Here is a 56,293-nt window from a genome sequence, read left to right on the forward strand (position 1 = left end):
GCGCGGCCGACAACTCGCGCGCGAGTTCGTACAGCGTGCGCGCATCGGTCTCGCGCCGCACGGCGACGCGCGCCTGTTCGCGCAGGCCCGCCGTCAGCTGACCGATCACGAGGCCGACCGTGAGCATCACCACGAAGGTCAGCAGGTACTGCACATCGCTGACCGCGAACGACAGCCGCGGCGGGACGAAGAAATAATCGAACGATCCGACCGCGAGCACCGAAGTGAACGCTGCCGGCCCGCGGCCATGGCGCAGTGCCACACCGACGACGGCCGCGAGGAACAGCATCGCGATATTGACGAGGTCGAACCACGGCCGCGCGAGCATCGACAGCGCCGACGCCGCGCCGCACCAGAGCACGGCCCAGCCGTAGTCGTAGAGGCGCTTGCGGCGGACCTCCGCCGCCGCGGCCTCGTCTTCCGCGGTGCGCGCATCGGGGCTCGGCGCGAGCCCGCCGGGGCCGGCCGCGCGCGGCCGCAATTCGGTACGCGTGGTGTCGGCCGCCACGCGGATCACGTCGATCTCGGGGCAGCCCGCCGCCAGGGCATCCGCAAAGGTCTGCCGCCCGATCAACCGGTTGCCGACGCCCAGCGCGGGCGCCATCGCGCGGGCGAGCCAGGCGCGTCCGCGTTCGAGCCAGTGGGCCTCACGCGGCCATTCGGTACGCGCGCGGCCCACGATGACCTTGGTCAGGTTGTGACGGCGCACGTATCCCGTGACGGCGCCGACCATGTCATCGCCCGCGAGCGTGTCAGTACGCGCGCCGAGCTCCTCCGCAAGCTGCATCGCGGCCTGCATGCGCGCGCGCACCGTATCGGCAAGCGGCGTGAGGCGCGGCGTGGCGATCGTCACCACGTGCCAGTCGCAGTCGAGCTGGCTTGCAAGTCGCCGCGCGCTGCGCACGACCTGTTCCGCATCGTCCCCGCTGCCGATGCACGCGAGCACCGCTTCGCGCGTGCGCCATACGGGCGCGATGGCGCGCGCATCGCGATAGGCGCGCACATCGTCGTCGACGCGATCGGCCGTGCGGCGCAGCGCGAGTTCGCGCAGCGCCATCAGGTTGCCCTTGCGGAAGAAATTGCGTGCGGCTTGCTGGGCCTGTTCGGCCAGATAGACCTTGCCCTCGCGCAACCGCCGCAGCAGTTCGTCGGCGGGCAGATCGACGAGCATGACCTCGTCCGCGCCGTCGAACACGGCGTCGGGCACGGTCTCCCATACGCGCACGCCGGTAATGCCCCCGACGGCCTGGTTGAGGCTGTCGAGATGCTGCACGTTGACGGTGGTCCAGACATCGATGCCCGCGGCCTGCAGCTCCTGGATGTCCTGCCAGCGCTTCGGATGGCGGCTGCCCGCGGCGTTGGAGTGCGCGAGTTCGTCCACGAGCACGAGCGCGGGACGCCGCGCGAGCGCGCCGTCGAGGTCGAATTCCTGGAGCACGCGATCGCGGTACGGCACCGCACGCATCGGCAGCCGCTCGAGGCCGTCCAGCAGCGCCTCGGTCTCCGCGCGGCCATGCGTCTCGACGATGCCGATCACGACGTCGGTGCCCTGCATGCGCAGCGCGCGCGCCGCGCTGAGCATTGCAAACGTCTTGCCGACGCCTGCCGACGCGCCGAAATACACGCGCAGCTTGCCGCGCGCGGCGCGCGCGCCCTCCGCCTGCACGCGTTCGAGCAGATCATCCGGGTCGGGGCGGGCGACGGGTTCGGTCATCGGTATTCGGTGAAGAGTCGCTGCGATTCTGCCACGGCGCAACGGCCAGCGGGGTTCCTGCTTCTTGTGCGGAAGGGGGAACCCCGCGCGGCATTACTTCATGGCATCGAGTGCCAGGTTCAGCTTCAGCACGTTGACACCCGGCTCGCCGAACACGTCCAGCCCGGGGCTGCGCGTGTTCGCGGCGATCAGCGCCTCCACCTTCGCCAAGGGCACGCCGCGCAGGCGCGCCACGCGGGCGGCCTGGTACTGCGCGGCCGCGGGGCTGATATGCGGGTCCAGTCCGCTGCCCGATGCGGTCACGAGATCGACGGGCACGGGCTTGTCGTTGCCCGGATCCGCCTCGCGCAGCGCGTCGATGCGCGCCTTGGCGGCATCGGTGAGCGCCGGGTTGGTCGGGCCCAGGTTCGAGCCGACCGACGCGGCCGCGTTGTACGGCATCGGCGCGGTCGCCGACAGGCGGCCCCAGAAGTACTTCGGATCGGAGAACGGCTGGCCGATCAGTTCGGAGCCGACGACCTTGCCATCCCTGACGATCAGCGAGCCCGCGGCCTCGTGCGGGAACACCGCGCGCGCGATGCCCGTGACCACGCCCGGATACAGCAGGCCCGTCACGATCGACAGCGCGACGAACAACGTCAGCGCGGGACGCAGCATGCCCTGCTGCACGGGAGGCTGCGGCGACGCAGCGGGGGTGGTTTTCAGTTGCGATTGCATGAGGTTACTCCGGGCTCAGATCCAGCCAAACATCACGAGCAGCATGTCGATGAGCTTGATGCCGACGAACGGCACCAGAATCCCGCCGAGACCATAGATCAGCAGATTGCGGCGCAGCAGCGTCGCGGCGCCGAGCGGGCGGTAGACCACGCCGCGCAGCGCGAGCGGAATCAGCGCGACGATGATCAGCGCGTTGAAGATCACCGCGGACATGATGGCGGAGGCCGGCGTGGCCAGGCCCATCACGTTCAGCAGGTTCAGTTGCGGATAGGTGCTGGCGAACGCGGCCGGAATGATCGCGAAATACTTCGCGACATCGTTGGCCACGGAGAACGTCGTCAGCGAGCCGCGCGTCATCAGCATCTGCTTGCCGATCTCGACGATCTCGATCAGCTTGGTCGGGTTGCTGTCGAGGTCGACCATGTTGCCGGCCTCGCGCGCGGCCTGCGTGCCGCTGTTCATCGCCACCGCCACGTCGGCCTGCGCGAGCGCGGGCGCGTCGTTGGTGCCGTCGCCGGTCATCGCCACGAGGCGGCCTTCGCGCTGGAACTCGCGGATCATTGCGAGCTTCGCTTCGGGCGTGGCTTCGGCGAGGAAATCATCGACGCCCGCCTCCGCCGCGATCGACGCCGCCGTCAGGCGGTTGTCGCCGGTGATCATCACCGTGCGGATGCCCATCTTGCGAAGTTCGCCGAAACGTTCCTTGATGCCGGTCTTGACGATGTCCTTGAGCTCGATCACGCCGAGCACGCGCACGCTGTCCTCGGTGCCGACGCTCACGGCCTCCGCGACCACGAGCGGCGTGCTGCCGGCGCGCGCGATGTCATCGACCGCGTGCACCACCGCCTCGGGGAACTTGCCCGCGCGCTCCGTCACGTAACGGCGCACCGCTTCGGCCGCACCCTTGCGCACGCTGCGCACCTGATTCCCCTGCCCCACATCGACGCCGCTCATGCGCGTCTGCGCGCTGAAGGGCACGAACACGGGCGCGGCCATGCTGCGGTTGCCGAGCTCCGGCGCGGCGGCGCCGGGCTGCTGGCGGGCCAGCGCGACGATGCTGCGGCCTTCCGGCGTCTCGTCCGCGAGCGACGACAGCCACGCGGCTTCGGCCAGCTGGCGCTCGGTGACACCGGGCGCGCACACGAAGCGCGAAGCCTGGCGATTGCCGTGCGTGATCGTGCCGGTCTTGTCGAGCAGCAGCACATCGACGTCGCCCGCGGCTTCCACCGCGCGGCCCGAGGTCGCGATGACGTTCGCCTCCATCATGCGGCTCATGCCCGCCACACCGATTGCCGACAGCAGACCGCCGATCGTCGTCGGAATCAGGCATACCAGCAGCGCCACGAGCACCGTCACCGATACCGGCACGCCGAGCTTCGTCACGAGCACCGCATACAGCGAGAACGGTTGCAGCGTGGCCGTGGCGAGCAGCAGCACGAGCGTGAGCCCGACGAGCAGGATCGTCAGCGCGAGTTCGTTCGGCGTCTTCTGGCGCTTGGCGCCTTCGACCATGCCGATCATGCGGTCGATGAAGCTTTCGCCGGGATTGGTCGTGATCTGCACCACGATCCAGTCCGACAGCACGCGCGTGCCGCCCGTCACCGACGAGAAGTCGCCGCCGGACTCGCGGATCACGGGCGCCGATTCGCCGGTGATGGCCGACTCATCGACCGATGCCACGCCCTCGATCACCTCGCCGTCGCCCGGAATCGTATCGCCCGCTTCCACGAGCACGATGTCGCCCTTGCGCAGCGCCGTGGCCGGTCGCGGCTCGGTAGCGCTGATCGCGCGGTAGTCCTTGCGGCCAGCGCGCACGACGCGCGCGGTGACCGTGGTCTTGAGTCCGCGCAGCGCGGCCGCCTGCTGCTTGCTGCGGCCCTCGGCGAGCGCTTCGGCGAAGTTCGCGAACAGCACCGTGAACCAGAGCCACACGGTCACGGCGAGGATGAAGCCCGCCGATTCGCCCTCGCTCGGTTGCACGAGCGCGCGCAGGAACAGGATCGTCGTCAGGATGCTGCCCGCATAGACCACGAACATCACCGGGTTGCGCAACTGGTCGCGCGGCGCGAGCTTGCGGAACGCGTCGGCGATGGCGGGCTTGACCAGTTCCGGCGCGAACATGCTGCGCGACGCGCGCGGCTGGGTGGCGCGGCCGGGCTGCACGATGGCGGTCCGGGTGGCGCCTTGCTGATTGTCGGCCGCGTGTTTGTTGGTACGCGTTGCCGTGGAATCTTGTTGCATACGAAGCTCCGAATTAACGCGAGGCCGCGGTTACCGCCGCGGGCTGCGAAGACTGCAGCTGTTCCGCCACCGGGCCCAGCGCGAGCGCGGGCACATAGGTCAGGGCGCCCACCAGCAGCACCGAGCCGACCAGCAGCACGACGAACAGCGGACCATGCGTGGGCATGGTGCCGGCCGTGACCGGCGTGCGCTTCTTGGCCGCGAGCGAACCGGCCATGGCTAGCACGGGCACGATGATCCAGAAGCGGCCGAACCACATGGCCGCGGCCAGCAGCACGTTGTAGAACGGCGTATTGGCGGACAGGCCCGCGAACGCGCTGCCATTGTTGTTGGCCGCCGACGAGAGCGCGTACAGGACTTCGGAGAAGCCATGCGTGCCGGGGTTGAAGACACCGGCGCGGCCCGGTTCGGCGAGCACCGCGATGGCGGTACCCATGAGCACCAGCAGCGGCGTGACGAGAATGGCCACCGCGGTCATCTTCATCTCGTACGTCTCGATCTTCTTGCCCAGGTACTCCGGCGTGCGGCCGATCATCAGCCCCGCGATGAACACGGCCAGGACCGCGTAGACGAGCATGCCGTACAGGCCCGAACCCACGCCGCCGAACACCACTTCGCCCAGCTGCATCAGCAGCATCGGCACGAGTCCGCCGATGGCCGTGAACGAGTCGTGCATGGCGTTGACGGCGCCGCACGACGCCGCGGTCGTGATCGTCGCGAACAGCGCGCTGGCGGAGATGCCGAAGCGCACTTCCTTGCCTTCCATGTTGCCGCCCGCCTGCAGCGCGGACGCGGCATGATCGATCGGCAGCTGCGAGAGCGCGGCCGTGATCTGGCCTTCCGACGCCATCGCGGCCAGTGCCATCACGACGAAGATCACCGTCATCGAGGCGATGACCGCCACGCCCTGCCGGCGGTCGCGCACCATCTCGCCGAACGTGAAGCACAGCGCGGCGGGAATCAGGAAGATCGCGAGCATCTCCAGCATGTTGGAGAACGGCGTCGGGTTTTCGAACGGATGGGCGGAGTTCGCATTGAAGAAGCCGCCACCGTTCGTGCCGAGCATCTTGATCGCCTCCTGCGACGCCACGGGGCCCATCGCGAGCTGCTGCGTCGAGGTCTTTGCCGCCTCGGTCACGGGCTTGCCTTCCTTGTCGAGCACGGGCTGGCCCGCGGCATCGACCTTCGGCTGCGTGTATTCCACTTCGGTGACGAGCGACACGTCCTTGTACGCGTCGAAGTTCTGGATCACGCCCTGGCCCACGAGCGCCACGGCCATGACGACCGAAAGCGGCAGCAGGATGTACAGCGTGCTGCGCACCATGTCGGTCCAGAAGTTGCCGATGGTGTGCGCGGTATGGCGCGCAAACCCGCGGATCAGCGCGAACACGACGGCGATACCCGTCGCGGCCGACACGAAGTTCTGCACGGTCAGCGCGAGCATCTGCGTGAGGTAGCTCATCGTCGATTCGCCGGCATAGCCCTGCCAGTTCGTGTTGGCGACGAAGCTGATGGCGGTGTTGAACGACGAATCGGGCGACACCGCGCCGAAGCCCTGCGGATTCAGCGGCAGCATGCCCTGCAGGCGCTGCAGTGCGTAGACGGCGATCACGCCGAGCACGTTGAACACGATCAGCGCGATCGCGTACTGCTTCCAGCCCATCTCGGCCTCGGGGCGCACGCCGCCGAGGCGATAGATCAGGCGTTCGAGGGGGCGGCCCCAGGCCGTCAGCACATAGTTGCCCTCTTCCATCGCGCGGCGCATATAGCGGCCGAGGAACGGCCCCACGATGAACAGGATCGCGAGGAAGAGCGCGAGCAGCCCCAGAAACTGAGGCGTAATCGAATGGGAAGACATCAGAATTTCTCCGGCCGGAACAGCGCGACGAGCAGGTAGATGAAGATGGCGACGGCCAGGCCGCCGCTCAGGAGGTCGGTCCAGTTCATCAGCGCCCCCGTTCGTCGGCGCCGGTCTTCCCGTTCGGCTCGGATGGCGGCTGCGCGCCCAGCGCGGCGCACAGCGCCAGTAGCGCGCCCGTTAGCGCGCCAAACCCCAACAACACGATGAAATAGATCCCGTCCATGGCAACTGCCTACGTGAGTGATTCACGGAAGGGAGGTTAGGGATTGGGGGGTAAAAAGGGGGTAGAGAGGGCGGAGGGGGGTGTAAAGAAAATATAAAAACGGCCGCCGGGTGCGCCCCGCGGCCGTGGGCTCAGAGCCAGCCGGCCTTGTGCAGCTTGCGCCAGAGGCCGCCGCACGCGACCGACGTAATGCCGATGACGATCGGATACGCGTAGTGGAATTTGAGCTCGGGCATCCATTCGAAGTTCATCCCGTACAGGCTGAACACGACGGTCGGAATGGCGAGGATGGCGCCCCAGCCCGCCAGCCGCTTGACCACCTCGTTCTGCGCGACGGTCACGAGCGCAAGATTGACCTGCACCGCCGTCGTCAGCATTTCGCGCACGACATCGAGCGTGCGCACGAGCCGGCTCGCATGGTCCTCGATATCGCGGAAATACGCGCGCAGGTCCTTCGGCACGAGGTCCTCGTGCAGGCGGATCAGCTGGCTGCAGATGTCTTCGACGGGGAACACCGCATTGCGCAGCCGCAGCACCTGGCTCTTGATGCGGTAGAGCCGTTCCAGCGCCGCGCGGTCGAACTCGTCGCGGAAGATGTTCTGCTCGAGCTTCTCGAACGTGTCCTCGAGCCGGTTGACGATGGGCATGTACTGATCGACCACGAAGTCCATCAGCGCGTAGAGCACATAGCCCGGTCCGTGCGCGAGCCCCTGCGGGTCCTGCTCGCAGCGCTCGCGCACGGGCGTGTACGTGCTGCTGGCCCCGTGGCGCACCGAAACCACATAGCGCGGGCCGACGAAGATATGCGTCTCGCCGACGACCACTTCCTCGCCCACGAGCTGCGCCGTGTTCAGCACGATAAAGACGGAGTCGCCATACGTCTCGATCTTGGGACGCTGGTGGGCATCGAGCGCGTCCTCGACCGCGAGATCGTGGAGCCCGAATTCGCGCTGCACCTTGCGCAGCAGGGCCAGGTCGGGCTCGTGCAGGCCCAGCCAGACGAACGTGCCCTCCTCCGACAGCACGTCCGAGATCGCGTCGACCTCGACCGTGCCGAGCTTCTTGCCATCGCGATAGGCCACGCAATTGACCACTGCACCCATGGAGTCTCCCGTTTTCGGATGCGGCATCCTAGCAAGAGTCGGGGCATCGTGTGCATCGGCGTCACGCCGACACCGCGCATGGCGACCATCGGGCACCTGCGGCCATCAACTGGCGAATTGTTACAGTTCGCCGCGTAGACGACGTTAGAATGTCGCATTTCCACGGTCACCCGACTATGTCCCAGAAGAAATCGCCACGCTTCGAGCTGCGTAGCGGCAATGTCGACGCCCTCCTTCTCGCTCTCAAGACCGCGGATACGGACGCCTTGCGGGACGACCTCCTCTCCCGTTTCGAAGCGACCCCCGATTTCTTCTCCAACGACGTCATCGCACTGGACCTGCGCCGCCTCGAAGGCGACGAGCGGGTCGGTATCGACCGTCTGATCGAGACACTGGGCACGCTGCGCGCCCGCGCCATCGGCGTGGTGGCCCGCGCGGACCAGCGCGAGTGGGCGGAAGCCTATGGCTTGCCGCTACTGGATAGCCAGAGCCGCCGCGGCGGCCGCGAGGAAGCCGCGGAGCCCGCACCGGAGCCGGCTGCCGCCGAATCCGACGAGACCGCCCAATCCGGCGAGACCGCTGCTGCCGCCGCGCCGGAGGCCGCCCGCGTGGCTGCGCCCGTGGCCGACGTGGCCGGCATCCTGGCCGCGGCCAGCGCGCGCGCCGTGCCGACCATGCTGATCGACAAGCCGCTGCGCTCGGGCCAGCAGGTCTACGCGCAGGGCGACGTCGTGATTCTCGACCTCGTCAGCTACGGGGCCGAGGTGATCGCAGAAGGCAACATCCATATCTACGCCCCGCTGCGCGGCCGCGCGCTGGCGGGCGTCAAGGGCAACCACGACGCGCGCATCTTCTGCACGTGCCTGGAGCCCGAACTCATTTCCATCGCCGGCATCTATCGGACCGCGGAGCAGACACTCCCGGCCAATGTGCTCGGCAAATCCGCCCAGGTTCGCCTGGCCGACGAAAAACTGATTCTCGAGCCGCTGCGGATGAAGTGACCCGCGGGGACCGGGATCGATCTATCTAGCACCCTTACTGGACCAAAGAGCCATGGCAAAAATCATCGTAGTGACCTCCGGCAAGGGAGGCGTCGGCAAGACCACCACCAGCGCCAGCTTTGCCGCTGGCCTCGCCCTGCGTGGCCACAAGACCGTCGTGATCGACTTCGACGTCGGCCTGCGCAACCTCGACCTGATCATGGGTTGCGAGCGCCGCGTGGTGTACGACCTGATCAATGTGGTCCAGGGCGAAGCCAACCTGCATCAGGCCCTGATCAAGGACAAGAAGTGCGAAAACCTGTTCATCCTGCCGGCCTCGCAGACGCGCGACAAGGAAGCGCTGACGCGTGAAGGCGTGGAAAAGGTCATCAACGGCCTCAAGGAACAGGGCTTCGAGTACATCGTGTGCGATTCGCCCGCGGGCATCGAGACCGGCGCGCTCATGGCCATGTACTTCGCCGACGAGGCGCTCGTGGTGACGAACCCCGAGGTGTCGTCCGTGCGCGATTCGGACCGTATCCTCGGCATCCTGGCGTCCAAGACCAAGCGCGCCAGCGAAGGCGGCGAGCCAATCAAGGAGCACCTGCTGATCACGCGCTACAACCCGAAGCGCGTGCATGGCGGAGAAATGTTGTCGCTTCAGGATATTCAGGAGATTCTGCGCATCAAACTGATCGGCGTGGTCCCCGAATCCGAGGCGGTGCTCCATGCTTCCAACCAGGGGACGCCGGCCATCCACCTGGAAGGAACCGACGTGGCCGATGCCTACGGCGACGTCGTGGACCGCTTCCTCGGCAAGGAAAAGCCCATGCGTTTTACCGACTACCAGAAGCCGGGCCTGCTCTCGCGCATCTTCGGCAACAAGTAAGGAGGACTCATCCATGTCGATCCTGTCCTTCCTGCTGGGGGAGAAGAAGAAGTCCGCGTCGGTCGCCAAGGAGCGGCTGCAGATCATTCTCGCCCACGAACGCCATGGCCATTCGGCGCCCGCCGACTACCTGCCCGCGCTCCAGCGCGAGCTGGTGGCCGTGATTTCGAAGTACGTAAAGATCAGCGACCAGGATCTGCGCGTGAACCTCGAGCGTCAGGACAACCTCGAGGTGCTCGATATCAAGATCGAGATTCCGCAGAGCTGACCCCGCGCGATCGACGATGTCCCAGAGACGGCACGCTCGTGCCGTCTCCGTAGTAACCCTTCCCCCGTTCGTGGGGATTTCCGCACTGCAACATGCATCCCCTGCATGCGCTGCATCCCCGCTCTCGCTCCCTTTCTGCATACCCGTTGCCGGCGCTCATGCACCGACATGGCGCTTGCCGCATTGCACCATCAAGTTGCCCCCGTAACAGGGTGTAGCGGCAAACCAACGGATTTGCACCAAATGTCTTCCTGAGGACGGCCTCGACTTCAGTTTTATGTCGAAAAGTTCAGCCTTTTGTTAAATTTTCGCGGCGTTTACAGGAAACGTAGACCAATCGCGCCGTGATCCGGCTGCGAACACCACAAGACAGAAAAGGAGCACCATGAAGAAATCGCTACTGACTCTCGCTATCGGCTCGTTGTGCGCTGGGAGCGCCTTCGCCCAGACGTCGGTGACGCTGTACGGGATCGTTGACCAGAGCATCCGCTTCCAGACCAACGCGGACGCCGCCAACCACAGCCAGACCCAACTGACCAACGGCGCAATCACCAACAGCCGCTGGGGCCTGAAGGGTGCGGAAGCCCTCGGTAACAACCTGAAGGCAATCTTCCAGCTGGAAAACGGTTTCGACCCGGATACGGGCCGTGCCAACCAGGGCGGTTCGCTGTTCGGTCGTCAAGCCTATGTGGGTCTCTCGGGTGATTTCGGTGCCATCAAGCTGGGCCGCCAATACACGGAAGGCTTCAACTTCTTCGGCGACTATGATCCGCTGACGATCGGCAACTACGACAACAACGCGTGGCCGTTCTTCCTGACCCAGTTCCGCAACAACAACGTGGTCAGCTATTCGGGCGCGTTCAGCGGCCTGAGCGTCGGCGCCAGCTACGGCTTCGGCGAAGTCCCGGGCAGCACGACCAAGAGCTCGTACTGGGGCACCCGCGCCGCGTATGAATTCGGACCGTTCGGCATCGGCGGCGTGTACCAGGAAATCAAGGACGCCAACAGCAACAAGCAGCAAATGTGGGGCGCTGCTGGTAAGTACACCATCGGACCGGCAAAGCTGTTCCTGGGTTACATCGGTGGCCGTGACAGCACGGGCACGATCGACGCGAACTTCTTCTCGCCGAACCCGGCTACCCTGCCGCCCGCAACGACGCGCAACTACGGCGCCAACCCGCGCAAGGACCTGATCGGCTACGTGGGCGCGACCTACCAGGTGACGCCGGCCCTGGCCGTCACGGGCGTGTTCTACGGCGACCACATCAAGAACGCCTACGGCGTGAACGACAACAGCGGCAACCGTTACACGGGCGTGCTGCTGGCCGAGTACTCGCTGTCGAAGCGCACCCAGGTCTACGGTACCGTGGACTACAACAAGGTGACCGGTGGTGCCGAGGCGAACCTGCCTGGCAAGAACAACCAGACCGGCGTCGCCGCTGGTATCCGCCACATCTTCTGATTGGCGGCCGGTCAATCGATCGGTGTGTTGACGGGAAAGGCGCCTTCGGGCGCCTTTTTTGTTGCCGGCAGCCAATCTGCCGACGCGTCCGGCGGCGCATCCTCGAACAGCTCCAGGCGGTACCCGTGCGTGTAGACCGGCGCCAGCCGCGCGCCCTGCGAGGCGACGAGCTGCAGCTTGGTCCGGACGCGCGAGATATGCGTATCGATCGTGCGCGACATCGGCGAGAGGTCGTGGCCCCAGACCGCGGCGACCATATGCTCGCGCGACACGACGCGGCCCTCGTACCGGAATAGCAGCATCGCCAGATCGAACTCCTTCGGCGTGAGGATGACCTCCACGCCGTCGCGCGTGGCCACGCGCGCGGCCCCATCGAACACGAAGCTGCCCCGCGCCACGATCGCCCCGCCGGGCAGGCTCTCCGGATAGGCGCGCCGCACGAGCGCGTGGATGCGCGCCATCAGTTCCGCCGGGCGCACGGGCTTGACCATATAGTCGTCCGCGCCCGCCATGAGCATCTCGACGATATCAGCCTCGCCGTCGCGCACGGTCACGAACATCACCGGCAGGCGCGGATCCAGATGCGCGCGCGCCCACGCGAGCACGTCGCGCCCCGACACGCCGGCCACGTTCCATTCGATCAGCAGCATGTCGAAAGGTGTCGCGCGCAGGGCCCGCAGCAGCTGGCAGCCGCGCGTGAACGTCGTGCAGGCGTGTCCCGCGGCCGCGGCGGCCTCGCGGATCAGTGATGCGTCCGAGAGGTCGTCCTCGAGCGAAGCAATCGTAATTCCCATCGTCGTCCCTGTTGGCTGCCGTCAGCCATCATTAGAGACGACCCGGCGGCCGTTGCACATGAGACGATCCTCATTTATTGGCCCGCAACAAAAGTTTACTTCGTGCGCGCGGCGGAGCCTCCTACCATGGGCCCTCCCCTGATCCCTGCCGGAGGCCGCTGCCGTGGATATAGCCGTGCTCGACGACGATCCGACGCGCGCGATGCTGCTGGAGCGCGCGCTGCGCCGTGGCGCCCACCGCTGCATGCGCTTCCGCCACGGTACCGCGCTGCTCGACGCGATGCGGCATCAGGGCTTCGACGCGCTGCTGCTGGACAGCGACCACGGCGGCGCCGATGTCCGCGAATTCGTGCGTATCGTGCGGCAGTCGTTCGGTCACGGCGTGCCCCTGGTGGTCCTGTCCGCCGCGCACGACGAAGCGGAAGTCGTGGGTTGCCTGCGCGACGGCGCCGATGCGTGCCTGCGCAAGCCCGTGCGCGAACGCGAGCTGGTGGCGCGGGTGGAGGCGCTCGCGCGGCGCGCGGCGGCGCCGTTCCGGCGTGCGGGGAATATCGGGGGAAGCGGTGCCGGCCATCTCGGCAACGACTCTCCCGAGCTCGTCTATGGCCGTTACCGGTTCGAGGTGGGCGAGCGCCGCGCGTGGGTGCGCGACCGCTGCGTGAAGCTGGCGCCGAAGGAGTTCGCGCTCGCGCTGCTGCTGTTCCGCCATCTCGGCGCGCTGGTCACGCGGCGCCTGATGGTGGATCAGGTCTGGCAGGGCAAGGTGTCCGACGGCGCGCGCACGATCGACAGTCACCTGTCGCGCGTGCGCGGCAAGCTCGAACTCTGGCCGCACAACGGCGTGGACCTGCGCACGGTCCACGGCCTCGGCTGCCGGCTCGATGCGGTGTAGCGGGCCGCGTGGGTCGGACGGGTCCCGCTCAGTCCGCCTTGATGCCCGCTTCCTTCACGATGCGCGCGTTGTCATCGTATTCCGCGTGAATCGACGCCGCGAACTGCGCGGCGGTACCGCCGGTGGGCACTTCGCCGTCACGCAGCAGGCGCTCGCGCACCTCGGGCGATGCCAGCGCCTTGTTCAGTTCCGCGTTGAGGCGATTGACGATCGCGGGCGGCGTCTTGCCCGGCGCGAACACGCCGAACGTCGAGGTCAGGTTGGCCTTCGGAAAGCCGAGTTCGGCCATCGTCGGTACGTTCGGCAGGCTCTCGATGCGCTTGGGCGCGCCCACGGCGATCGCGCGCAGCTTGCCGGCCTGCATCTGGCCCGTCAGCTGCGGGCTCGCGTTGGTGCTCATGACCTCGAACTGGCCGCCGAGCGCGTCGTTCATCTGCTGGCCGCCGCCCTTGTACGGAATCAGCGTCACGTCGGCCTTCGACTTCGCCCTGACCTGCTCGAGCATCACGTGGCCCACCGTGCCCAGGCCCGACGTCGCCCAGCGCACCGAGCCCGGCTTGGCGCGCGACTGGGCGATGAGGTCCGGGAACGACTGGCCCGTGAAGGCCTGCGTCGCGACCACGAGCACCGGCGAGTACATGACGCTCATCACCGGCGCGATATCGCGGCGCGGGTCGTAGTTGACGCGGCCGACATGCGGGTTGAGCGTCAGCGGGCTCGTCGAGGCGAACCCGATCGTATAGCCGTCCGGCGCCGCCTTGGCGACGGCGTCGATCCCGATGCTGCCGCCCGCGCCCGCGCGGTTCTCCACCACGACCGATGCGCCCATCTGCGCGGTCAGCTGGTCGCCCAGCGCGCGCGCGACGGTGTCGCTGATGCCGCCGGTCGGGTAGGCGACGATCAGACGGATCGGGCGGCTCGGGTACGTGTCGGGCTGCGCGGCGTGGGCGGCAGGGACGCCGGCGGTGGCGGTGAGGCCGGCGGCGAGGGCGAGGGCCGCAAGGTTCGGCGTGCGGATCGGCGTGCGGATCGGCGTGCTAAGGGGAGAAACCATGGTGAGAAGCTGAGGGTCGGCAGAGGTTTGGAATGGGAATGCGGTTGCCCGGAAACGGGTCATTCGCCGGTCCGGCGCACCGGAATCACGCACCGGGGCCATTCGCCGGCGGGGGCGATGTCTCCAGCGGCTGCTCGGGCACCCACGAGACGAAGAGCTCGTTGGCACGATCGTAGAGCCGCCACGACGTCCCGCATTCGCGGCACGTGAACGACATCATGCTGTACGGCACGCCCGCGGCGCTCTGGCTGACCAGCGGCGCCGTGCTGCGCAGGGCCAGGCACGCATGCGGCTCGCGCCGGCGCGAATCGGCGGCGAGCGCGAGGCAATGCGCGCAGGCGGGACGCCCGGAGGCGGGGGAAGACGGGGTTACGGCGGACTTCATGACCGCAATGATGCCGCAAAACGCATGCCCGGATCGAGATTCCTCGCCCGATCGATTGTTCCATGTCAGTGCGTGCACAAAAAACACTTTACGTGGCGCGCCGGCATCGCCAAGATTTTGCCTCGCGTCACTTACCCCACAACAACAGGAGCATCCGACATGCCACACCCCGCCCTGCGGCCGCTTTCCGCCTCCCTCGCGCTTGCGCTGGCCACGCTGGCCTGCGCCGCGCAGGCCGCCCCGGTCGAGCCCGCCTATCGGCTGGCCCAGCAGGAGAAGCCCGCGCTGATCGACACCATGCGCGACCTCGTGTCGATCGAGTCGGGCAGCAAGGACATCGAAGGCCTGGACCGCATTGCCAACCTGATCCGCGACCGGCTTGCCGCGCTCGGCGGTGACGCGAAGCTGGTGGAGCCGACCGAGGTCTATCGGATGGAAGACACGCCCGAGAAGGTCGGCAAGATGGTGCTGGCGCAGTTCAAGGGCACCGGCAAGCGCAAGATCATGCTGATCGCCCACATGGATACCGTCTACCTGCGCGGCATGCTTGCGCAGCAGCCGTTCCGCGTGGAAGGCGACCGCGCCTACGGCCTGGGCATCGCCGACGACAAGAACGGCGTCGCGGTGATCCTCCACACCGTGGCCATCCTGCAGAAGATGAACTTCAAGGATTACGGCACGCTCACCGTGCTGATCAACGGCGACGAGGAGATCAGCTCGCCGGGCGCGCGCGCGACGATGACGAAGCTCGGCGCCGAGCAGGACGCCGTGTTCTCGTGCGAGGCCACGCGCATCAGCGGGGACCGCCTGTCGCTGGCCACCAGCGGCATCGGCGCCATCGCGCTCAAGGTGGAAGGCAAGTCGTCGCACGCGGGCAGCTCGCCCGAGCTCGGCCGCAATGCGTTCTACGAGATGGCGAACCAGGTGCTGCAGATGCGCGACCTGTCGAATCCGGACACGGGTCTCAAGGTCAACTGGACGATCGCCAGCGCCGGCACCAACCGCAACGTGATTCCGGCCATCGCCACCGCGCAGGCGGACGTCCGCGTGCTCCGCACCGCCGACTACGACGGCCTCGAGAAGACGCTGCATGAGCGGATTCAGAAGAAGCTGATTCCCGATACGAAGGTGGAGGTGAAGTTCGAACGCCGCCGTCCGCCGCTCGAGGTCACGCAGGCCGCGCGCACGCTGGCCGCGCACGCGCAGGGCATCTATGCGGAAATCGGCGAGAAGCTGGCCGTGTACGACACCGCCGAAGGCGGCGGCACCGATGCCGCGTTCGCGGCGGCCGGCACCAAGGCCCCCGTGATCGAGCGCTTTGGCCTGCGCGGCTTTGGCGCGCATTCGAACGACGCGGAATACGTGGACCTGAACTCGGTCACGCCGCGCCTGTATCTGCTGACGCGCATGATCATGGACGTGTCGCAGGACAAGGCCGGCAAGTAAGCAGCAAAAAAACGCCCTCGCCTTTCGGCAGAGGGCGTTTGTCCGCAGGCGCGGCTGTCAGGCGACCGCGCGCTTTCGCAGATCCGGCAGGAACACGGCCAGCAGGCCCAGCAGCGGCAGGTACGCGCAGAGACGGTAGACCGACGTGATGCCGTGCGTATCGGCGAGGTGGCCCAGCACCGCGGCGCCGATGCCGCCCATGCCGAACGCGAAGCCGAAGAACAGCCCGGACACCATGCCCACCTTGCCCGGAATCAGTTCCTGCGCGAACACGAGGATCGCCGAGAACGCCGAGGCCAGGATAAAACCGATGACCACCGTCAGCACGCCGGTCCAGAACAGGTTCGCGTGCGGCAGCAGCAGCGTGAATGGCGCCACCCCGAGAATCGAGGCCCAGATCACCTGCTTGCGTCCGACGCGGTCGCCGATCGGACCGCCGAGGATCGTGCCGGCCGCCACCGCGAACAGGAACAGGAACAGGTACACCTGCGACGACTGGCGCGTGAGCCCGAACTTCTCCATGAGATAGAACGTGTAGTACGTGTTCAGGCTCGCCATGTAGAAGTACTTGGAGAAGATCAGCAGCAGCAGCACCGCGATCGCGCGCACGACCGTCGAGGTCGGCAGCTTCGCCACGGCGCCGGCGGCCTTCTTCTTGCCCGCGCGTTCGGCCAGATGACGGCCGTACCAGCCGCCGATCTGCCACAGCACGGCGATCGCGATCACGGCCGCCACGGAGAACCACGCGACATTGCCCTGCGTGTGGACGATCCATGCGGCCAGCAGCGGACCCATCGCACTGCCGCCATTGCCGCCGACCTGGAAGATCGACTGCGCCAGACCGTGCTTGCCGCCCGATGCCAGGCGCGCCACGCGCGACGACTCCGGATGGAAGATCGAGGAGCCCGTGCCCACCAGCGCGGCGGCCACCAGCAGCACGCCGTAGGTCGGCGCCACGGACAGCAGCAGCAGGCCGCCGAGCGTGAAGCCCATGCCGATGGCCAGCGAATGCGGCTTGGGATGCTTGTCGGTGTACAGGCCGACGATGGGCTGCAGCAGCGAGGCCGTGATCTGATAGGTCAGCGTCAGCAGGCCGATCTGCGTGAAGCTCAGGTTGAAGCCCCCCTTGAGCATCGGGTAGATCGCCAGAATCAGCGACTGGATCATGTCGTTGAGGAAGTGCGCGAAGCTGATCGCGTACAACACGCGGAAGCGCGTGCCCTCCTCCTTCTGCTGCGCCGCGCCGGCGGCGGCCTGGGCGGTATGGACGGTGGTGGTCATGGTGCGGGGGGCTCATTGGCCCGGTTGTCTCGCTGGGAATCCTTGGAAATTTCTGGGAACCTTTTCCAACTGTCCGCAGATGCTAAATGGCAAAACAGCGCCTGTCCTGCGAGAATGGGGGCGCGACCTTGGAGAAAAGGACATGCCCACAGGCAAAACCGCCCCGACCCCCGCGCGCGCGGACTCCCACGCGCCCTCGCCCGCCTATCTGCAGTTCGACCGCAGCCCGATGCCGGTCACGGCCATGGCGGCCGACTATGCGGCAGGCCACGAGACCAAGCCGCACCAGCATCCCCACGCGCAGCTCGTCCATGCGGTGCACGGCGTGATGGTCGTCAACACGGCGCAGGGCCAGTGGCTCGTCCCGCCCACGCGCGGCATGTGGATGCCGGGCAATACCACCCACTGGATCCGCATGGCCAGCCGCGTGCAGATGCGGACCGCCTATATCCGTCCCGATGCCGCGCCGGACCTGCTCACCCAATGCACGGTGCTCGGCATCTCCCCGCTGCTGCGCGAACTGATCCTCGCGGCGATCGACATCCCCCTGCCCTATGCGGACGACTCGCGCGACGGACGGCTGATGCGGCTGCTGCTGGACGAGGTGTTGCGCGTGCCGACGCTGCCGCTGCATCTGCCACGGCCCGACGACGCGGGGCTGCGGGAAATCTGCGAGGAAATCGTGGAGACGCCCGATTCCGATCTGACGCTCGTGGACTGGGGCGCGCGCCTCGGGCTCGATCCCAAGACGATCCAGCGCCGGTTCGCGCGCGAGACGGGCATGACGTTCGGGCAGTGGCGCCAGCAGGCGCGGCTGCTCGCGGCGCTGGAAAAACTGGCCGCGGGAGAGAAGGTGGTGGATATCGCGCTGGACCTCGGCTACGACAGCCCCAGCGCGTTCGCGACGATGTTCAAGCGGCAGTTCGGCGTGCCGCCGAGCGCGTTCTTCCGATAGCGGCCGGTCAGGCCTCGTCCGAGAGGTAACGCTCGACCAGGCGCGTCCAGTACGCGGCGCCCACGGTCAGATTCTCGTCGTTGAAGTCGTACCCCGCGTTATGCAGCAGCGGCTGGTTCGCGCCATTGCCCATGCGCACGAAGCAGCCCGGGCGCTGCTGCAGGAAGTACGCGAAGTCCTCGCTGCCCGCGATGCGATGGAAGTTGCCGATCGCGCGTTCCGGCCCCACGAGTTCCTCGGCGACCTGCTGCGCGAACGCCGTCTCGCGCTCGCTGTTCACGAGCACCGGATAGCCGCGCACGTAGTCGATCTCCACGGTCGCGCCATAGCCTTCGGCATGCGCGGTGGCCAGCTGGCGGATGCGCGCCTCCATCGACGCCCTCACCTCGGCGCTGAACGAGCGCACGCTGATTTCCATGCGCGCGCTGTCGGGAATCACGTTCGGGGCGTGGCCCGCATGCAGCGTGCCGATGGTCACCACCGCGGTCTCGTTCGGATCGACGTTACGCGCCACGACCGACTGCAATGCCATGACGAGGCTGCCCGCGACGAGAATCGGATCGATGGCCTGATGCGGACGCGCGGCATGGCCGCCCTTGCCACGGATCGTGATGGCCACCGTATCGCACGCGGCCATGAACGGCCCCGCGCGGAACATGAACGTCCCCGCTTCCACGCCCGGATGGTTGTGCAGGCCGAAGATCGCGTCGCAGGGGAATCGCTCGAACAGGCCATCGGCGAGCATGCGCTCTGCCCCGCCGCCCGCGCCGATTTCCTCGGCCGGCTGGAAGATCAGGTTCACGGTGCCGTCGAACTGGCGCGTGCGCGCAAGCTGGCGGGCCGCGCCCAGCAGCACGGTGGTGTGACCATCGTGGCCGCACGCGTGCATCTTGCCTTCATGCACGCTGGCGTACGGCAGTCCCGACCGCTCGTGGATCGGCAGCGCATCCATATCGGCGCGGATGCCCACGCTGCGGCGGCTCTGGCCGTTTCGCAGCGTGCCGACCACGCCGGTCCCGCCCACGTTGCGCGTGACCTCGTAGCCCCACGCCTCGAGCCGGCTCGCGACGAGTTCCGAGGTGTGGAGCTCGTTGAACGCGAGTTCCGGGTGCTGGTGGATGTGGCGCCGGATGTCCTGCAGCTCGGCCCGGCTGTCGAGCGTGTCGTGCAGCGTGCAGAAGTGGCGGGGCTTGAAAGGCTTGTCGGCGGAGGTACCGTCGGCATCGGGTTCGTCGAGCTGAACCGTCTTCAATATCGACTCTATTTCGGGGGCGTGTTCGGACATGGCGTGGGCTCTCGTCTTGTGACAGCGTTGATTTCAGTGTGTCACGTGAAATCCGCAGATAAAACCCCGATTGCGGATTTCGTGCGGATGCGCCCCAAATCGCCGCAAAACTGTTGCCCGCACGGAACGCTTTGCAAGGAAACGCGACGCTTTGTATGAAGACGTTTCAGCGGGGAACCTCGTTGACAGACATTCCCCGCACCCAAGTCGGTGCATGACCGACAGACAGTCCGCGTTCTAGCGCTCGCCGTAGGGCACCACGAGCTGGGTCTGCACGCCGAGACCCTCGATATGCAGACGCATCGTGTCGCCCGCGTTCAGGTAGCGCGGCGGCTTGAAGCCCATGCCGACGCCCGGCGGCGTGCCCGTGGCGATGAGGTCGCCGGGCATCAGCGTCATGAAGCGGCTGACGTAGCTGACCACGGTGGCCACGTCGAACACCATCGTCGCGGTGGAGCCCTTCTGCATGCGTTCGCCGTTCACATCGAGCCACATGGCGAGCTTCTGCGGGTCCGCCACCTCGTCGCGCGTCACGAGCCACGGCCCCACGGGACAGAACGTGTCGCAGCCCTTGCCCTTGTCCCAGGTGCCGCCGCGCTCCAGTTGAAACTCGCGTTCGGACACATCGTTGACCACGCAGTATCCGGCCACGTGGTCCAGCGCCGATTCGCGCGATACGTTGCGCGCCGTCGTGCCGATGACCACCCCGAGCTCCACTTCCCAGTCGCTCTTCTCGGAGCCGAACGGCAGCATCACGGGATCGTCCGGGCCGTTCAGGGACGTGGTCGCCTTCAGGAAGACGATCGGCTCGGCCGGCAGCGCCATGCCCGCCTCGGCCGCATGGTCCGCGTAGTTGAGCCCGATCGCGATGATCTTGCCGATGCCGGTCCAGGGCACGCCATGGCGCTGGCTGTCCACGAGCGGCAGGCTCGCCGGATCGATCCTGGCCAGCTTCGCGAGCGCCGCAGGCGAGAGTTCCTGCGGACCGATGTCTCCAATCACGCCCGAGAGGTCGCGGACGCGGCCGTCGCTGTCGACGAGGCCCGGGCGCTCCGCACCGGGATGCCCAACACGTACGAGCTTCATTGTTTTCCTTTTGCGATGGTTGCGATGGTTGCGATGGTTGCGATGGTCAGTGGCGCGCCGGCAGCGTTCAGCGCGCGCCCAGGAGTTGCTCGATCCTGCCGACGAGCTGCCTGTCGTCCGGCTTCGTCTTGCTGTCGTAGCTGCCGACCACCTGCCCGTTCCGGTCGATCAGGTACTTGTAGAAGTTCCACTTCGGCGCGGTGCCGGTCTCCCTGGCCAGCAGCGCGTACATCGGGTTCGCCTCGCCGCCGCGCACGTGGGTCTTGCCCAGCATCGGAAACTTGACGCCATACGTGTTGTAGCAGAAGTCGGAGATTTCCTTCTCCGAGCCGGGCTCCTGCGAGAAGTCGTTCGAGGGGAAGCCCAGCACCACGAGGCCACGCTCGCGATACTTGCCGTACAGCGCCTCGAGCCCCTCGTACTGGGGCGTGAATCCGCAATAACTGGCGGTGTTGACCACGAGCACGACCTTGCCCGCGTACTGGCAGAGATTCTGCGGGGCCTCGTCCTGCAGGCGCGGGAACTTGAAGTTCAGCGAGGCCGGGCAGGCGCCGGCCGCGGGGCTCGTGGCGGGGCTGGCGGCGCCGGCGTTAGTTGCAGGTTTGTCGGCCGCCTGCGCGGGCAAGGCGGCCATCGTCGCGGCCGCCGCCAGGGCGGCGCCGGCTGACAGCATGGCGGAAAGCGTACGGGTCATGGCGGCATTCTCCGGTTCAGGAACCTTCCGGTTCGGGGATCGCGCCAAGTGTACTGTTCCTGCGGGCGATCCGCCTCAGTCCATCATCGCGGTCTTCGCATGCTCGGTGACGCTGCCGCGCAGTTCGAGGTCCGGCATGCGGCGGACGATCACGAGGGCGACGATCGCGGCCAGCGCGCCTGCCGCGAAGATCAGGTGGAAGCCCGACTCCACGCCGCCGGCCAGCGCCTGGCGCGCGGCCGGCGACAGGTGCGCCATGGCCTCGCTCCCGTGGCGCAGCGCGCCGAGGTCGAGCGACTCGGCAATGCCCGCCCGCGTCATCGCCGTGCGGAACTCGAGCGCCAGCAGCGTGCCCGCCAGGGCGCCGCCGATGGCGCTGCCGAGCGAACGGATAACGAGCAACGCGCCCGTGCCCGAGCCCATGTCGCGGCGTTCGAGCGCGTTCTGGACGCCGATCAGCGTGCCGACCATGGTCGTGCCGAGGCCGACACCGGCGATCGTCATGGCGATCAGCACCAAGACGGTCGGCACGGCGGGCGTCGCGGCCGCCAGCGCGATCAGGCCGATAGCCGCGGCGACGTAGCCCCCGGTCAGGATGCCGCGCATGCGGCCGACGCGCGGCGCGAGCCACGCCACCACGAGGTTGCCGGCCACGGTGGACAGCAGGAACGGCACCACGAGCAGGCCCGACATCGATGCGTCGGCGCCGCGCACGAGCTGGAACAGCAGCGGAAGCGCGAAGATGCAGAGGAAGATATTGAGCGCCGACATCGCCGATGCGCCCACGCCCATCACATAGGCGCGGTTATGGAACAGGCGCGGCGCGAGCATCGGATCGGGCGCGCGGCGTTCCTGCCACGCGAGCAGCGCGAGCGCGATGGCGGTAATGCCGAGCAGCGCGCCCATCTCGGGCGAGATCCAGTCGAATGCGTCGCCGGCCCAGCTCATGCCGAGCAGGAACGCGACGATCGCCACCGCGAGCAGCAGCGCGCCGAGCCAGTCCACGCGGACTGCGCCGCCGCGGGGGCGCAGATGCGCGAGGCCGCGGTAGCACATGGCCATGGCGAGCGCGCCGAGCGGCACGTTGATCCAGAACAGCCAGCGCCACGACATATGGTCCGAGACCCAGCCGCCGACGAGCGGACCGGCGATCGACGCCATGGCCCACACCATCGCCAGATACCCCTGGTAGCGGCCGCGCTGGCGCGGCGCCACCACATCGGCGATCGCGGCCTGCGCCAGCGACATCAGGCCGCCGCCGCCCACGCCCTGCAGCGCGCGGAACAGGATCAGCTGCGATAGCGACTGGGCGAGCGCGCAGGCCACCGAGGCCACCACGAACAGCGAGATCGCGATCATCAGCAGCCGGCGCCGTCCGAAACTGTCCGAGAGCTTGCCGTAGAGCGGCGTCGTGACCGTCGAGACGATCAGGTATGCGGTCACGATCCACGACAGATGCCCAAACCCGTTCAGGTCGTTCGCGATGGCCGGCACCGCTGGAATGACCACGGTCTGGTCCAGCGCGGCGAGCAGGATACACAGCACGATGCCGCCGATCACGCGCATGATCGCGCCGTGATCGAGTTGCTCGTGGCTGGCGTGGGCTGCGGGAGAGTGGGAAGACGACCCGCCAGCCTCTGCGGTGGGCTGTGCGGTTTGAGCGGACAAAGGCGGGGACATCAGGCGCGGCCTTATTCAGTAATCGCATAATTATATGCGTCTACCGAACGGTGGCGGCGCCTGCTTTAAACAATCGGAACGGCGGACGAATAGCGGCGGGCTATCTGGTTCGCGCCGCCTCAGTGGACGTTGCCGGAGATGTAGTGTTCCAGTTGCTCGATGATGAATTTCTGCTCGGAGATGATGTCCTTCACGAGATCGCCGATCGACAGCATGCCGACGAGTTCGTCGCCGTCCATCACCGGCAGGTGGCGCAGGCGATGGCGCGTCATCAGCGCCATGCAGTCATCGGTGCTCTGGTCCGCGCGCACATAGATCACCGAGCTCGTCATGATCTCGCGCACCAGCGTCTCGCGCGACGTGCGCTGCATCAGGATCACCTTGCGCGCGTAATCGCGCTCGCTGAGGATGCCGACGATCTTGTTTTGCTCCATGACGAGCAACGCGCCGATCCCTTTTTCCGCCATCAGCTGCAGCGCGGCGTACACCGTCGCTACCGGCGGGATGCTGAAGATGGCTTGCGTTGGCTTCGATTCCAGAACCTGCCGTGCGGTTTTCATACCCACTCCTCGTTCGGTCTCTTGCGTCTGGGACATCCGTGCGGCACCGCGCAAAACGCCGCCGGCCGTCTCTCCAGATTAGCAAAGGATCGGCGGCGCTTACAGGGTGACTTGTACGAATCTTGTCACGGGACGTAAGCTCCGCTGAGGCTTTTGCATCACTCGGCGAATCACTCCGTGAGCATGCGCACCTTGACCTTGCGGCCCTTGACCTTGACCTCGTTGAGCTTGCGGACGGCTTCGCGGCCGATGGCGCGATCGACGGCGATATACGTGGACATCTCCATCACGTTGATCTTGCCGATCTGTTCCTTCGCAAAGCCCGCGTCGCCGGTCAGCGCGCCGAGCAGGTCGCCCGGACGGTACTTTTCCTTGCGGCCGCCAAGCATCTGCAGCGTCACCATGGGCGGCAGCAGCCGCTCGGTGCCCGTGGGCAGCAGTTCCGCCACCGCGTGCCATTCGAACTCGCCGCCGTGGTGCTGCTCCAGATTCCCCACGCGGCCCATCTCGTTCATGCTGACCAGCGTGAACGCCCAGCCTTCGGCATCGGCGCGGCCCGTGCGGCCGACCCGGTGCACATGCACCTCGGGGTCGGGCGTGACGTCGACGTTGATCACGGCCTCCAGCTGCGAGATATCGAGACCCCGCGCCGCCACGTCGGTGGCGACGAGGATGGAGCAGCTGCGGTTGGCAAACTGCACGAGCACCTGGTCGCGGTCGCGCTGGTCGAGCTCGCCATGCAGCGCGAGGGCCTGGTAGCCCTGCGCGCGCAGCAGATCGACGAGGTCGCGGCAGCGTGCCTTCGTATTGCAGAAGGCGAGGGTGCTGGCGGGGCGGTAATGCTCGAGCAGCCGCGCCACGGTGTTCAGGCGCTGGCCTTCCTCGATCTCGTAGAAGCGCTGGCGGATCTTGCCGGGCGCATGCTGCTCGGCCACCTTGATCTCGCGCGGCTTGCGCATGAACTGCTGCGCAAGCTTCTCGATGCCCGGCGGATAGGTCGCCGAGAACAGCAGCGTCTGGCGTTCCTTCGGGCAATGGCGCGCGACGAAGGCGATGTCATCGACGAAGCCCATGTCGAGCATGCGGTCGGCTTCGTCGAGCACCAGCGTGTTGATCGCGCGCATATCGAGGCTGCCGCGCTCGATATGGTCCATGAGCCGGCCCGGCGTGCCCACCACGATATGGGCCCCGTGGATCAGGCTATCGACCTGCGGGCGCATCGGCGAGCCGCCGCACAGCGTCAGGACCTTGATGTTCTCCTCGGCGCGGGCCAGGCGGCGGACCTCCTGCGTGACCTGATCCGCGAGTTCGCGCGTGGGGCACATGACGAGGGCCTGCACATCGAAGCGGCGCGCGTCCAGGCGGTGGAGCAGGGCGAGCGCGAACGCGGCGGTCTTGCCGCTGCCGGTACGGGCCTGCGCGATCAGATCCTCGCCAGCGAGCGCGGCGGGCAGGCTCGCGGCCTGGATCGGCGTCATGGTGTCGTAGCCGAGCTGCGCAAGGGTGGCCAGCGTGCCGGCCGACAGGGGCAGGGTGGAGAAGAGGGGTTCGGATGCGGAAGTCATGCCGGATTATAGGCGGGCCGGCGCCTTCACTCCGCCGGCTGCCAGCCAAGCTTGCCGAGCAGCGCCTGCGCGGCGGCCGGCGCGCGCTCCTTGGCGCCGTTGATAAAGAACAGGTACACGTCCTTCGCCTTGAGCCGGCCATCGCTGTCGCCCACACGCGGCAGATCGTCCGGCGCCTTGCCGTCGCTCCACGCCCGCACGCGCGCGGTCCACTGGTCGAGCGCCTTGGGTCCGTAGCCGGTGGCCAGCTTCTCGCTGCTGTCCATGAGCCGCGCATAGACGAAGTCCGCCGTCAGGTCCGCCATCGACGGGAACTTCGGCGAGTCCGTGAACACGGTGGCCGCCTTGTACCTGCGCGCGAGCTTCAGGTATGCCTCGCAGGCGAAGCTCTCGTGCCGCACCTCGAGCACGTGCCGCAGCTTCACGCCCTCGACAGAGGCGGGCAGCAACGCCAGGAACGCCTCGAAGTCCTCGGCATCGAACGACTTGGTCGGCGCGAACTGCCACACCACGGGCCCGAGCTTCTTGCCGAGCTCCGCAATGCCGCTGTCGATGAACCGCGCGATCGAGTCGCCGGACTCGGCCAGCACGCGGCGGTTGGTCGCGAAGCGGCTGGCCTTGACGGCGAACACGAACCCATCGGGCGCCTCGTCGCGCCACTTCACGAACGACGTACGCTTCTGCGTGCCGTGGTAGGTGCTGTTGATCTCGATCGCCGTCAGATGCCGGCTCGCATATTGCAACTCGCGCGCATGCGCGAGCCCTGCCGGATAGAAATTGTCTCGCCACGGCGCGAAGGTCCAGCCGCCGATGCCGATATGCACATTCGAGGGATACGATCCTGCCTTGCTTCGCGTGGCCATGCTGGCTCCGGTTGGTCCGGCCGAATCCGTCAGCGCAAGCCGCGCTCCGGATCGGCAGGGTACTTGACCGCATTCATCTCCATCTTTGCCCGCACCGCCGCATCGAGGTCCACGCCGAGCGTCGTCACGAGCTGCGCCAGATAGATGGTGATGTCGGCGAGCTCCTGCTCCACATGCGCGCGCTCGCCGGTCGTCATGACCTGCCGCGATTCCTCCTCGGTCTTCCACTGAAAGATCTCGACGAGCTCCGCCACTTCGACGCTCAGCGCCATGGCGAGGTTCTTGGGGCTGTGATACTTGCGCCAGCCGCGTGCATCGGCAAAGCCGCCCGCGGCCTGCTGCAGATTGCGGATATCGATAAGGGGCATGAACGTGGGACTCCGGTAACAGTGTTTGATTGTATCCTCTGCCCCATGGACACCCCCGACCGCCAGCTCCGCAGTTTCCTTCGCATCGCCGAACTCAAGTCACTCTCGCGCGCGGCGGAGGAACTCGACCAGACGCAGTCGGGCCTGAGCCGGCAGCTGGCCGCGCTCGAGGCGCATCTGGGCAAGCCGCTGTTCATCCGCACGGGCCGCGGCGTGGAGCTGACCGAAGCGGGCAGGAAGCTCCATGACGCGATCCGGGGGCCGTACCGCGCGATCGATCAGGCCGTGGACACCATCCGCGAGAGCCACGGCACCACGCAGGGCACGGTGCGGCTCGCGATCGTGCATACGGTGAGCTACTACTTCATGGCCGACGTGGTGGCCGCGTTCGTGAGCAGCCATCCGGGCGTGAATCTCTCGCTGATGGGGCGCAGTTCGCCCGAGGTCGTGTCCCTCGTGGAAAGCGGCAAGGCGGACCTCGGGTTCGTCTACGACACCGCGGTGGATACGGCGACGCTGACCTCGCACCCGTTGTTCGAGGACGAGATGTGCCTGGTCACGCGGGTGGACGAAGTCCAGAACACCGGCGAAGACGTCGATCTGCAGGGCCGTGAACTGCGGCTCGTCGGGTTTCCGCCGGGCTACGCGCTGCGCCGCATGCTCCAGAGCGCGGGCCTGCACCCCGACTACGTCGCGGAAGCGGAGACCGTCGATGCGATCCTCAAGCTCGTCTCCACGGGCGTCGGCGAGTGCATCCTCCCGTGCCGCCTGCCGGACAAGCTGCTGGCCGACTATGGCCTGCGCAAGCTGCGCATCCGCAGTCCGCTGCTGCGCCGTCGCATCGTCGCCATCGGCCACGGCGAGCGGCATGCCATGCCCCTGACCGGTGCGCTGCTCGAATGCGCGCTACAAGTCGCACGCGCGCTGGGCCCGGCCGGCGCATGACAAAGGCGTGACGGAATGAGATACCTGCTATGCGCGTAGCTGCATAGCACCCGCAAGGCGTCGTTTCCATACTGGGCTCCGTGCCACCACGGAGAGAGAGAACAGTATGAATGCCCCCCTCAGAGACAAGTCCTACTTCGACACGCGCGCCACCACGGAGATGGCAAAGCATCTGCGCAACAAGCCGCGCACGATGCAGGAGACCATGGCGTACGCGTGCCGCATCCTCGCGATGACCGAGCAGGAAGCCGGCCTCGCGGGCCAGATCAGCGTGCGGTCCGAGCGCCCCGGCGCCTACTGGACGCTGCGCTTCGGCCTCGGCTTCGACGAAGCCACGCCCGAGGATTTCATCGAGGTCGATAGCGACCTCAACACGCTGACCGGCGACGGCATGCCCAATCCGGCGACGCGTTTCCATCTGTGGGTCTACGAGGCGCGCCCCGACGTCCAGTCGATCATCCACACGCATTCGCCGTGGGCGTCCGCGCTCGCCGCCGCGCGTCAGCCGCTGGTCATCGCCCAGATGGACATGACGCCGCTGCACGACGACTGCGCATTCCTGGGCGAATGGCCCGGCGTGCCCATCGCCGATCAGGAAGGCGTGATCATCTCCAGGGCGCTCGGCAGCAAGCGCGCGATCATCCTCGCGCATCACGGTTACCTCACCGCGGGCCAGAGCTGCGAAGAGGCCACCTATCTCTCCGTGTACCTCGAGCGCGCCGCGCGCATGCAGATTCGCGCGCAGGCGTTCGGCCCGCTGACGCCCGTCGACGACGCGCTCGCGAAGGAAGCTCACGACTACCTGCTCAAGCCGTCGATCGTCAACGCGACGTTCTCGTACTGGGCCCGCCAGACGCACGGCGTGCCGCCGCTGCCCGCAGCGTGACGCGCTGCCATTCCCCCACACAAGGAGCGTCACGATGAGCAGCATTCCCACCACGCGCACGCGGCGCGAGTACATCACCGCGGGTCTGGCCAGCATGATGGGTACCACCATCGAGTGGTACGACTTTTTTCTGTACGGTACCGCGGCCGCGCTGATCTTCAACAAGATCTTCTTCCCCTCGTTCGATCCGCTCACGGGCACGCTCGCCGCGTTTGCTACCTACTCGGTGGGCTTCTTCGCGCGGCCGCTCGGCGGCATCGTGTTCGGCCATTTCGGCGACAAGGTCGGCCGCAAGTCGATGTTGCTGATCACGCTGTTCATGATGGGCATTCCGACCATCCTCATCGGCCTGATTCCGTCGTACGACAGCATTGGCTACTGGGCCGCCGTGGCGCTCGTGCTGCTGCGCCTGCTGCAGGGCATCGCGGTGGGCGGCGAGTGGGGCGGCGCGGTGCTGATGGCCGTGGAACATGCGCCCGAGGGCAAGAAGGGCTTCTTCGGCAGCCTGCCGCAGGCCGGTGTCGCGCCGGGACTCGTGCTGTCGTCGCTCGCCATGGGCATGGTGGCCGCGTTGCCCGAGAAGGACATGCTGACATGGGGCTGGCGCGTGCCGTTCCTCGCCAGCGTGATCCTGCTCGCGGTCGGCTGGTTCATTCGCGCGAAGGTCGCCGAGTCGCCGGACTTCGAGCAGATGCAGAAGAAGGGCGAGAAGGTGGAGATGCCCGCGATGGTGGTGCTCAAGCGCTATCCGCGCCAGGTGCTCACCGTCGTCGGCGGACGCCTTGCCGAGGTGACGTGGTTCTATACCGTGGTCACGTTCTCGCTGGCGTACGCCACGGGCACGCTCGGTGTGCCCAAGTCGGTGATGCTCGATGCCACCGTATGGGGCGCGGCCATCGCGCTGTTCACCATGCCGCTGTTCGGCGTGCTGGGCGATCGCTTCGGCTTCAAGTGGGTGTTCATGGCAGGCACGGTCGGCATTCTGGTCTTCGCGCCGCAGTTCTTCTCGCTGCTGCAGTCGCTCGATCCGAAGAACATCACCATTGCGGTCGCGATTGCGATCGGCCTCGTCTACGCCTGCCTCTACGGCCCCGAAGGCAGCCTGTTCTCCGCGCAGTTTCCGGCCGAGGTGCGTTACAGCGGCATCTCGATCGCGGTGCAGGTATCGGGCGCCATCGGCGGCGGGCTCGCGCCCATCGTCGCCACCTCGCTGCTCGCCTATGGCAAGGGCAGTCCCACGTATATCGTGTGGTATCTCTGCGCGCTGAGCGTCATCGCGTTCATCAGCGCCGCATGCATGCGCGATTCGGCATTCGCGACGGCTCCGCTCGGCGCCGTGCAACGCGGCACACAAGGGGGGTAAGCGCGCATGACCCGCCCGCATATCGACTACTACTTCTGGCTCAACTCGGACTGGGCCTACCTCGGCGCCGATCGGCTCGACGCGCTTTCGCGGCGCATGGATGTGGAGATCCGGCACAAGCCCGTGGACCTGCCCAACGTCTATGCGCGCACGGGCGGCGTGCTGCTCGGCCAGCGCGCGCCGGAGCGCCAGCAATATCGCATCGCGGAGCTCAGGCGCTGGTGCCGCAAGCTCGGCATCGACGTGAATCCGACGCCGAAGTACATGTGCCCGAACGCGGACCTCGCGTCGCGCATCGTGATCGCGGCCGATCGGGCGCACCTGCCGGTGCTCGGGCTGTACAAGGCCATCCTGCACGCCGAATGGTGCGAGGAACGCGATATCTCGTCGGCGGACACGCTGCGCGAGATCGTGCGCGGGCAGGGCCTCGATGCCGATGCGCTGCTGGCGCGGGCGCTGCAGGACGACATCGAGGCACTGTACCGCCGCTACACCGACGAGGCCGTCGCGGCGGGCGTGTTCGGCTCGCCGTCCTATGTGTTCGAGGGGGAGTTGTTCTGGGGGCAGGATCGGCTCGACATGCTCGAGGAGGCCATCGCGCTGCGGCTCGCGTCCTGATACGTCCCGAACAACTTGCAGGACTGCGGCTCCCTCCGGGGAGCTTTTTTTTAACCCGCGCTCATCCACCCGACGGAAATCGCAACCGCGCCGAAAGCCCGCCTTCGCGCGCCCGTGCAAGTTGCAGTTCGCCGCCATACAGCGCGCTGATATCGCGCACGATCGCCAGCCCGAGTCCGCTGCCTTCGGCCTGCTCGTCGAGCCGCACAAAGCGCGACATCACGGCCTCGCGCGCCTCGTCCGGAATGCCAGGGCCGTCGTCGGCAACCTCGATCTCCAGCGCATCGTCGCGCTGCGCCACGCGCAGACGCACGCTGTGCCGCGCCCAGCGGCATGCGTTGTCGAGCAGGTTGCCGAGCATCTCGATCAGGTCCTGCCGGTCGCCGGGGAACATCCCTTCGCCCTCCGCCTCGATATCGAGCGCGCGTTCGCCATGCAGTCTGCGCAGCGCGTGCACGAGCGAGCCCGCCACGTCGTGCACGGGCACCAGCCCCGCATCGCGCGTGGCACCGGCGGCACGCGCGCGGGCCAGATGGCGATCGACCTGCCTGCGCATGACGTCGAACTGCTCGGCCATGCGATGCCGCTCTTCGGGCGGCAGGCGATCGATATCGTTCGTCAGCACGGCCAGTGGGGTCTTGACCGCATGCGCGAGATCCGCGGCCTGGCGCCGCGAGCGCGCGACGGCCTCGGCATTGCGCGCGAGCAGCTTGTTGATTTCATCGACGAGCGGAATCACTTCGCTGGGCCATGTGCCGCCGAGCGTCGTTTCGCGCTGCCGGTGCATGGAGACCAACGCTTCGCGCAACCGCCTGAGCGGCAACAGGCCGAAGCTGATCTGCGCGACGACGGCGGCCACCAGGCCCGCGCCGAGCACCGCGAGCGACAGCCACAGCAGATTGCGGAACGAGCGCTTGGCCGCGCGCAGTTCGGTTCGGTCGATCGCCACGCCGATCGTGACGGGCGGCATCGCTGTCCCCTGTGCTCCCTGCGGGCTCGGCGTCCCCGTGCCTTCCAGCCGCACCGTGCGCGTCATCACCATCAGCGACTGATCGCGCGGCCCCGTGGCCACGTAGGCATCCGTCGTCGGCACCTCGCGATCCATCTTCGCGGGGAACTCGGCATCCCATAGCGAGCGCGAACGTACTTCGGACTTGCCGCCGACCGCGTGCCAGTAGGCGCCGGAGTAGGGGCGCTCATAGCGCGGATCGGCGGGCGTGCGCGTGTTCACGAGCACGCCGGCGGGTGTCCATTCAAGCGACCCCGCGAGGCTCGTCACTTCACGATTGAGCTGGCTGGCGTAGGTCTGATCGACATGGCGCTCGAACAGCGCGGACAGGATCAGGCCCGTCGTGACGAGCGCGCCGATCACCCATAGCGTGGAGACCGCGAACAGCCGTCGCGCGATCGAGCGCGTGGGGGATTGCGCCGGCGCCGTCATGCCTGCGCGGACTTCATGCGATAGCCGCGGCCGCGCACGGTCTCGATGCGATCGGTGTCGAGCTTCTTGCGCAGCCGGCCGATGAACACCTCGATGGTATTGCTGTCGCGGTCGAAGTCCTGCGCGTAGATATGCTCGGTCAGCGCGGTCTTGCTCACGATCTCGTCCTGATGGTGCATCAGGTAATCGAGCACGCGAAACTCGTGGCTCGTGAGCGAGACCACCGCGCCGGCGACCGACACGGTGCCCGTGCGCGGGTTCAGTTCGATCGGCCCACAGGCGAGCACGGGCGCGAGCTTGCCCGACGCGCGGCGAATCAGTGCGCGGATGCGCGCCTGCAGCTCCTCCATGCGGAACGGCTTGGTCAGGTAGTCGTCGGCGCCCGCATCGATCCCCTCGACCTTCTCCACCCAGCTGTCGCGCGCGGTGAGGATCAGCACCGGCAGCTCCGATCCCGCTTCGCGCCAGCGCCGCAGGACGGACAAGCCGTCGAGCGACGGCAGGCCGAGATCGAGAATCGCGGCGTCGTAGGGGTTCTCGCTGCCAAGGTGCCAGCCATCGAGTCCATCGGCGGCCACGTCCACGGCAAACCCCGCCGCCACGAGCGACTGCTCGAGTTGCCGCGCCAGGTCGGGTTCATCCTCCACCACCAGGATGCGCATGTCAGGGCGCCTTTCGCGCGCCGTCGAGCTTCGCGCCCTTGCTCTTGATCAGCGCCACGGTCCGCGCGTCGTACTTGAGCTTGGACACGCCCCCATCGGGCAGCAGCAGCTTCACCTCGTAGATCCACTGGCCGTCGTCGTGATCGAGCTCCACGTCGAGCACGTCGCCGTTGTAGGTGCGATTGACGGCATCGAGCACGCGCGCCAGCGGCACGATCTCGCCGGCCCTGAGCGCGGCCCGCGCCCGATCGGCATCGGTGTCGGCCATCGCGGGGTACGAGGTCACGGACAGCACGCCGAGGGTCGCCGCCATGGAGAGGGCGATCGCGGCATTGCGGAGATGGAAGGTTCTGGTAGCCATGGCGTCATCCTGACGCGCCGAAGCTGAACGCAACCTGAACGCCATGCTCAGCCGCCGTTCAGGTTGCGGCCCGCATGATGCATCCCATCGACTCCACTCACGAGAATAGCCATGCCGGCCAGCGTCCAACGAAGCGTCCATGCTGCAGATACTACTCCAGCCCCATCCGCGCCCACGCGCCGGCGCGAACGCAGCGGCCTGCGCGAATCCCTGGGCATGCTCGGCGCGCTGTTCGGCACGCTCGTGCTGGTAAGCAGCCTGTTCTGGCGCTGACAGCCGAGTCGGCACGTAGATGTCTTGTATGTATCATTTATCAACAATATATCGATAAAGCGGCAATCCCCCTGACGTTGGGAGCGCCGCGTACACCACTCTTCTCTAGAATCTCCCCCTGATCGAGAGCCGGTCACCAAATTCGGGCCAATCGACAAAACAAACAAAAACGTTAGGGGAAATCATGAAGGCAATGGGTAAGTGGATGGCCAGCTGTGCGCTGGCTGCAATGCTTTGTGCTTGCGGTGGTGGTGGGGATGACGCCGGCAGCTCGCTGAATGTGAGCGCTACGGGCAGCAGCACGCAAGGGACAACCGTCGGCAGCGGCCAGACCGCGACGCTCAACGTGCAGTCGGGCGATTTCATCACGCTGCGCACGGGCGCGCCGGTCAGGTGGCAGGCGGTCATCACGAGCAACCTGACGACGCTGACGAACCAGTCGCAAAGCGAAACGGTCTGGTCGGGCAACCTGATCAGCCCGACCGGCGACACCATCCAGCTCACGGGCACGCTGGTGAGCGATGCCAGCAAGGTGTTCAAGCTGAACCTGACGGTGGCACCGCAACGCTACACGGTGCCCGCGCCGAAGGTCGGCACGGTAGCCACGCTCACCGAAACCACGACACGCCTCGGCGGCACCGTCAGCACGCAACACATTGCCTACACGACGACGGCCGTCGCCAACGGTATCGTCACGGTCGACAGCGTCAACGCCGACACGAACACGCCGGACGTACGCTACACGCAGAACCTCGACGGCAACCGCCTGACCCGCACGTTCCTCAGCAACGGCAACCTGTGCACGTACACGCCCAAGCGCACCCTGTTCACCTTCCCGATGTACGTCGGCAAGTCGTGGACCGACACGTGGAACTACAGCTGCGTGGCCGGCTATCGCGAGACGGGCAACGTGACGGCAACCGTGGTGGGCTACGAGCCGGTCACGGTCGCCGCCGGCACGTACAACGCGCTGCGCGTCAACTTCGTGATCACGTACACGAACTCGAACGACAGCCTGCTGCCGAACGGCAACCTCGGCACGGCAACGTACTCGGAAACGATCACGGGCTGGTGGTCGCCGGAACTTGGCCGCACCGTGAGGTGGGTATCGAACAACGCGTACGCCACGGGCTTCTCGAACGCGGCTTACACCAAGACGTTCACGCAGGAACTGCAAAGCCTGCAAAGCCCGCAGTAACGCGGCAGCATGTGTGGAAAAAATGGCCAGCAAATGCTGGCCATTTTTATTGGTCGCCTGGCGCTCCCTCGCCGCGCGCCCGCCTCACTTTTCTCCAAGGCGCCCGATGGTTTCCGGCACGATCACCGCGCCAGCCAGGTAAATGGCAGTGACCGCGGCGACGAAGATTCCGAGTACCCTCGGCAGGTCGGCGGGGGTGCTGGCGCACAGCGATGCAAAGGTTGGCATCATCCCGCCGATCGCGAAGCCGATATTCCATGACAGCCCAGTCCCCGTGGCACGGATGCTGGTCGGGAACCGTTCGTTCAGGAAAATAAGGATCGGGGAAAAGCCCATGCAGCCGAGCATCGCCAGCGCTGTCGCATACATGCCGAGCGTGATGACGTCCTGCGCTGCGGGCATCTGTTGATAGATCCACGGCAGCAGCACCAGATTCAAGGCACCGATCAGCAGGAAGCATCGCCGGCGACCGATCAGCGTGCTGAGGTGACCGGCAAAGATCGATGCCACGATGACGCCGGCACTGCTGGCCATCAGAATGGCCGCGGACGCGCCCGCCGGCGCGTTCACTGCGATCTTGAGGAAGGATGGCAGATAGCCTGAAGTCAGGTAGTAGGCGCTGCCGCCGCCCATCGTGAGCAGGATATTGACAACGAGGACGCCGCGGTACTTGCTGGAGAACAAGACGCGCAACGGGGCGTCGGCCGGTGCGGTGCGGCCCTTGGCCGCCTGCAACTGCTTCCACAGCGGCGACTCCTCGAGCGAGTTGAAGATGATCAGGCCGAGCACCGCGCTGATGATGCCGGCGAAGAACATGCAGCGCCAACCCCAGACGTCGAACGCATCGCCGGGAAACAGCGCGGTCATTGCCATGTAGGTGATGGAAGCCAGCAGCGCCCCGATGCCCGCGCCACCGCCACCGACCAGTCCCGACACGGCGCCGCGCCAGGACGGCGGCACCGATTCCGTACCGATGGTGTGGGTGGAGGCCACCACGCCGCCGACAAAGATCCCCTGCGCCAGGCGCAGCAGGATGAACAAGCCCGGCGCGAGCAGTCCCACTTGTGCCACCGTGGGCAGCAGCCCGAACGCCGCCGTGGACAAGCCAACGCCGGTCACCGCAACGACCATCGCGCCCTTGCGCCCGCGGCGATCGGCATAGGAGCCGAAGATCGCGGAGCCGAGCGGACGCATCAGCAGCGTCACCGCAAACGACGCGTACACGGCCGCCAGCGACAGCATGGCATGTTCCGACGGAAAAAACAGCCTGCCGATCACAGGCGCCACGAACAGCAGAATGAACAGGTCGAACAGGTCCAGCGCCCATCCCATGCACGACGCCGTCACCGCACCAAGCACCTGGCGATTGCTCGCCGCTGGCAGCGTATCGTCGATCGTGTCCGTCCTCGTCTTTGCTACGGCTTCCATAGTTGTCTGTCTCCTTTGATTTGGATCTCTGCCGCGATCAATGCGGCAGCGGTGGCGCGTGGCGGTTCGTTGCCGTCAGGCGCCCCCCGATTGCGTCAGCTACCGGTGAACGCCGGCTTGCGCTTGCCGTGGAACGCTTCCACGCCCTCGCGGAAATCGTCCGAGCTGCGGAGGCGGCTATAGCAATGCCCTTCCAGCTCGATGGCGATGGACAGCGGCGCGTCTTCGGTGTCGTTGAGCAGCTTTTTGGCGGTACGCTGCGCCAGCGGGGAGAAGCTGCGCAGCTCGTCGACCAGCGCATCGGTGGCGGCTTCCAGTTCCGCGTCGGCGACACACTCCACCGCGATGCCCCACTCATAGGCTTGCTTGCCCGAGATACGGCGCGAGCGCATCACGATGTCCTTGGTGCGGCCGATGCCCACCATCTTCTGCAGGCGCGCCGAGCCGCCCGAGCCAGGAATCTGCCCGAGCTTCTGCTCCGGCAGCGCGTACTGCGTGGTCTCGGTGGCAATGCGGAAGTCGCAGGCCAGCGACAGTTCGAAGCCCACGCCAAAGCAATAGCCGCGGTTGGCGGCAATCACCGGCTTGCTGCAGCGCGCCGGCGCTGCAACGTTCCACGCCAGCTGCGAGACGTGCTCGGGCGACGCCTCCAGAAAGCCCTTGATATCGCCGCCGCTGGAGAAGTGCTCCCCCTGCGAGCGCAGCACGATCACGCGCACGCGCTCGTCGGCATCGAGCGCTTCGATGACGGCGCGCAACTGGTCGCGCGCCGCCATGGCAATGACGTTGTACGGCGGGCGGTGCAGGATGATGTCCGCACGCTCGCGCGCGGCGTCGATCTCCACGGAGAAGCCGTCGAGCTCTTGCAGACGTTGCTGGTCGGGATGGATCAGTTCGGTTGCCTGGGTCATGTTTTACTCCTTGATCGTGTCGGCAGGCGTGGCGTCCGCTGCCTGATTGGGATTGGGGTTGAGGGTGGGGTCGCCGGAAGGGGTGACGTGCGGGGTGACGTGCTCGTACTCGCCGGCGGAGAGCTTGCGGCGGAGGATCTTGCCGACCGGCGACTTGGGGATCTCCTTCACGAACACGTAATCGCGCGGGCGCTTGAAGTTCACCAGGTCCGAGCCACGGCAGTAGGTATCGAGAGCCTGTGCGTCCACGTTGCCGCGCGGCTTGACGAACGCCACCACTTTCTGCCCCCAGCGCGGGTCCGGCACCCCCGCCACCGCCACCTCGTCCACCGCCGGATGAAGCGACAGCACGGATTCGATATCGACCGGGGACACGTTCTCGCCGCCGCTGATGATCATGTCGTCCACCCGGCCGCTGACGAAGAGGTCGCCCTCGGCATCGAAGTAGCCGGTGTCGCCCGTGAAGTACCAGCCGTCGCGCAGCGATTTCGCATTGGCGTCGTCGCGGTTCCAGTAGCCCTCGAAAGCCTCGTCGCCGCGCAGATCGGCGATGATCTGGCCCTCCTCGCCGCAAGCGACCAGATCGTCGGGTGAGCGCGCATCGAGGCGCACCACGCGCAGGCGCGTGTTGATTCCGGCGCGCCCGGCGCTGCCGGGCTTGCGGGTGGCGCGCTGGTCCACGCTGAATGTGTAAACCTCGGACGAGCCGTAGTGGTTCACGAACAGTTCCGGCTCGAACGCCATCGCAAGACGGCGCAACAGGTCGTCGCTCATCGAGGCGCCAGCAAAGCCGAGCTTGGTCGCGCTGCGCACGAGGGCGGCATCGAACCCCGGGGCGGCCAGCAGGTCGTGGTACAGCGTGGGCACCAGATACAGGCAGGTGATTCGGTGGGTGGCGATCTCCTGGAGTGCCAGCGCGGCGTTCCAGCGCCGCACGCAGACGAACAGGCCGTCCACCAGCGCCATGGCCAGCAGCGATCGCACGCCCATGGTGTGGTAGAGCGGCATGACGCCAAGGGTGCGTTCACCGCGGCGATACAGGTTCTGGGCTACGTGCGCCAGCGCCGCGGCACGCTCCTGCTGGTGGCGGCGCGGCACGCCCTTGGGCTTGCCGGTGGTGCCGGAGGTGTAGAGCATCAGCGAGAGGTCGCCCGCCTCGGCGACCGGGCCGTCATGCTGCGCGGCGCCGTCCAGCAGCGCGGCGAAGGACATCGCGCCGCCCGCCGCGCCGTCCAGCGCAATGCGGGGCACGGCCCGCGCCGCGGGGCTGGCCAGCACCGCATCGGCGCTGACCGGCTCGAACACCACGGCCTTGACGCCGGCATCCTGCACGCAGTATTCGAGCTCCTCCGGCTTCGCGCGCCAGTTCAGCGGCACCATCACGATCGAAGCGAACTGGCAGGCCCAGTGCAGCGTGGCCATTTCCCAGCGGTTTTGCAGCACGGCCAGCAATCGGTCGCCTGGCGCCAGGCCAAGCTTGCGCAGGCCGGAGGCCACGCATCGAATGCGCTCGTACCATTGCGCGTAGGTCAGCATCAGGTCGCCATCGACAATGGCGGGCGTGTGCGGACTGCGCTCCACGCTCTGGAGGAAGGTGCGGCCCAGATCAAGCATCGCAAGCCTCCAGGCGCGTTGCATCGTGGTCGGCGGCGCGCGCGCGGGCACGACCGGCCGCCACGTCGAGCACTGCCGCCACGATCGGCGTATAGCCCGTACAGCGGCACAGGTGGCCGGATAGCATGTCGCGCACCTGCGCCTCGCTGGGCTCCGGCACGCGCTCCAGATAGTCCGCGCAAGACATCAGGATGCCCGCCGTGCAGAAGCCGCACTGCAACGCGTGGTGGCGGCGGAAGGCGTCCTGCAGGTCGCCGAGCTGCCCGGCCGGCGCCAGTCCCTCGACGGTATCGATGGACCGGTGCTCCGCCTGCACCGCCAGCATCAGGCAAGAGCGCGCGGCAACGCCGTCGACGCGTACCGTGCAGGCGCCGCACACACCGTGCTCGCAGCCCACATGGGTGCCGGTGGCACCGAGCTCGTGGCGCAGAAAATCAGACAGCAGCTCGCGCGGCTCGCAATGGCCGCTGCGCGCACGGCCGTTCAGGGTCAGAGTGATGCGCCGCTGCTCGTGGCGCTGCATCACCTCGGCGGGCTTGCCGGATCCGGCGCCCTTGGTGGTCTTGCTCATCTTGCCTCCTCGATCACACGCTTGCCCAGTTGCCGCACCAGATGCCGGCGGTACTGCGCGCTGATGTGGGCGTCGTCTTGCGCGCCCAGTTTCCAACTGAAATCGTTGATGGCGGCCTCGAGATCCTTGCCCTGAAGACGGGGCCAGGTTTCCAGCACCGGCCGGTCCGCCACGCCGCCAACCGCCAGCGCGATCGCGTCATCGGTCACGGTGGCCGCGCAGGACACGAGCGCGAAATCGCCGTGGCGCGCGGAGAATTCGGCAAAGCCGTAGCGCGCGCCGGGGCGCCGCAGCGGAAAGCGCACCGCCTCCACCAGCTCGTCGGGCTCGCGTGCCGTCATCAACATGCCCTGGAAGAAGCTGGCCGCCGGCAATACGCGGCGGCGCCGCGCGGCGCGCAGCACCACTTCGCCGCCCAGCGCCGTCAGCACCAGTGGCAATTCCGCGCTCGGATCGGCATGCGCCACGGAGCCGCACACGGTGCCCCGGTTGCGAATCTGGAAATGCGAGATAAACGGAAGGGCCATCGCCAGCAGCGGCACCTCGTCGGCCAGCGTGGCGCGCCATTCGACACTGCCCTGTGTGGCCGCGGCACCCACCGTCAGGTGACCGCCATCCACGCGCACCGTATTCAGCTCGGCGGTCCGCGAGATATCGATCAGCAGTTCTGGCTGTGCCAGGCGCATGTTGAGTACCGCCATCAGCGACTGGCCACCGGCCAGCACGCGCGCGCCCTCGCCGCCACGTGCAAGCGCATCGAGCGCGTGCTGCGTGGATTCGGCGCGCAGGTAATCGAATGCGGATGGTTTCATCGGCGAACTCCCAAACGAGCCAGCAGGCGGTCAAGCCAGCCTTGCGGGCGTACTGGCTTGCCGGCGGCCTGGCGGCCGAGCGATTCGAACAACTGACGCAGCACCACCTTGGCCGCGCCTTCCAGCATGCGACCGCCCACGGCCGCGACCTTGCCGGTGACCTCGGCCTCGTAGTCGTAACTGAGGCGCGTGCCGCTGCCCTGCGGCGCCAGTTCCACCAGGCCCGCGCCGCGCGCGCTGCCCAGCGAGGACATGCCGGCGCCCGCTAGCCGCAGCCGGTGCGGGGGATCGAGGTCCGACAGGGCGATCTCCGCCTCGAAGCGCGCCTTGATCATCCCGACCCCGACCGTGACATCGGCGCGGTAATGGTTTTCTGCGGTGCGCTCCAGCGCGTGGCAGCCGGGCACGACCCTGGCCAGCGCCTGCGGGTCCAGCAGCACGGCGAATACGGCTTCGGGTGTGGCGTCGAGATCCACCGTGCCGCGCGCGGTGAGCGCCTTGCCACTGCCCCTGCGGGCGGCAGGCACGGCAGCATCCCGCATGGCTTCCAGCAGCTCGGGGCGCGACGGTGGCGGATCGTCGAAGCCCACCATGGCCATCACCTTCGCCGGGGTCAGCGGCAGGCGGATATCGTCGACGCCGAGCGCGTCCGCCACCGCGTTCGCGATGCAGGGCGGCGTGCTCATGTTGTTGCCCTCGCCAAGGCCCTTCGCGCCGAGCGGCGTGAAAGGGCTCGGTGTTTCCAGATGCACGATCACCGGATCGGGCACTTCGCAGGTGGTCGGCATCAGGTAGTCGGCCAGGGTGCCGGACTGAAAGCTCCCGTCGGCGCCATAGCGGAACTCCTCCATCAATGCCGCGCCGAGCCCCTGCGCGAAAGCCCCGCGGATCTGGCCATCGGCCAGCGCCGGGTTCAGCAGCGTGCCGGCGTCATGCGCGGTCACGTAGCGGTCGATACGCACGCGGCCCGTGGCACGGTCAATCTCCACGCCGCACATATCGAAAGCGAAACCATAGGCGGCGGAGGTGTTGATGCGGTCGCTGTCATCGGGCGCTTCCAGATTGGGCGGCGACCAGAAGACCGTCTCGCGCAGGCCAGGCTCTTCTCCCTCCGGCAATTGCTGCGGCGACCAGTGGGGCGCGTTGCTCGCGACACGCGCGAAGGGCAGTGCGGATTCGGGTGCGCCCTGCCGGGCGATATGGCCGTCCGCGAACTCCACCTCGGCAGGCGTGCAGCCGAACTGCGGCGCCGCGATGCGCGCCAGCTTGTCGCGTACCCGCTGGGCGGCCAGATGCACGGTGCCGGCCACCGCGCCGGCAAAGCGGCTGGAGTAATTGCCGGCAGCCACCGACCACGCATCCTTGTGGGTATCGAACTCGACGTTCACCACCACCTCGGCCGGGGCCACGCCCAGCACGTCGGCCACCACCTGCGCGCACACGGTCATATGCCCCTGTCCGGCCGGTGTCGAGGCAATCGTGACCACCACACCGCCAAGCAGATCCACGCTGACCGTGGCGCTGGCGATGGCGCCATTCTTCGGGCCCGCTTTCTTGCGCGCCTCGGCCGGCATGGCGGTGGTGATGTAGCCCATGTTGGAGACGGACGGCTCCACGATGGCGGCAAAGCCTATGCCATATAACCGGCCCTCGGCGCGCGCGGCGTCGCGGCGGCGCGTCAGCTCGGCATAGCCGCCGTCTTCCAGCGCGCGCGTCAGCGCTTGCTGGTAGTTACCGGAATCCAGCAACGCCCCGGCCGCCGCGCGATAGGGGAAGGCATCGGCAGCAACGAAGTTGCGGCGATAGATGTCGAGCGGATCGAGTCCGAGCTGCGTTGCGATGCGCTGGACCAGCCGCTCCAGCGCGAAATACACCTGCGGCCCGCCAAAGCCACGCACCAGCCCGGTGGGCGTCTTGTTGGTCATCACCACCCGGTTGCGCACCAGCAGGTTGGGGATGTCGTAGGCGCCGGTCAGACAGCCATGCATGCGATAGAAGGTGGCGGGCTCCGGGGCGCGCAGGTAGCCGCCGCAGTCTTCGACCTGGTCATAGGAAAGCGCCACGATGCGGCCATCGGCGTTCACCGCGGCTTCCAGTGTGGACAGCCGCGCGGTGGCGGAGGTGGCGGCGCTGAGGTGCTCGAGCCGGTCTTCCACCCACTTCACGGGCGCGCCGGCCTTGCGGGACGCCAGGCACATCAGCACCGCGTAGGGAAACACGGCCTGCTTCACGCCGAAGCTGCCGCCGGAATCGCGCGGGGCTTTGTGGCGCAGCCGGTTGGCGGGCACCTTGAGCGCCATCGCCATCACCGCATGCAACGAGAACGGCCCCATGAAATTGGAGGTGACGTCGTAGCCTTCGTCGCCGGGCAGGCACTCCGCGATCACCACGCCGCATTCGATCGGCGTGCAGGTGTTGCGCGGATAGTGGGCGGTCAACGTGACCCGGTGCGGGGCCGCGGCGAAAGCGGCTTCGGGCTCGCCGTAGCGGAAGTGGCGATCGCTCACGACATTGGCGCCCACGCCGGGATGCAGGACGGGCGCATCGTCGCCCAGCGCCGCTTCGATCGATACCACGGGCGGCAGCACGTCGTAAGTGACGCGCACCAGATCGAGCGCGTCTTCGGCGAGGGCGCGGCTTTCTGCCACGACCACGGCCACCGGCTCGCCCACATAGCGCACGCGGTCCATGGCCAGCGCCCATTGCTCCATGGGGGCTTTCACGGCCACCACGAAGGGACGCGACCAGGCCACGAGGTCCGCGCCGGTCAGCACCGCGTGCACGCCCGGTGCGTCGAGCGCGGCGGAGGCATCGATACGGCCGAGTTCGGCATGCGCATGCGGGGAACGCACGATGGCGGCGTGCAGGGTGCCGGGCTTCACGCCCAGGTCATCGCCATAGCGGCCACGGCCTGTCAGGATCGCAGCGTCCTCGAGCCGCTCCATCGATCGGCCCACATGCGGGCGGCCCACATGACGCTGGCGCCCGGCCGACGCGCGGGTCTCCTCGATCTTGCCGGTCATGCCGCCAGCATCTTTGATTCTCATGCCTGTCTCCATTCTGTCCGCGGGATCCGACGGACGAATCCGCGGTTCCTGCAGCCTTGAACAGGAGCTTAGTGAGAATCTGGTATTAGTTATAATATTGTTTATTGATCGACTGCATCATTAAGACTGATAGCGAGAAGCGCATGGACCTCAAACAAATTCAGTACTTCATCGCGCTCTTCGAAGATGGCTCCGTCACACGTGCGGCCAAGCGCATGAACATCGTGCAGCCAGCACTGAGCATGCAGATCGCCAAGCTGGAGGAAGAGTTCGGCCAGAAGCTGTTCGATCGCATCCCGCACGGGATGGTCCCGACCGCCGCCGGCCGCATGATGTACCGGCTGTTCCTGCCGATCACGCGAGACCTCGCCAATGCGCGGCAGCAACTGATGCAACGCGAAGAGCAGGTGGCCGGCAGCATCTCCATCGGCATGGTGGCGTCGGAGACGGAAAGCGTGCTGGTGGGGTCGCTGGCCCGCTTCAACGCGCGCTACCCGAATATGGAGGTGTCCGTCGCGGACGGATTCAGTGCCACGCTGATCGACCTGGTCTCCGCGGGGCATCTCGACGCCGCGGTGGTGCATAAGCCCCGTGGCAAGCTCTCGCTCCATGTGCAGACCCTGCACGACGAGGAAATGGTGCTGGTCACCAGTACCGAGCATGGCGTGGAACTGCCGGCGGCGGTCGAACTCGCCAAGCTGCCCGGACTGGAACTGGTGTTGCCCACCAAACGTCATGGCCTGCGCGGCGTGATAGACGCCGCGACGCAGGTCGAAGGTGTCACGCTGCAGCCAAAGTTCGAGATCGATATCCTCGGAACGATCATGCAGTTCGTCGAGGCCACGCGCTTTGCCACGGTGCTGCCGCGCATCGTGGTGCAGCGGGCGGTGACCGAGGGCAGGCTGCGCATTTATCCGATCCTGGCGCCGCGCATCGTGCGCCATCTGGTATGCGTGAGCCATCCGCAGCGTCCGCTCGGCACGGCCGCCGACGCGCTGATCGCGATCGTGGCCGAGGAGATCCGGAGGGTGTCCGGAATGCCGCACGAATAGCGCGGCATATCCGCCCTGAACCATCAGTCATTGCATGCTCGGAAGGCACTGCAGAATTCGGACAAACCGGAGCAGGATCGGGGAAGACGCGTGCTCCACCGCACCCCTATGGTGGTTGGTGTTGGCGTCCTGACTGGCACGGACGACGGACCTGGAGCCACCTTCATGGTAAAGATCTACGGGAGAAGGCGTACAGCCACCGGCTACGCAATTCGCGACTTCCTTCATCGCAGCGACATTCCTTTCGAATGGATCGAGCTCACTTGCGACGACGATGCTGCGTCGCTTGCTGGCGTGCAGGACCTGACCGATGCGCGCCTGCCCGTGTGTGTCTTCCATGACGGCACACGGCTCGAATGCCCGACCATCCGTCAGATCACGGAAAAGCTCGGCTGGTTCGCCAACCCCTCACGATCGGAGTACGACCTCGCCATCTACGGCGCCGGCCCCGCGGGACTGAGCGCGGCGGTGTACGGGGCATCGGAGGGCTTGCGCACGATACTGGTGGAACGGTGGGCGGTCGGCGGTCAGGCAGGTAGCAGCTCGAAGATCGAGAACTACCTGGGCTTTCCCGATGGCATCGGTGGCTGGGAGCTCGCCGAGCGCGCTCGCGCCCAGGCGGTGAGGTTCGGGGCCGAGATACTGCTTGCACGCGCGGGCATCCGTGCGGAGTTTCCGCCAGGAAAGGGCATCGTCTATCTGGAAGACGGTACTCGCATCACGGCGCGAACGTCGATCTGCGCCACGGGCGTGGCGTATCGCAAGCTAGGGCTGCCTGACGAGGATCGCTTCTTTGGCTCGGGCCTCTACTATGGTGCCGGGGCGAGTGAAGCGGCACTGACGCACGGCGAAGATGTCTATATTGTCGGAGGCGGCAACTCGGCAGGCCAGGCGGCAATGTACTTCGCGCAGTCCGCCCATCGCGTTTTCATGATCGTGCGCGACGCCTCGCTGAAGCGCACGCTATCGCAATATCTGGTGGACCGTGTGACCTCGGCACCCAATGTGGAAGTTATCCCATGCACCGAAGTCACGGCGCTCCACGGCGACGAGACGTTGCGTGAAATCACGCTGACCGATATGCGCACCGGCCAGCACCGCAAGGTCAAGGCGCACTGCCTCTTCGTCTGCATCGGTGGCTTACCGCAGACAGAGTGGGCCACGCACGTGGGGATCGTGCGGGACGAAGCCGGCTACCTCGTCACCGGCCCAGACCTGCGCGAGTTCGAGCCCGACCCGCGATGGCCGCTCGACCGCGCTCCGCTTTATCTCGAGACCAGTATGCCGGGCGTGTTCGCTGCGGGAGACGTCCGCCATGCGTCGATCAAGCGCGTCGCATCTGCCGTCGGTGAAGGCGCCATGTGTGTGGCGCTCGTGCATCGATATCTGAATGGCGGATGAACAGCCGCCCGATGGTTTCTCGCGGTACGGGTCACGAGCGCCCGGCCAGGCGGCCGGAAAATCGCTCAAACCGCCGTTTGAAGGGCCTCGTGCCAGCAAGCCGCACCCTGGCGCCGGCGCTGAATGATCGCCATCATGCGAATTTCCTCTTACGATATGCCCTGTCAGTTATCGCAGACATTACCGGCGCCGTCGCACCGGTCGAATACGGAGAAGCGCGGACGTGGGAAGTTTTCAAATACTCGATCACATCACGGACGGCGTCATGTCGCTCGACCGAGAGTGGAAATTTCGGAATATCAACCATACCGCCGAGCGGCTGCTCAAGCGTCAGTCCGCGGACCTGCTGGGCCGCGAGATCTGGGCCGAATATCCGGACCTCCTCGGGTCGAGCTACGAAAAAGCCTATCGCCAGGCCGCCGAGACGGGTACGCCCAGCACCGCGACCGACTTCTACGCTCCGCTCGATACCTGGTTTGAAGTGCGGGCGTTCCCCAGCGACGACGGAATCATCGTGCTCGTCCGCGATGTCACCGAAGCGCGCGCCATCTCCGAACGCCTGTTGCGCCAGGCGACGCATGACGAACTGACCGGTCTCATCAACCGGCGGGAACTGTTGTTGCGCCTGAACCGTCTCGTCGATGAAGGCACGGCCGCTTCCGTCGATCTGCTCTTCATCGACCTTGACCGCTTCAAGGATACGAACGACTCGTTCGGCCATGTCGCGGGCGATGACGTACTGCGTGCCATCGGCGAGCGTCTTTCCGGCATGTGTGGCGAAGGCGGGACCGTGTCGCGCATCGGCGGGGACGAGTTTGTGATTTTTCTCGTCGACGCGCCCGAGGACGAGGCCCCACGCGTCGCGCATGAAGTCGTCGTACGCTTGCGCGAGCCCATCTTGACGTCGTGCGCGCGGGCTTCGGTGGGGGCCAGCATAGGCGTGGCGCGCTATCCCGTTTCGGCGGCGAATGCCGGAGAACTCCTGCGCAATGCGGACATCGCGATGTATCACGCGAAACGCGCGGGCGGCTCGCAGGTGTGGTCGTTCGGCAAGGAGGACGCGCTGCGCCTCTCGCATCGCCGGCGGCTACGCGCAGATCTGGAGAGTGCGAGCGCCGCGCGCCAGTTCGAACTGCACTATCAGCCACAGCTGGATCTGCATACCGGCCGCGTCTACGGTGCCGAAGCGCTCTTGCGATGGAACCATCCGCAACTCGGGCTGCTCACGCCAATCGATTTCCTCGACGTGCTGCTTGCATCGCCGGCTTACGAGGCGACCGGCGACTGGCTCATTCGCAATGCGTTCCGTCAGGCGGCGGCATGGCAGGCGGCGAGCCGTCCGCCGTTCAAGGTCGCCGTCAATCTCTCGGCCACGACGATCCAGAACGGCGATCTCGCCGCACTGGTTCTCGAGGCGGCCGAAGCGGCCGGTGTATGCGCTTCCGTACTGGACATCGAGGTGACCGAGACGGTCGTCATGAGCGACTTCGCTACCGCGTCGCGCGCGCTTTCCGCGGTACGACAGCTCGGCGTGACCGTCTCTCTCGACGACTTCGGCACCGGCTACTCCAGCCTCGCATACCTCACGCGATTGCCTGTCGATCGCATCAAGATCGACAAGTCGTTCGTGCAGGAACTCACCGTCAAGGAAACCTGCCCTCGGGCGCGTGCGATGGTCGAAGCCATGGTCGCGCTCGCGCGCGCGCTCGGCATCAGAACGGTCGCGGAAGGCATCGAGACCGAAACGCAGTTTGCCCTCGTCAAGGAACTCGGCTGCGACGCCGTGCAAGGCTATTTCATCGGCAAGCCGATGCCGGCATCGCGCATCGACCCGAATGCCGAGATGCGGTTCGGAGGCGCGGGCGCTTCGTCGTTGCACAACGCAGGAAGCGGCTCGCGTTGAAGGTCATGAAAAAAACCGCCCGAGGGCGGTTTTCTTTCTCGGCACGTCAGATGCCTTCAGATACTTACGCGGCCAAGACGTGGATCAAGGCAGGGCCACGCTCATGCCACCGTCGGCCATGACTACGGCGCCGACGATAAAGCTGGCCTTTTCCGATGCGAGGAAGGCGATCACCTCGGCGATTTCCTTCGGCTGGGCCGCGCGGCGGATCGGTGCCTTCTTGCCATGCTCGGCAAGGAAGGCCTGGCCGTCCGCATGGATGTGGTTGGTAATGTTGGTGATGACATCGCCGGAGCCCACCGCATTCACGCGAATACCGTGTTCGATGGCTTCCAGCGAGAGCGCCCGCGTCAACTGAGCAAGTGCGCCCTTGGATGCCGCATACGCTGCGATGAGCGGAAAGGCCTGATAGCAGGCGTAGGACCCCACGTTGACGATGGCCCCCGTCTTTGCCGGCAGCATGGCGCGCATGGCTTCCCGCGAGAACAGGAAAGCGCCGGTGGCATTGACGGCCTGGATGCCATTCCAGTCTTCCAGCGACATATCCACCAGCGGCTTGTTGATGATGACCGCCGCGTTGTTGACGAGGATGTCGAGCTTGCCAAAGCGGTCGATTGCCGTGGTAACGGCCTGCACGGCGCTTTCCTCTCGCGCCACATCGGCGACGACGGGAACGATGCCAGGTCGCGCCAGCGCTTCGACGTTGCTGCTGCGCTCGACGGCAATCACATTCGCCCCTTCGGCGTGAAGCAGTTCGGTGGTCGCCAGGCCGATACCACTGGCTGCACCGGTGACGATGGCGACCTTGCCTGCGAAGGCACCGCTTGTCGTGTTTCGTGATGTCATCATGTTCTCCTGATTGATTTGGGTCCCGTGCCGGATGGATCAAAACGGGCTGGCGGTGGGCCGTACGACGATCTCGCTGACGTCGACGTCGGCGGGCTGCTCCACCGCGTAGGCGATGGCACGTGCGATCGCGTCAGGGGTGATGGCGATGCGACGGAACTCCTGCATCGCCCTGCGCGCGGTGTCGTCGGAGATCGAGTCGGCCAGTTCGGATTCCACGACGCCGGGGCAAATCACCGTCACGCGGATCTTGTCGGTTTCCTGGCGCAGCCCATCGGAGATAGCGCGCACGGCGAACTTGGTGGCGCAATAGACTGCGGCAGTCGGCGACACGGAGAGCCCGCCAATCGAAGAAATATTGATGATCTGGCCCATCCCTTGCGTTTCCATCGTCGGCAGCACGGCGGCAATGCCATGCAGCACGCCACGAATGTTCACGTCGATCATCCGGTCCCACTCGCCGACCTTCAGCGCGTTGAGCGGCGAAAGCGGCATCACGCCCGCGTTGTTGATCAGGACGTCGATGCGACCGAAGGCATCAAGCGCGAATTGGGCGAATGCCGCCACGTCGTCGGCCGAGGTCACGTCGAGCTCGCGGTAACACACCCCGCCGCCGGAGGCTACGATCGATGCCGCCAACCCGGCGAGCCGGTCGGTCCGGCGTGCACCGATCACGAGCCGGTGTCCTTGCGCGGCCAGCAGGCGCGCGGCGCCCTCGCCAATGCCGCTGCTCGCCCCGGTGATCAGAATGACTTTCGATTCGTTGGCTACGATTGCCATGTTGCATACTCCTATCGTTGGTTCGGATCTGGCCGCGGAGGTCGGCGCTTGATGCAGCGCGCTCCGCAGTTGCGTTTCGGCCTCCAATGAAGCGGTACGGTTCGTTCGGCCGGTGCATGAATGTTAGGGATGACCTGCCTGCAGGCGAATACACGGACCGATGCCGTTATTGCCTGTTCCTATTGAACCGGCTGGTACGGTGTGCAAGGCGGGCTAGAATGGCGGCTGCAGGCAAACAAGAGGAGGCTTTGTGTCCAAGGTCCGCTCCCCCGCTTCCGTCAGGATGGTTCGTCTGATCGAGAAACTGGCGCCCAACGAGGGCTACACGCAGTCGACGCTCGATAGCGTGCGGCTGATGCGTTCGGATCGGCCCCTTGGGCGCACACCGGTGCTGTACGAGCCGAGCATCGTGATCGTGTGCCAGGGCCGCAAGCTTGGCTTTCTGGGCAATGAGGTCTATGTCTACGATGCGCAGCACTATCTCGTACTGTCGGTACCGCTGCCGTTTTCCACGGAAACCCAGGCTTCGCCAGAGGAACCCATGCTGGCGGTGTCCATCCGTCTGGACCTCCTCGAACTCAGCGAACTGATCACGCAGATCGGGGCGGCAGGAGATCTGCCTCAGGCACCGCCCAACGGCATGGTGTCTACGGGGCTTGACGAGAATCTGGCCGATGCAACCGTCAGGTTGCTGGAGACATTGACGGTCCCGATGGATGCTCGGATTCTGGGGCCCGGCCTGGTACGGGAAATCTGCTACCGCGTGTTGACGGGGGCACAGGGAGGCGCGATGCGTGCCGCTCTCGCTCACCACGGGCGCTTCGGCCGCGTCGCAAGAGCGCTGAAGCGCATCCATGCCGATTATGCGACGCCATTGAACGTGTCCCGCCTGGCCGAAGAGGCCGGCATGAGCGTGCCGGCATTTCACGCCAACTTCCGCACGGTGACCCAGACGTCGCCAATCCAGTACATCAAGTCCACCCGCCTTCATCAAGCGCGCCTGATGATGATTCGCGACGGCGTCACCGCGGCGGCAGCAGCGGGACGAGTGGGCTACGAGAGCACTTCGCAGTTCAGCAGGGAGTTCAAGCGGCTTTTCGGGCGAACACCGGTTGAGGAGGCACGCGACATGCGCGAATCCTTCACCCTGTCACCGGCGGTTCGCTTCAATCCAGAGCCAGCGATAAGGGGGCCATAATCCCCTCGAAACACTAGGCATAAAAAAAGCCGCCAGAAGGCGGCTTTTTCTCAATTTCCACGTCACAGAGTTCTCAACAACTTGGCAGAGATCTCACGTTTCGTGACATCCGACATCATCAAACATCAATATTCCGCGCCACCAGCGCATTGCTTTCGATGAAGTTCCGGCGCGGTTCCACCTCGTCGCCCATCAGCGTCGTAAAGATCTGGTCCGCGGCGATCGCGTCTTCGATCTGTACCTTCAGCAGGCGGCGCTGCGTCACGTCCAGCGTCGTTTCGAACAGCTGGTCGGGATTCATTTCGCCGAGACCCTTGTAGCGCTGGCGCGTCACGCCGCGTTCGGCTTCGCTCAGGAGCCATTGCATGGCCTGGTGGAAGTCGGACACGGTCTGGTCGCGTTGCTTCTCGCCTTCGCCGCGCTTGACCTTCGTGCCGTCCGGGATCAGGCCCTGGAACGTCGCCGCGGCCTTGGCCAGCGCCTCGTAGTCGGCGCCGTGGACGAAGTCCGCGTCGAGGTGCGAGAGGCGGACGTTGCCGTGGTGGCGGCGCGCGATCATCAGGCGGTGCTTGTCGGACTTCTCGTCGAACTGTGCGTAGACGTCGGCGGTACCGTCGTCGTTGACGGCGGCGCCCAGCAGCGTCTTGGCGTGCATCTCGGCGAGCTTCGCCTTGAGGGCCACGGCCGAAGCTTCCGCCGCCGCGGCGCTGTCGAGGTCCAGCGTGACGCCGTCCGCGATCGCGCGCAGGGCATCGCTATCCACGATGCGCGAGAGGCGGCTGATCACGCCTTCCGCCAGCTGATACTGGCGGGCGAGCTCGGTCAGCGCATCGCCGTTGATCTCGCTGCCATCCGGACGAATCAGCGCGGCCTTCTCCATCGCGAGCTTCAGCAGGTATGCGTTCAGCTCGTTGTCGTCCTTGATGTAGCGCTCTTCCTTGCCGTGCTTGATCTTGTAGAGCGGCGGCTGCGCGATGTACACGTAGCCACGCTCGATGATGTCCGGCATCTGGCGATAGAAGAACGTCAGCAGCAGTGTACGGATGTGCGAACCGTCCACGTCCGCATCGGTCATGATGATGATGCGGTGGTAGCGCAGCTTCTCGAGGTTGTAGTCGTCCTTGCCGATACCCGTGCCCAGCGCGGTGATCAGCGTCAGCACCTCCTGGCTCGACAGCATCTTGTCGAAGCGCGCGCGCTCCACGTTCAGGATCTTGCCCTTCAGCGGCAGAATCGCCTGGAACTTGCGGTCGCGGCCCTGCTTGGCCGAGCCGCCTGCGGAGTCACCCTCCACGAGGAACAGTTCGGACAGCGCCGGATCGCGCTCCTGACAGTCCGCCAGCTTGCCCGGCAGGCCCATGCCATCGAACGCGCCCTTGCGCCGCGTCATCTCGCGCGCCTTGCGCGCGGCCTCGCGCGCGCGCGCCGCGTCGACGATCTTGCCGCAGATGATCTTCGCGTCGGTCGGCGTTTCCAGCAGGAAGTCCGTCAGCGCCTTGCTGACGAGTTCTTCCACCGGCAGACGCACTTCCGACGACACCAGCTTGTCCTTGGTCTGCGAGCTGAACTTCGGCTCGGGTACCTTCACCGAGAGCACGCACGACAGGCCTTCGCGCATGTCGTCGCCCGAGGTCTCCACCTTGGCCTTCTTGGCGATCTCGTTCTCTTCGATGTACTTGTTGATCACGCGCGTCATCGCCGCGCGCAGACCCGTCATGTGGGTACCGCCATCGCGCTGCGGAATGTTGTTCGTGAAGCAGAGCACCTGCTCGTTGTAGCCGTCGTTCCATTGCATCGCCACTTCCACGGCAATGCCATCTTTCTCCGCGTTCGCGTAGAAGATGTTCGGATGCAGCACGGTCTTCGCGCGGTTGATGTACTCGACGAAGCCCTTCACGCCGCCCGAGAACGCGAAATCCTCTTCCTTGCCGGTACGCTGGTCGGTGAGCTTGATATGCACGCCGTTGTTCAGGAACGAGAGTTCGCGGATGCGCTTGGACAGCACCTCGTAGTGGAATTCGACGTGCGTGAAGATCTCCTCGTCGGCGAGGAAGTGCACTTCGGTACCGCGCTTGTCGGTCGCGCCGACGATCTTCATCGGCGACACTTCCACGGGCTGGCCGTCCGGGCCTTCCACGGTCTCGATGATCCGGTTCTGCACCTCGCCACGCGAGAATTCGATCAGGTTGACCTGGCCATCGCGGCGCACGGTCAGGCGCAGCCACTTGGAGAGCGCGTTCACGCAGGACACGCCCACGCCGTGCAGGCCGCCCGACACCTTGTAGCTGTTCTGGTTGAACTTGCCGCCGGCATGCAGCTCGGTCATCGCGATTTCCGCGGCGCTGCGTTTCGGCTCGTGCTTGTCGTCGAACTTCACGGCCGGCGGAATGCCGCGGCCGTTATCGACGATCGAGATCGAGTTGTCGCTGTGGATCGTCACCGAGATCTCGGTGCAATAGCCCGCCAGCGCCTCGTCGATCGAGTTGTCCAGCACCTCGAACACGAGGTGATGCAGGCCAGTGCCGTCGGACGTATCGCCGATATACATGCCCGGTCGCTTGCGTACCGCCTCCAGGCCTTCCAGGATCTGGATCGAAGAGGCTCCGTAGGTGTTTTCCTGTTGCGGTTTCTGCTGTTCGGTCATGTTTTCCTACTCACGGCAAATGCGGCAATCGGCGCGCGTGTTGCTGCTGGCGCGCCCCGATCGTTCCGCAATAGCGGGTTACTAAAACGGCAAAAGGGGCGGATCGACGGGATCCGGCCCCCTGCTGGTATCTTGTCGTCCGAATTCCGGAGGATCAGATGCGCATCGGCATGACGACGTACTTGAAGTTGTCGTCGTCCGGCACGGTAATCAGCGCACTCGAATTCGAGTCGCCGAGGCTGACCTGTACCTGCTCGCTCTTCAGGTTGCCCAGCACGTCGAGCAGATAGGTCACGTTGAACCCGATATCGAGCGCGTCGCCCGAGTAATCGAGTTCCAGCTCTTCCTGCGCCTCTTCCTGATCGGCGTTGGTGGAGCTGATCTTCAGCGTGTGCGTGTCGAGAATGCAGCGCACGCCCTTGAACTTGTCGGTCGTCAGGATCGCGGTACGTTGCAGCGCCTGCTGCAGACGCACGCGGTCGATCGCGAACGCATTCTTGTAGCCCTTCGGAATCACGCGCTGGAAGTCCGGGAACTTGCCTTCCACGAGCTTCGAGATCAGCTCGATGTTCGCGAAGCTGAACTTCACCTGATTCGCGGCCAGCTGCACCTGCACGGGATCGTCCGTGTCCTCGAGCAGGCGTTGCAGTTCGAGAATCGTCTTGCGCGGAATGATGACTTCCTGACGCGAGCCGCCACCGGTGGCTTCGGTGTCGAGCTCCACACCGCAATACGCCAGACGGTGACCGTCGGTCGCGACGGCCATCACCTTCTTGCCGTCCACCACCAGCAGCATGCCGTTCAGGTAGTAGCGGATGTCCTGCTGGGCCATCGCGAAATGGACCATCGCGAGCAGATGCTTGAACGTCTTCTGCGGCAGGCTCACGCTCGCGTTGAACTCGCTCGCTTCCGCCACGGTCGGGAATTCCTCGGCCGCCAGCGTCTGCAGTGCAAAGCGGCTCTTGCCCGATTGCACGGTCATGCGCTTGTCGTTCAGCGACAGCGCGACGTCGCCGTCGGGCATCGCGCGCAGGATGTCGAGCAGCTTGCGCGCGGCCACGGTCGTGGCCACGTCGTCGCTGCCGACGCCGCACTCGGCGTGCGTGGTGATCTGAATCTCGATGTCGGTCGACAGGAAGGAAACGTTCGAGCCGGACTTGCGAATCAGCAGGTTGGCCAGGATCGGGAGTGTGTGGCGGCGCTCCACGATGCCGCTCACGATTTGCAGCGGACGCAGCAGATTGTCTCGCGAGGTTTTGACCAATTGCATTGAATTTATCCTTCGTCGTTTGTCGTCAGCTCGACCGCAGATGCGCAAACCCCTGAAATCGATTCAAATTCACTTATGAATCAAGGAGTTAATGTTGCATTGTACCAAGGATAAGCCGCTGCGGTGAAGCGGGGCGGTTCCGGCAAGCGGCGCGCTTGTGCCCAAAAAGCCACGGCGCGCCCGTCCGCATTGCAGAACTGTCCCGACTCACCGCAAAGCCTTATCTGAGGCCAATTTCCCGCGGTACAACCGGTTGATCCAGACGCCCGTTTGCCGCCGGGCGCGTAGCCAGTAGTATGCCAGCCCGGCAAGGCCGGCTTGTAAAATCGTCGAATGGCCATGAGCGGACGCTAGTTCACGTCCGCCCTTCGCCACCGTTCAACCCTTGAGCGTCTGTTCGAGCACGTGCAGCTCGTGATTGAGCTGCGCATCCTTGCTGCGTTCGTCGGCGATCTTCCGCACCGCGTGCAACACGGTGGTGTGATCGCGTCCGCCGAACAGCTCGCCGATCTCCGGCAGACTCTTCTGCGTGAGTTCCTTCGCCAGGTACATCGCGATCTGCCGCGGCCGTGCAATATTTGCCGGCCGCTTCTTCGAGTACATGTCCGCGACCTTGATGTTGTAGAAATCGGCGCAGGTCTTCTGGATGTTCTCCACCGAGATCTGGCGGTTCTGCACGGTCAGCAGATCCTTCAGCGCCTCGCGCGTGACCTCGATCGTGATGTCCTTGCCGTGGAAGTTCGAGAACGCGAGGATCTTGCGCAGCGCGCCCTCGAGCTCGCGCACGTTGGACCGCAGGTGCTTCGCGACGAAGAACGCCACCTCTTCCGGCACGCTCACGTTTTCCGCGGCCGCCTTCTTCATCAGGATCGCCACGCGCATTTCGAGCTCGGGCGGTTCGATCGCCACGGTCAGACCCGAGTCGAAGCGCGAGATCAGCCGGTCATCGATACCGGTGATCTCCTTCGGATACGTATCGCTGGTGATGATCACCTGCGCACGGTTCGCGATCAGCGCCTCGAACGCGTAGAAGAATTCTTCCTGCGTGCGGTTCTTGCCCGAGAAGAATTGAATATCGTCGATCAGCAGCAGGTCGAGCGAATGGTAGTAGCGCTTGAACTCGTCGAACGCTTTACGCTGGTACGCCTTCACCACGTCGGAGACGTACTGCTCGGCGTGGATATAGCGGATGCGCGCGCGCGGATTCTCCATCAGCATGAAATTGCCGATCGCGTGAATCAAGTGCGTCTTGCCGAGGCCCACGCCGCCATAGAGATAGAGCGGGTTGTACGACTTGCCCGGATTGTTCGCCACCTGGATCGCCGCCGCGCGCGCGAGCTGGTTCGCCTTGCCGGTCACGAAGTTGTCGAACGTGAGAATCGGATTCAGGCGCGAGCGCTCGTGCACCGTGTCGCTCTGCTGCGGCTGCGCCGGCTGCTGCTGGGGCACGCGGTACGACCGCGCGCTGGCCTCGGCCGGATCCATCTGGGCGACATCGATCTCGCCCATGTCCGGCATGTGGTTGCCCTGTAACGGATGGCCCGATGCCGCGCCGCGGCCGGCGTGCGACGGGTGCGCGCCCGGGTGGCTGCCCGAATGGCTGCCCGGATGGCCGCCCGCGTGGTTCACGGGAGCGGGGTAGGGCGCCTGCGGCGCGCTGGACGGATGGGGCGCCGGATAGTCGAAGCCGCCCGGCGCCTGATTGCCATATTGCTGGCTGCCGTACCCCTGTGCGGGCGCATGGTTCGCGCGCTGGCCGGGGGCGGACTGACCCGCCACGGACGACTGCGGATACGTACCCGGTGCTGCGCCTTCCGGGGCGCCGCCATGCACGCCCGGCTGCGCGCCCGGCGCCATATAGGCGGCCGCGCGCCCCGAGGCGGCGGGATCGAGTACGAAGTGAACGCTGACCTGCGCTTCCCAGTACTCGCACGCAAGGGCCGTGATGCGGCCGGAGAATTGGCTCTTGACCCAGTCCAGCTTGAAACGGTTGGGCGCGGCGATTCTGAGCGCGTGCGCCTCCTCGTCGAAGGCGACGGGCGCCAACGGCTTGATCCAGGTCTTGAACTGTTGCGGCGTCAGTTCGCGCTCGAGTTGCGCGGCTGCCGCCTGCCAGAAATCTTGCATGTGTTCTTGTTGAGTGACCGTACCAGGCGGCTCGGGTCGAGCCTCCCGGATACAGCACGAGCGCTGCGACGCCTTCTTCACAATCCGGCCTCGCACACGGCCCCGATCCGCGTGATCGGGTCGAGACGGCGATACCGCACCCACGATGCGCGACGAGGGCATCAGGGGGAAGCGGTATACCGATGGCAGAGGACCGGGTTGTACGTGCGCCACGCAGCCCGTGTAGTAGTTGGACCGGGATTGTACCCCCCGGCCCGAGTTATCCACAAAGGATAAGTCTGTGGACAACTTGTGCAAATTCAGTGGATTGCTGTGCACAACCTGTCCCCGCGCGGGTGGCGACAAGCGCGCTTTACACGATTTTTTCCCAACAGAACAACAACTTGATGCCGCTTTGACGCCCCTGGACCCCTCATCGCCCCGTGTGGCTGTTACCCACCGATAGGTGTGGACAATGGCCCGTGCGCGGCCGATTGGGCCGAGCCGCTTTCGGAGGTTGCCCACATCGGTTTCCTTGACACCTCAGCCGAAAATCGGTTAAATGGCGGGTTCTGCGATTCGGCAGGGGATCACGTG

At 66.2% G+C, this 56,293-nt stretch carries 50 protein-coding genes (1 of these 50 running past the window's edge); 17 read left to right on the forward strand and 33 right to left on the reverse strand.

All coding sequences use genetic code 11. The features are described 5' to 3' along the window. The 7 genes from FOB72_RS14420 to FOB72_RS14445 all read right to left on the reverse strand — a co-directional run. Window positions 1-1,714 carry the 5' portion of a sensor histidine kinase gene (locus FOB72_RS14420; protein WP_150373221.1) on the reverse strand. Its footprint begins 1,193 nt before the window's first position, so only the first 1,714 of its 2,907 coding nucleotides appear in the window; it begins with the start codon at window positions 1,712-1,714; its stop codon lies beyond the left edge, outside the window. Window positions 1,715-1,807: 93 nt separating this feature from the next. Beyond that, entirely contained in the window at window positions 1,808-2,431 is a 624-nt protein-coding gene (kdpC, locus tag FOB72_RS14425; protein WP_150373222.1) for a potassium-transporting ATPase subunit KdpC, read from the reverse strand. A 15-nt stretch (window positions 2,432-2,446) separates the two neighbouring features. Beyond that, window positions 2,447-4,552: a potassium-transporting ATPase subunit KdpB gene (kdpB, locus tag FOB72_RS14430; protein WP_223851527.1), complete on the reverse strand. Its 2,106-nt coding sequence runs from the start codon at window positions 4,550-4,552 to the stop codon at window positions 2,447-2,449. A gap of 133 nt (window positions 4,553-4,685) precedes the next feature. Beyond that, window positions 4,686-6,515: a potassium-transporting ATPase subunit KdpA gene (kdpA, locus tag FOB72_RS14435; RefSeq protein ID WP_191002249.1), complete on the reverse strand. Its 1,830-nt coding sequence runs from the start codon at window positions 6,513-6,515 to the stop codon at window positions 4,686-4,688. 14 nt (window positions 6,516-6,529) lie between these two features. Beyond that, window positions 6,530-6,619: a K(+)-transporting ATPase subunit F gene (gene kdpF, locus FOB72_RS14440; RefSeq protein ID WP_109582419.1), complete on the reverse strand. Its 90-nt coding sequence runs from the start codon at window positions 6,617-6,619 to the stop codon at window positions 6,530-6,532. After that, entirely contained in the window at window positions 6,619-6,756 is a 138-nt protein-coding gene (locus tag FOB72_RS32195; RefSeq protein ID WP_191002154.1) for a hypothetical protein, read from the reverse strand. The genes kdpF and FOB72_RS32195 overlap by 1 nt, the downstream gene beginning before the upstream one ends. A 131-nt stretch (window positions 6,757-6,887) precedes the next feature. Beyond that, window positions 6,888-7,859: a magnesium and cobalt transport protein CorA gene (locus tag FOB72_RS14445; RefSeq protein WP_150373227.1), complete on the reverse strand. Its 972-nt coding sequence runs from the start codon at window positions 7,857-7,859 to the stop codon at window positions 6,888-6,890. Between the two features lie 176 nt (window positions 7,860-8,035). Between FOB72_RS14445 and minC the strand changes: the two genes are divergently transcribed. The 4 genes from minC to FOB72_RS14465 all read left to right on the forward strand — a co-directional run bounded on the left by minC (window position 8,036) and on the right by FOB72_RS14465 (window position 11,458). Next, entirely contained in the window at window positions 8,036-8,860 is an 825-nt protein-coding gene (gene minC, locus FOB72_RS14450; protein ID WP_150373228.1) for a septum site-determining protein MinC, read from the forward strand. A 52-nt stretch (window positions 8,861-8,912) separates the two neighbouring features. Further along, window positions 8,913-9,728, forward strand: a complete 816-nt coding sequence (minD, locus tag FOB72_RS14455; protein ID WP_150373230.1) for a septum site-determining protein MinD — start codon at window positions 8,913-8,915, stop codon at window positions 9,726-9,728. 13 nt (window positions 9,729-9,741) lie between these two features. Continuing rightward, window positions 9,742-9,996: a cell division topological specificity factor MinE gene (minE, locus tag FOB72_RS14460; RefSeq protein ID WP_150373231.1), complete on the forward strand. Its 255-nt coding sequence runs from the start codon at window positions 9,742-9,744 to the stop codon at window positions 9,994-9,996. A 385-nt stretch (window positions 9,997-10,381) separates the two neighbouring features. After that, window positions 10,382-11,458: a porin gene (locus FOB72_RS14465; RefSeq protein ID WP_150373232.1), complete on the forward strand. Its 1,077-nt coding sequence runs from the start codon at window positions 10,382-10,384 to the stop codon at window positions 11,456-11,458. 11 nt (window positions 11,459-11,469) lie between these two features. Here the strand turns inward: FOB72_RS14465 and FOB72_RS14470 are convergent, their stop codons facing one another. After that, the gene (locus FOB72_RS14470; RefSeq protein WP_191002155.1) at window positions 11,470-12,252 is read right to left on the reverse strand and encodes a response regulator transcription factor; all 783 of its coding nucleotides are present in this window, start codon (window positions 12,250-12,252) and stop codon (window positions 11,470-11,472) included. A gap of 163 nt (window positions 12,253-12,415) precedes the next feature. Here FOB72_RS14470 and FOB72_RS14475 point away from each other — a divergent pair, with 163 nt between their 5' ends. Beyond that, on the forward strand, window positions 12,416-13,144 hold the full coding sequence (locus FOB72_RS14475; RefSeq protein WP_150373233.1) for a response regulator transcription factor: 729 nt from the start codon (window positions 12,416-12,418) through the stop codon (window positions 13,142-13,144). A 28-nt stretch (window positions 13,145-13,172) separates the two neighbouring features. Here FOB72_RS14475 and FOB72_RS14480 read toward each other — a convergent pair whose 3' ends face one another. Both FOB72_RS14480 and FOB72_RS14485 read right to left on the reverse strand, forming a co-directional pair. Then, window positions 13,173-14,198, reverse strand: coding sequence for a Bug family tripartite tricarboxylate transporter substrate binding protein (locus tag FOB72_RS14480; protein ID WP_150373234.1), 1,026 nt, complete (start codon window positions 14,196-14,198; stop codon window positions 13,173-13,175). An 85-nt stretch (window positions 14,199-14,283) separates the two neighbouring features. After that, window positions 14,284-14,583 (reverse strand): hypothetical protein, encoded by a 300-nt coding sequence (locus tag FOB72_RS14485; RefSeq protein ID WP_191002156.1) that lies wholly within the window; start codon window positions 14,581-14,583, stop codon window positions 14,284-14,286. A gap of 159 nt (window positions 14,584-14,742) precedes the next feature. On the opposite strand from FOB72_RS14485, the gene FOB72_RS14490 reads away from it, so the two are divergent. Continuing rightward, window positions 14,743-16,029 (forward strand): M20/M25/M40 family metallo-hydrolase, encoded by a 1,287-nt coding sequence (locus tag FOB72_RS14490; RefSeq protein ID WP_150373236.1) that lies wholly within the window; start codon window positions 14,743-14,745, stop codon window positions 16,027-16,029. 57 nt (window positions 16,030-16,086) lie between these two features. On the opposite strand, the gene FOB72_RS14495 is transcribed toward FOB72_RS14490, so the two are convergent. Further along, window positions 16,087-17,310 (reverse strand): MFS transporter, encoded by a 1,224-nt coding sequence (locus FOB72_RS14495; protein WP_150373237.1) that lies wholly within the window; start codon window positions 17,308-17,310, stop codon window positions 16,087-16,089. A 142-nt stretch (window positions 17,311-17,452) separates the two neighbouring features. On the opposite strand from FOB72_RS14495, the gene FOB72_RS14500 reads away from it, so the two are divergent. Then, the gene (locus tag FOB72_RS14500) at window positions 17,453-18,265 is read left to right on the forward strand and encodes an AraC family transcriptional regulator (RefSeq protein ID WP_150373239.1); all 813 of its coding nucleotides are present in this window, start codon (window positions 17,453-17,455) and stop codon (window positions 18,263-18,265) included. A gap of 7 nt (window positions 18,266-18,272) precedes the next feature. On the opposite strand, the gene FOB72_RS14505 is transcribed toward FOB72_RS14500, so the two are convergent. From FOB72_RS14505 to FOB72_RS14540, 8 genes are all read right to left on the reverse strand, one after another. Beyond that, window positions 18,273-19,550, reverse strand: a complete 1,278-nt coding sequence (locus FOB72_RS14505; protein ID WP_150373240.1) for a M20 aminoacylase family protein — start codon at window positions 19,548-19,550, stop codon at window positions 18,273-18,275. Between the two features lie 237 nt (window positions 19,551-19,787). Then, a complete protein-coding gene (locus tag FOB72_RS14510) occupies window positions 19,788-20,636 on the reverse strand; it encodes a fumarylacetoacetate hydrolase family protein (RefSeq protein ID WP_150373241.1) in 849 nt (282 codons plus the stop codon). A gap of 67 nt (window positions 20,637-20,703) precedes the next feature. Beyond that, window positions 20,704-21,330, reverse strand: a complete 627-nt coding sequence (locus FOB72_RS14515) for a glutathione peroxidase (protein ID WP_223851346.1) — start codon at window positions 21,328-21,330, stop codon at window positions 20,704-20,706. 75 nt (window positions 21,331-21,405) lie between these two features. Continuing rightward, window positions 21,406-22,896 (reverse strand): MDR family MFS transporter, encoded by a 1,491-nt coding sequence (locus tag FOB72_RS14520; protein ID WP_223851528.1) that lies wholly within the window; start codon window positions 22,894-22,896, stop codon window positions 21,406-21,408. Window positions 22,897-23,129: 233 nt separating this feature from the next. Beyond that, the gene (locus tag FOB72_RS14525; protein ID WP_109582434.1) at window positions 23,130-23,570 is read right to left on the reverse strand and encodes a CBS domain-containing protein; all 441 of its coding nucleotides are present in this window, start codon (window positions 23,568-23,570) and stop codon (window positions 23,130-23,132) included. Window positions 23,571-23,740: 170 nt separating this feature from the next. Next, window positions 23,741-25,135, reverse strand: coding sequence for an ATP-dependent RNA helicase DbpA (dbpA, locus tag FOB72_RS14530; RefSeq protein ID WP_150373244.1), 1,395 nt, complete (start codon window positions 25,133-25,135; stop codon window positions 23,741-23,743). Between the two features lie 26 nt (window positions 25,136-25,161). Continuing rightward, window positions 25,162-25,998: a DUF72 domain-containing protein gene (locus FOB72_RS14535; protein ID WP_150373245.1), complete on the reverse strand. Its 837-nt coding sequence runs from the start codon at window positions 25,996-25,998 to the stop codon at window positions 25,162-25,164. Window positions 25,999-26,027: 29 nt separating this feature from the next. Further along, complete coding sequence (locus FOB72_RS14540) at window positions 26,028-26,366, reverse strand: nucleotide pyrophosphohydrolase (protein WP_150373246.1); 339 nt, start codon at window positions 26,364-26,366, stop codon at window positions 26,028-26,030. A 45-nt stretch (window positions 26,367-26,411) separates the two neighbouring features. Here FOB72_RS14540 and FOB72_RS14545 point away from each other — a divergent pair, with 45 nt between their 5' ends. The 4 genes from FOB72_RS14545 (at window position 26,412) to FOB72_RS14560 (ending at window position 30,178) form a co-directional block, all read left to right on the forward strand. Then, window positions 26,412-27,311 (forward strand): LysR family transcriptional regulator, encoded by a 900-nt coding sequence (locus tag FOB72_RS14545; RefSeq protein ID WP_150373248.1) that lies wholly within the window; start codon window positions 26,412-26,414, stop codon window positions 27,309-27,311. Window positions 27,312-27,417: 106 nt separating this feature from the next. Beyond that, the gene (locus FOB72_RS14550) at window positions 27,418-28,197 is read left to right on the forward strand and encodes an aldolase (RefSeq protein ID WP_150373249.1); all 780 of its coding nucleotides are present in this window, start codon (window positions 27,418-27,420) and stop codon (window positions 28,195-28,197) included. Window positions 28,198-28,231: 34 nt separating this feature from the next. Then, window positions 28,232-29,560, forward strand: a complete 1,329-nt coding sequence (locus FOB72_RS14555) for an MFS transporter (protein ID WP_150373251.1) — start codon at window positions 28,232-28,234, stop codon at window positions 29,558-29,560. Window positions 29,561-29,566: 6 nt separating this feature from the next. Beyond that, complete coding sequence (locus FOB72_RS14560) at window positions 29,567-30,178, forward strand: 2-hydroxychromene-2-carboxylate isomerase (RefSeq protein ID WP_150373252.1); 612 nt, start codon at window positions 29,567-29,569, stop codon at window positions 30,176-30,178. 61 nt (window positions 30,179-30,239) lie between these two features. Here FOB72_RS14560 and FOB72_RS14565 read toward each other — a convergent pair whose 3' ends face one another. Genes FOB72_RS14565 through FOB72_RS14575 form a run of 3 tightly spaced genes read right to left on the reverse strand, consistent with a single transcriptional unit; the run spans window position 30,240 to window position 32,642 of the window. Continuing rightward, window positions 30,240-31,619: a sensor histidine kinase gene (locus FOB72_RS14565; protein ID WP_150373254.1), complete on the reverse strand. Its 1,380-nt coding sequence runs from the start codon at window positions 31,617-31,619 to the stop codon at window positions 30,240-30,242. Continuing rightward, window positions 31,616-32,281 carry a response regulator transcription factor gene (locus tag FOB72_RS14570; RefSeq protein WP_150373256.1) on the reverse strand — a complete coding sequence of 222 codons (666 nt, stop codon included), beginning with the start codon at window positions 32,279-32,281 and terminating at the stop codon, window positions 31,616-31,618. The genes FOB72_RS14565 and FOB72_RS14570 overlap by 4 nt, the downstream gene beginning before the upstream one ends. A gap of 1 nt (window position 32,282) precedes the next feature. Then, window positions 32,283-32,642 carry a PepSY domain-containing protein gene (locus tag FOB72_RS14575; RefSeq protein WP_223851347.1) on the reverse strand — a complete coding sequence of 120 codons (360 nt, stop codon included), beginning with the start codon at window positions 32,640-32,642 and terminating at the stop codon, window positions 32,283-32,285. 111 nt (window positions 32,643-32,753) lie between these two features. On the opposite strand from FOB72_RS14575, the gene FOB72_RS32200 reads away from it, so the two are divergent. Together FOB72_RS32200 and FOB72_RS14580 are read left to right on the forward strand one after the other, a co-directional pair. Next, window positions 32,754-32,915: a hypothetical protein gene (locus FOB72_RS32200; protein ID WP_191002157.1), complete on the forward strand. Its 162-nt coding sequence runs from the start codon at window positions 32,754-32,756 to the stop codon at window positions 32,913-32,915. Window positions 32,916-33,195: 280 nt separating this feature from the next. Beyond that, window positions 33,196-34,113, forward strand: coding sequence for a hypothetical protein (locus tag FOB72_RS14580; protein ID WP_150373257.1), 918 nt, complete (start codon window positions 33,196-33,198; stop codon window positions 34,111-34,113). 84 nt (window positions 34,114-34,197) lie between these two features. On the opposite strand, the gene FOB72_RS14585 is transcribed toward FOB72_RS14580, so the two are convergent. From FOB72_RS14585 to FOB72_RS14610, 6 genes are all read right to left on the reverse strand, one after another. Then, window positions 34,198-35,541, reverse strand: a complete 1,344-nt coding sequence (locus FOB72_RS14585) for an MFS transporter (RefSeq protein ID WP_150373259.1) — start codon at window positions 35,539-35,541, stop codon at window positions 34,198-34,200. A gap of 95 nt (window positions 35,542-35,636) precedes the next feature. Next, on the reverse strand, window positions 35,637-36,452 hold the full coding sequence (locus tag FOB72_RS14590; protein WP_150373261.1) for an enoyl-CoA hydratase/isomerase family protein: 816 nt from the start codon (window positions 36,450-36,452) through the stop codon (window positions 35,637-35,639). A gap of 3 nt (window positions 36,453-36,455) precedes the next feature. Next, window positions 36,456-38,066, reverse strand: a complete 1,611-nt coding sequence (locus FOB72_RS14595; RefSeq protein ID WP_150373262.1) for an AMP-binding protein — start codon at window positions 38,064-38,066, stop codon at window positions 36,456-36,458. Further along, on the reverse strand, window positions 38,059-38,637 hold the full coding sequence (locus tag FOB72_RS14600) for a (2Fe-2S)-binding protein (protein ID WP_150373264.1): 579 nt from the start codon (window positions 38,635-38,637) through the stop codon (window positions 38,059-38,061). The genes FOB72_RS14595 and FOB72_RS14600 overlap by 8 nt, the downstream gene beginning before the upstream one ends. After that, entirely contained in the window at window positions 38,634-39,449 is an 816-nt protein-coding gene (locus FOB72_RS14605; RefSeq protein ID WP_150373266.1) for an FAD binding domain-containing protein, read from the reverse strand. The genes FOB72_RS14600 and FOB72_RS14605 overlap by 4 nt, the downstream gene beginning before the upstream one ends. Further along, entirely contained in the window at window positions 39,446-42,496 is a 3,051-nt protein-coding gene (locus tag FOB72_RS14610) for a xanthine dehydrogenase family protein molybdopterin-binding subunit (RefSeq protein ID WP_150373267.1), read from the reverse strand. The genes FOB72_RS14605 and FOB72_RS14610 overlap by 4 nt, the downstream gene beginning before the upstream one ends. Before the next feature lie 143 nt (window positions 42,497-42,639). Here FOB72_RS14610 and FOB72_RS14615 point away from each other — a divergent pair, with 143 nt between their 5' ends. From FOB72_RS14615 to FOB72_RS14625, 3 genes are all read left to right on the forward strand, one after another. Further along, window positions 42,640-43,548: a LysR family transcriptional regulator gene (locus FOB72_RS14615; protein ID WP_150373269.1), complete on the forward strand. Its 909-nt coding sequence runs from the start codon at window positions 42,640-42,642 to the stop codon at window positions 43,546-43,548. A gap of 165 nt (window positions 43,549-43,713) precedes the next feature. Beyond that, entirely contained in the window at window positions 43,714-44,949 is a 1,236-nt protein-coding gene (locus FOB72_RS14620; RefSeq protein ID WP_150373271.1) for an NAD(P)/FAD-dependent oxidoreductase, read from the forward strand. A gap of 265 nt (window positions 44,950-45,214) precedes the next feature. Then, window positions 45,215-46,852 carry a putative bifunctional diguanylate cyclase/phosphodiesterase gene (locus FOB72_RS14625; RefSeq protein ID WP_150373273.1) on the forward strand — a complete coding sequence of 546 codons (1,638 nt, stop codon included), beginning with the start codon at window positions 45,215-45,217 and terminating at the stop codon, window positions 46,850-46,852. An 84-nt stretch (window positions 46,853-46,936) separates the two neighbouring features. Here FOB72_RS14625 and FOB72_RS14630 read toward each other — a convergent pair whose 3' ends face one another. Beyond that, the gene (locus FOB72_RS14630) at window positions 46,937-47,698 is read right to left on the reverse strand and encodes an SDR family NAD(P)-dependent oxidoreductase (protein WP_150373924.1); all 762 of its coding nucleotides are present in this window, start codon (window positions 47,696-47,698) and stop codon (window positions 46,937-46,939) included. A 39-nt stretch (window positions 47,699-47,737) separates the two neighbouring features. Continuing rightward, window positions 47,738-48,478, reverse strand: coding sequence for an SDR family oxidoreductase (locus tag FOB72_RS14635; protein ID WP_150373274.1), 741 nt, complete (start codon window positions 48,476-48,478; stop codon window positions 47,738-47,740). Window positions 48,479-48,761: 283 nt separating this feature from the next. Here FOB72_RS14635 and FOB72_RS14640 point away from each other — a divergent pair, with 283 nt between their 5' ends. Then, window positions 48,762-49,676 carry an AraC family transcriptional regulator gene (locus FOB72_RS14640; RefSeq protein ID WP_150373925.1) on the forward strand — a complete coding sequence of 305 codons (915 nt, stop codon included), beginning with the start codon at window positions 48,762-48,764 and terminating at the stop codon, window positions 49,674-49,676. A gap of 118 nt (window positions 49,677-49,794) precedes the next feature. Here the strand turns inward: FOB72_RS14640 and gyrB are convergent, their stop codons facing one another. The 3 genes from gyrB to dnaA all read right to left on the reverse strand — a co-directional run bounded on the left by gyrB (window position 49,795) and on the right by dnaA (window position 55,717). Then, on the reverse strand, window positions 49,795-52,320 hold the full coding sequence (gyrB, locus tag FOB72_RS14645) for a DNA topoisomerase (ATP-hydrolyzing) subunit B (RefSeq protein WP_150373276.1): 2,526 nt from the start codon (window positions 52,318-52,320) through the stop codon (window positions 49,795-49,797). A gap of 154 nt (window positions 52,321-52,474) precedes the next feature. Next, the gene (gene dnaN / locus FOB72_RS14650) at window positions 52,475-53,590 is read right to left on the reverse strand and encodes a DNA polymerase III subunit beta (RefSeq protein WP_150373277.1); all 1,116 of its coding nucleotides are present in this window, start codon (window positions 53,588-53,590) and stop codon (window positions 52,475-52,477) included. Window positions 53,591-53,968: 378 nt separating this feature from the next. After that, window positions 53,969-55,717 (reverse strand): chromosomal replication initiator protein DnaA, encoded by a 1,749-nt coding sequence (gene dnaA, locus FOB72_RS14655; RefSeq protein ID WP_150373278.1) that lies wholly within the window; start codon window positions 55,715-55,717, stop codon window positions 53,969-53,971. Window positions 55,718-56,293: the final 576 nt, after the last annotated feature.

The organism is Cupriavidus pauculus (assembly GCF_008693385.1).
Taxonomy (GTDB): Bacteria; Pseudomonadota; Gammaproteobacteria; order Burkholderiales; family Burkholderiaceae; genus Cupriavidus; species Cupriavidus pauculus_D.

What these genes read in the sequence shown, in the direction of transcription:
- FOB72_RS14480 (WP_150373234.1), bottom strand. Translation starts at nt 14,198, where the DNA reads ATGGTTTCTCCCCTTAGCACGCCGATCCGCACGCCGATCCGCACGCCG.
- FOB72_RS14625 (WP_150373273.1), top strand. Translation starts at nt 45,215, where the DNA reads ATGTCGCTCGACCGAGAGTGGAAATTTCGGAATATCAACCATACCGCC.
- FOB72_RS14575 (WP_223851347.1), bottom strand. Translation starts at nt 32,642, where the DNA reads ATGGCTACCAGAACCTTCCATCTCCGCAATGCCGCGATCGCCCTCTCC.
- FOB72_RS14445 (WP_150373227.1), bottom strand. Translation starts at nt 7,859, where the DNA reads ATGGGTGCAGTGGTCAATTGCGTGGCCTATCGCGATGGCAAGAAGCTC.
- FOB72_RS14555 (WP_150373251.1), top strand. Translation starts at nt 28,232, where the DNA reads ATGAGCAGCATTCCCACCACGCGCACGCGGCGCGAGTACATCACCGCG.
- FOB72_RS14600 (WP_150373264.1), bottom strand. Translation starts at nt 38,637, where the DNA reads ATGAGCAAGACCACCAAGGGCGCCGGATCCGGCAAGCCCGCCGAGGTG.
- FOB72_RS14615 (WP_150373269.1), top strand. Translation starts at nt 42,640, where the DNA reads ATGGACCTCAAACAAATTCAGTACTTCATCGCGCTCTTCGAAGATGGC.
- FOB72_RS14610 (WP_150373267.1), bottom strand. Translation starts at nt 42,496, where the DNA reads ATGAGAATCAAAGATGCTGGCGGCATGACCGGCAAGATCGAGGAGACC.
- FOB72_RS14560 (WP_150373252.1), top strand. Translation starts at nt 29,567, where the DNA reads ATGACCCGCCCGCATATCGACTACTACTTCTGGCTCAACTCGGACTGG.
- FOB72_RS14565 (WP_150373254.1), bottom strand. Translation starts at nt 31,619, where the DNA reads ATGACGGCGCCGGCGCAATCCCCCACGCGCTCGATCGCGCGACGGCTG.
- FOB72_RS14540 (WP_150373246.1), bottom strand. Translation starts at nt 26,366, where the DNA reads ATGCCCCTTATCGATATCCGCAATCTGCAGCAGGCCGCGGGCGGCTTT.
- FOB72_RS14640 (WP_150373925.1), top strand. Translation starts at nt 48,762, where the DNA reads ATGGTTCGTCTGATCGAGAAACTGGCGCCCAACGAGGGCTACACGCAG.
- FOB72_RS14525 (WP_109582434.1), bottom strand. Translation starts at nt 23,570, where the DNA reads ATGAAAACCGCACGGCAGGTTCTGGAATCGAAGCCAACGCAAGCCATC.
- FOB72_RS14590 (WP_150373261.1), bottom strand. Translation starts at nt 36,452, where the DNA reads ATGACCCAGGCAACCGAACTGATCCATCCCGACCAGCAACGTCTGCAA.
- FOB72_RS14605 (WP_150373266.1), bottom strand. Translation starts at nt 39,449, where the DNA reads ATGAAACCATCCGCATTCGATTACCTGCGCGCCGAATCCACGCAGCAC.
- FOB72_RS14535 (WP_150373245.1), bottom strand. Translation starts at nt 25,998, where the DNA reads ATGGCCACGCGAAGCAAGGCAGGATCGTATCCCTCGAATGTGCATATC.
- FOB72_RS14510 (WP_150373241.1), bottom strand. Translation starts at nt 20,636, where the DNA reads ATGAAGCTCGTACGTGTTGGGCATCCCGGTGCGGAGCGCCCGGGCCTC.
- FOB72_RS32200 (WP_191002157.1), top strand. Translation starts at nt 32,754, where the DNA reads ATGCCGGCCAGCGTCCAACGAAGCGTCCATGCTGCAGATACTACTCCA.
- FOB72_RS14595 (WP_150373262.1), bottom strand. Translation starts at nt 38,066, where the DNA reads ATGCTTGATCTGGGCCGCACCTTCCTCCAGAGCGTGGAGCGCAGTCCG.
- FOB72_RS14465 (WP_150373232.1), top strand. Translation starts at nt 10,382, where the DNA reads ATGAAGAAATCGCTACTGACTCTCGCTATCGGCTCGTTGTGCGCTGGG.
- dbpA (WP_150373244.1), bottom strand. Translation starts at nt 25,135, where the DNA reads ATGACTTCCGCATCCGAACCCCTCTTCTCCACCCTGCCCCTGTCGGCC.
- FOB72_RS14490 (WP_150373236.1), top strand. Translation starts at nt 14,743, where the DNA reads ATGCCACACCCCGCCCTGCGGCCGCTTTCCGCCTCCCTCGCGCTTGCG.
- FOB72_RS14545 (WP_150373248.1), top strand. Translation starts at nt 26,412, where the DNA reads ATGGACACCCCCGACCGCCAGCTCCGCAGTTTCCTTCGCATCGCCGAA.
- FOB72_RS14630 (WP_150373924.1), bottom strand. Translation starts at nt 47,698, where the DNA reads ATGACATCACGAAACACGACAAGCGGTGCCTTCGCAGGCAAGGTCGCC.
- dnaN (WP_150373277.1), bottom strand. Translation starts at nt 53,590, where the DNA reads ATGCAATTGGTCAAAACCTCGCGAGACAATCTGCTGCGTCCGCTGCAA.
- kdpB (WP_223851527.1), bottom strand. Translation starts at nt 4,552, where the DNA reads ATGTTCGCGCCGGAACTGGTCAAGCCCGCCATCGCCGACGCGTTCCGC.
- FOB72_RS14500 (WP_150373239.1), top strand. Translation starts at nt 17,453, where the DNA reads ATGCCCACAGGCAAAACCGCCCCGACCCCCGCGCGCGCGGACTCCCAC.
- gyrB (WP_150373276.1), bottom strand. Translation starts at nt 52,320, where the DNA reads ATGACCGAACAGCAGAAACCGCAACAGGAAAACACCTACGGAGCCTCT.
- dnaA (WP_150373278.1), bottom strand. Translation starts at nt 55,717, where the DNA reads ATGCAAGATTTCTGGCAGGCGGCAGCCGCGCAACTCGAGCGCGAACTG.
- minE (WP_150373231.1), top strand. Translation starts at nt 9,742, where the DNA reads ATGTCGATCCTGTCCTTCCTGCTGGGGGAGAAGAAGAAGTCCGCGTCG.
- minC (WP_150373228.1), top strand. Translation starts at nt 8,036, where the DNA reads ATGTCCCAGAAGAAATCGCCACGCTTCGAGCTGCGTAGCGGCAATGTC.
- FOB72_RS14495 (WP_150373237.1), bottom strand. Translation starts at nt 17,310, where the DNA reads ATGACCACCACCGTCCATACCGCCCAGGCCGCCGCCGGCGCGGCGCAG.
- FOB72_RS14635 (WP_150373274.1), bottom strand. Translation starts at nt 48,478, where the DNA reads ATGGCAATCGTAGCCAACGAATCGAAAGTCATTCTGATCACCGGGGCG.
- FOB72_RS14520 (WP_223851528.1), bottom strand. Translation starts at nt 22,896, where the DNA reads ATGCGCGTGATCGGCGGCATCGTGCTGTGTATCCTGCTCGCCGCGCTG.
- FOB72_RS14485 (WP_191002156.1), bottom strand. Translation starts at nt 14,583, where the DNA reads ATGAAGTCCGCCGTAACCCCGTCTTCCCCCGCCTCCGGGCGTCCCGCC.
- FOB72_RS14550 (WP_150373249.1), top strand. Translation starts at nt 27,418, where the DNA reads ATGAATGCCCCCCTCAGAGACAAGTCCTACTTCGACACGCGCGCCACC.
- FOB72_RS14515 (WP_223851346.1), bottom strand. Translation starts at nt 21,330, where the DNA reads ATGACCCGTACGCTTTCCGCCATGCTGTCAGCCGGCGCCGCCCTGGCG.
- minD (WP_150373230.1), top strand. Translation starts at nt 8,913, where the DNA reads ATGGCAAAAATCATCGTAGTGACCTCCGGCAAGGGAGGCGTCGGCAAG.
- FOB72_RS14570 (WP_150373256.1), bottom strand. Translation starts at nt 32,281, where the DNA reads ATGCGCATCCTGGTGGTGGAGGATGAACCCGACCTGGCGCGGCAACTC.
- FOB72_RS14620 (WP_150373271.1), top strand. Translation starts at nt 43,714, where the DNA reads ATGGTAAAGATCTACGGGAGAAGGCGTACAGCCACCGGCTACGCAATT.
- kdpF (WP_109582419.1), bottom strand. Translation starts at nt 6,619, where the DNA reads ATGAACTGGACCGACCTCCTGAGCGGCGGCCTGGCCGTCGCCATCTTC.
- FOB72_RS14585 (WP_150373259.1), bottom strand. Translation starts at nt 35,541, where the DNA reads ATGGAAGCCGTAGCAAAGACGAGGACGGACACGATCGACGATACGCTG.
- kdpC (WP_150373222.1), bottom strand. Translation starts at nt 2,431, where the DNA reads ATGCAATCGCAACTGAAAACCACCCCCGCTGCGTCGCCGCAGCCTCCC.
- FOB72_RS14470 (WP_191002155.1), bottom strand. Translation starts at nt 12,252, where the DNA reads ATGGGAATTACGATTGCTTCGCTCGAGGACGACCTCTCGGACGCATCA.
- FOB72_RS14505 (WP_150373240.1), bottom strand. Translation starts at nt 19,550, where the DNA reads ATGTCCGAACACGCCCCCGAAATAGAGTCGATATTGAAGACGGTTCAG.
- FOB72_RS32195 (WP_191002154.1), bottom strand. Translation starts at nt 6,756, where the DNA reads ATGGACGGGATCTATTTCATCGTGTTGTTGGGGTTTGGCGCGCTAACG.